The organism is Pseudomonas sp. NPDC087804 (assembly GCF_044742965.1).
Taxonomy (GTDB): domain Bacteria; phylum Pseudomonadota; class Gammaproteobacteria; order Pseudomonadales; family Pseudomonadaceae; genus Aquipseudomonas; species Aquipseudomonas rustica.
The window spans coordinates 1,511,900-1,569,570 of the sequence record NZ_JBIUVN010000001.1 but is presented as its reverse complement, the minus strand read 5'-3'; the positions used below and the strand labels follow the sequence as shown (position 1 = coordinate 1,569,570).

At 61.0% G+C, this 57,671-nt stretch carries 51 protein-coding genes (2 of these 51 running past the window's edge); 27 read left to right on the top strand and 24 right to left on the bottom strand.

From position 1 onward, the window contains the following. Nucleotides 1-398, bottom strand: the start of a protein-coding gene (locus ACIOMO_RS06900; protein ID WP_159815027.1) for a type II secretion system F family protein. 790 nt of this gene lie to the left of the window's left edge; the window shows 398 of its 1,188 coding nt (coding positions 1-398); the start codon lies at nt 396-398; its stop codon lies off the left edge, out of view. 14 nt (nt 399-412) lie between these two features. Then, a complete protein-coding gene (gene gspG, locus ACIOMO_RS06895) occupies nt 413-841 on the bottom strand; it encodes a type II secretion system major pseudopilin GspG (protein ID WP_053119057.1) in 429 nt (142 codons plus the stop codon). A 205-nt stretch (nt 842-1,046) separates the two neighbouring features. On the opposite strand from gspG, the gene ACIOMO_RS06890 reads away from it, so the two are divergent. The 21 genes from ACIOMO_RS06890 (at nt 1,047) to ACIOMO_RS06790 (ending at nt 25,542) form a co-directional block, all read left to right on the top strand. After that, nucleotides 1,047-1,655: a lytic transglycosylase domain-containing protein gene (locus ACIOMO_RS06890; protein WP_401239284.1), complete on the top strand. Its 609-nt coding sequence runs from the start codon at nt 1,047-1,049 to the stop codon at nt 1,653-1,655. A gap of 200 nt (nt 1,656-1,855) precedes the next feature. Then, the gene (gene mnxG, locus ACIOMO_RS06885; RefSeq protein ID WP_400646328.1) at nt 1,856-7,693 is read left to right on the top strand and encodes a manganese-oxidizing multicopper oxidase MnxG; all 5,838 of its coding nucleotides are present in this window, start codon (nt 1,856-1,858) and stop codon (nt 7,691-7,693) included. Nucleotides 7,694-8,128: 435 nt separating this feature from the next. Then, nucleotides 8,129-10,051 (top strand): YncE family protein, encoded by a 1,923-nt coding sequence (locus tag ACIOMO_RS06880; RefSeq protein WP_401239281.1) that lies wholly within the window; start codon nt 8,129-8,131, stop codon nt 10,049-10,051. A gap of 14 nt (nt 10,052-10,065) precedes the next feature. Next, nucleotides 10,066-10,716 carry an SCO family protein gene (locus ACIOMO_RS06875; protein WP_053119065.1) on the top strand — a complete coding sequence of 217 codons (651 nt, stop codon included), beginning with the start codon at nt 10,066-10,068 and terminating at the stop codon, nt 10,714-10,716. After that, a complete protein-coding gene (locus ACIOMO_RS06870) occupies nt 10,713-11,333 on the top strand; it encodes an SCO family protein (protein ID WP_053119067.1) in 621 nt (206 codons plus the stop codon). Before ACIOMO_RS06875 ends, ACIOMO_RS06870 begins: the two co-directional genes overlap by 4 nt. A 9-nt stretch (nt 11,334-11,342) precedes the next feature. Beyond that, the gene (locus tag ACIOMO_RS06865) at nt 11,343-12,893 is read left to right on the top strand and encodes an ABC transporter substrate-binding protein (RefSeq protein WP_400646318.1); all 1,551 of its coding nucleotides are present in this window, start codon (nt 11,343-11,345) and stop codon (nt 12,891-12,893) included. Nucleotides 12,894-12,908: 15 nt separating this feature from the next. Continuing rightward, nucleotides 12,909-13,670, top strand: coding sequence for a SurA N-terminal domain-containing protein (locus ACIOMO_RS06860; protein ID WP_401239276.1), 762 nt, complete (start codon nt 12,909-12,911; stop codon nt 13,668-13,670). A 219-nt stretch (nt 13,671-13,889) separates the two neighbouring features. Then, nucleotides 13,890-14,420, top strand: a complete 531-nt coding sequence (locus ACIOMO_RS06855) for a response regulator (RefSeq protein WP_008086646.1) — start codon at nt 13,890-13,892, stop codon at nt 14,418-14,420. Between the two features lie 81 nt (nt 14,421-14,501). Then, on the top strand, nt 14,502-16,223 hold the full coding sequence (locus ACIOMO_RS06850) for a GspE/PulE family protein (RefSeq protein ID WP_401239273.1): 1,722 nt from the start codon (nt 14,502-14,504) through the stop codon (nt 16,221-16,223). Then, nucleotides 16,204-17,007, top strand: coding sequence for a hypothetical protein (locus ACIOMO_RS06845; RefSeq protein ID WP_401239270.1), 804 nt, complete (start codon nt 16,204-16,206; stop codon nt 17,005-17,007). The genes ACIOMO_RS06850 and ACIOMO_RS06845 overlap by 20 nt, the downstream gene beginning before the upstream one ends. 1 nt (nt 17,008) lies before the next feature. Beyond that, nucleotides 17,009-17,554, top strand: coding sequence for a PilN domain-containing protein (locus ACIOMO_RS06840; protein WP_008086652.1), 546 nt, complete (start codon nt 17,009-17,011; stop codon nt 17,552-17,554). Beyond that, a complete protein-coding gene (locus ACIOMO_RS06835) occupies nt 17,541-18,089 on the top strand; it encodes a GspMb/PilO family protein (RefSeq protein WP_401239266.1) in 549 nt (182 codons plus the stop codon). The genes ACIOMO_RS06840 and ACIOMO_RS06835 overlap by 14 nt, the downstream gene beginning before the upstream one ends. Then, a complete protein-coding gene (locus tag ACIOMO_RS06830; protein ID WP_401239263.1) occupies nt 18,089-18,601 on the top strand; it encodes a hypothetical protein in 513 nt (170 codons plus the stop codon). The genes ACIOMO_RS06835 and ACIOMO_RS06830 overlap by 1 nt, the downstream gene beginning before the upstream one ends. Further along, complete coding sequence (locus ACIOMO_RS06825) at nt 18,598-20,445, top strand: secretin N-terminal domain-containing protein (RefSeq protein ID WP_008086656.1); 1,848 nt, start codon at nt 18,598-18,600, stop codon at nt 20,443-20,445. Before ACIOMO_RS06830 ends, ACIOMO_RS06825 begins: the two co-directional genes overlap by 4 nt. A gap of 2 nt (nt 20,446-20,447) precedes the next feature. Next, on the top strand, nt 20,448-20,921 hold the full coding sequence (locus ACIOMO_RS06820; RefSeq protein WP_401239260.1) for a type II secretion system protein: 474 nt from the start codon (nt 20,448-20,450) through the stop codon (nt 20,919-20,921). A 5-nt stretch (nt 20,922-20,926) separates the two neighbouring features. Then, nucleotides 20,927-21,301 (top strand): type II secretion system protein, encoded by a 375-nt coding sequence (locus ACIOMO_RS06815; protein WP_007919395.1) that lies wholly within the window; start codon nt 20,927-20,929, stop codon nt 21,299-21,301. Beyond that, nucleotides 21,276-21,815: a type II secretion system protein gene (locus ACIOMO_RS06810; RefSeq protein ID WP_053119087.1), complete on the top strand. Its 540-nt coding sequence runs from the start codon at nt 21,276-21,278 to the stop codon at nt 21,813-21,815. Before ACIOMO_RS06815 ends, ACIOMO_RS06810 begins: the two co-directional genes overlap by 26 nt. Next, nucleotides 21,812-22,204 carry a curli production assembly/transport protein CsgE gene (csgE, locus tag ACIOMO_RS06805; RefSeq protein WP_401239257.1) on the top strand — a complete coding sequence of 131 codons (393 nt, stop codon included), beginning with the start codon at nt 21,812-21,814 and terminating at the stop codon, nt 22,202-22,204. Before ACIOMO_RS06810 ends, csgE begins: the two co-directional genes overlap by 4 nt. After that, a complete protein-coding gene (locus ACIOMO_RS06800) occupies nt 22,201-22,632 on the top strand; it encodes a curli assembly protein CsgF (protein ID WP_282357072.1) in 432 nt (143 codons plus the stop codon). The genes csgE and ACIOMO_RS06800 overlap by 4 nt, the downstream gene beginning before the upstream one ends. A gap of 28 nt (nt 22,633-22,660) precedes the next feature. After that, complete coding sequence (locus ACIOMO_RS06795; RefSeq protein ID WP_053119091.1) at nt 22,661-23,521, top strand: CsgG/HfaB family protein; 861 nt, start codon at nt 22,661-22,663, stop codon at nt 23,519-23,521. 1,649 nt (nt 23,522-25,170) lie between these two features. Beyond that, complete coding sequence (locus tag ACIOMO_RS06790; protein ID WP_401239253.1) at nt 25,171-25,542, top strand: DUF6124 family protein; 372 nt, start codon at nt 25,171-25,173, stop codon at nt 25,540-25,542. Nucleotides 25,543-25,715: 173 nt separating this feature from the next. Here the strand turns inward: ACIOMO_RS06790 and ACIOMO_RS06785 are convergent, their stop codons facing one another. The 6 genes from ACIOMO_RS06785 to ACIOMO_RS06760 form a co-directional block, all read right to left on the bottom strand. Next, nucleotides 25,716-26,000, bottom strand: a complete 285-nt coding sequence (locus tag ACIOMO_RS06785) for a type II toxin-antitoxin system RelE/ParE family toxin (RefSeq protein ID WP_082341417.1) — start codon at nt 25,998-26,000, stop codon at nt 25,716-25,718. Continuing rightward, entirely contained in the window at nt 25,990-26,196 is a 207-nt protein-coding gene (locus tag ACIOMO_RS06780) for a hypothetical protein (RefSeq protein WP_034152589.1), read from the bottom strand. The genes ACIOMO_RS06785 and ACIOMO_RS06780 overlap by 11 nt, the downstream gene beginning before the upstream one ends. A gap of 276 nt (nt 26,197-26,472) precedes the next feature. Next, nucleotides 26,473-27,924, bottom strand: coding sequence for a curlin (locus ACIOMO_RS06775; protein WP_401239249.1), 1,452 nt, complete (start codon nt 27,922-27,924; stop codon nt 26,473-26,475). 28 nt (nt 27,925-27,952) lie between these two features. Then, nucleotides 27,953-28,417: a curlin gene (locus tag ACIOMO_RS06770; RefSeq protein WP_053119098.1), complete on the bottom strand. Its 465-nt coding sequence runs from the start codon at nt 28,415-28,417 to the stop codon at nt 27,953-27,955. 70 nt (nt 28,418-28,487) lie between these two features. Continuing rightward, entirely contained in the window at nt 28,488-30,716 is a 2,229-nt protein-coding gene (locus tag ACIOMO_RS06765; RefSeq protein ID WP_401239246.1) for an Ig-like domain-containing protein, read from the bottom strand. A 35-nt stretch (nt 30,717-30,751) separates the two neighbouring features. Continuing rightward, the gene (locus ACIOMO_RS06760; RefSeq protein WP_401239243.1) at nt 30,752-32,098 is read right to left on the bottom strand and encodes a hypothetical protein; all 1,347 of its coding nucleotides are present in this window, start codon (nt 32,096-32,098) and stop codon (nt 30,752-30,754) included. Nucleotides 32,099-32,514: 416 nt separating this feature from the next. Between ACIOMO_RS06760 and ACIOMO_RS06755 the strand changes: the two genes are divergently transcribed. From ACIOMO_RS06755 to ACIOMO_RS06735, 5 genes are all read left to right on the top strand, one after another. Next, nucleotides 32,515-33,963, top strand: coding sequence for a sensor histidine kinase (locus tag ACIOMO_RS06755; RefSeq protein ID WP_401239240.1), 1,449 nt, complete (start codon nt 32,515-32,517; stop codon nt 33,961-33,963). A gap of 274 nt (nt 33,964-34,237) precedes the next feature. Continuing rightward, nucleotides 34,238-37,045 carry a multicopper oxidase domain-containing protein gene (locus tag ACIOMO_RS06750; RefSeq protein WP_401239237.1) on the top strand — a complete coding sequence of 936 codons (2,808 nt, stop codon included), beginning with the start codon at nt 34,238-34,240 and terminating at the stop codon, nt 37,043-37,045. Nucleotides 37,046-37,062: 17 nt separating this feature from the next. Beyond that, entirely contained in the window at nt 37,063-38,142 is a 1,080-nt protein-coding gene (locus ACIOMO_RS06745; protein ID WP_401239233.1) for an SCO family protein, read from the top strand. 94 nt (nt 38,143-38,236) lie between these two features. Beyond that, nucleotides 38,237-39,727 carry a sensor histidine kinase gene (locus tag ACIOMO_RS06740; RefSeq protein WP_401239230.1) on the top strand — a complete coding sequence of 497 codons (1,491 nt, stop codon included), beginning with the start codon at nt 38,237-38,239 and terminating at the stop codon, nt 39,725-39,727. Further along, complete coding sequence (locus ACIOMO_RS06735; protein WP_159815049.1) at nt 39,696-41,126, top strand: sigma-54 dependent transcriptional regulator; 1,431 nt, start codon at nt 39,696-39,698, stop codon at nt 41,124-41,126. Before ACIOMO_RS06740 ends, ACIOMO_RS06735 begins: the two co-directional genes overlap by 32 nt. 111 nt (nt 41,127-41,237) lie before the next feature. Here the strand turns inward: ACIOMO_RS06735 and ACIOMO_RS06730 are convergent, their stop codons facing one another. Genes ACIOMO_RS06730 through ACIOMO_RS06720 form a run of 3 tightly spaced genes read right to left on the bottom strand, consistent with a single transcriptional unit; the run spans nt 41,238 to nt 42,246 of the window. Further along, nucleotides 41,238-41,585 carry a hypothetical protein gene (locus tag ACIOMO_RS06730; RefSeq protein ID WP_401239227.1) on the bottom strand — a complete coding sequence of 116 codons (348 nt, stop codon included), beginning with the start codon at nt 41,583-41,585 and terminating at the stop codon, nt 41,238-41,240. A gap of 56 nt (nt 41,586-41,641) precedes the next feature. Next, nucleotides 41,642-41,950, bottom strand: coding sequence for an addiction module antidote protein (locus ACIOMO_RS06725; RefSeq protein ID WP_401239224.1), 309 nt, complete (start codon nt 41,948-41,950; stop codon nt 41,642-41,644). 2 nt (nt 41,951-41,952) lie between these two features. Next, entirely contained in the window at nt 41,953-42,246 is a 294-nt protein-coding gene (locus ACIOMO_RS06720; protein ID WP_401239221.1) for a type II toxin-antitoxin system RelE/ParE family toxin, read from the bottom strand. A 282-nt stretch (nt 42,247-42,528) separates the two neighbouring features. On the opposite strand from ACIOMO_RS06720, the gene ACIOMO_RS06715 reads away from it, so the two are divergent. Beyond that, entirely contained in the window at nt 42,529-43,326 is a 798-nt protein-coding gene (locus tag ACIOMO_RS06715; protein WP_401239218.1) for a class I SAM-dependent methyltransferase, read from the top strand. Between the two features lie 208 nt (nt 43,327-43,534). Here ACIOMO_RS06715 and ACIOMO_RS06710 read toward each other — a convergent pair whose 3' ends face one another. The 13 genes from ACIOMO_RS06710 to ACIOMO_RS06650 all read right to left on the bottom strand — a co-directional run. Next, complete coding sequence (locus tag ACIOMO_RS06710) at nt 43,535-44,227, bottom strand: N-acetyltransferase (RefSeq protein ID WP_401239215.1); 693 nt, start codon at nt 44,225-44,227, stop codon at nt 43,535-43,537. Between the two features lie 113 nt (nt 44,228-44,340). Then, a complete protein-coding gene (locus ACIOMO_RS06705; protein WP_401239212.1) occupies nt 44,341-45,132 on the bottom strand; it encodes a ChbG/HpnK family deacetylase in 792 nt (263 codons plus the stop codon). Next, a complete protein-coding gene (locus ACIOMO_RS06700) occupies nt 45,104-46,288 on the bottom strand; it encodes a GNAT family N-acetyltransferase (RefSeq protein WP_401239209.1) in 1,185 nt (394 codons plus the stop codon). The genes ACIOMO_RS06705 and ACIOMO_RS06700 overlap by 29 nt, the downstream gene beginning before the upstream one ends. Nucleotides 46,289-46,292: 4 nt before the next feature. Beyond that, the gene (locus ACIOMO_RS06695) at nt 46,293-46,982 is read right to left on the bottom strand and encodes a hypothetical protein (protein WP_053119122.1); all 690 of its coding nucleotides are present in this window, start codon (nt 46,980-46,982) and stop codon (nt 46,293-46,295) included. A 224-nt stretch (nt 46,983-47,206) separates the two neighbouring features. Further along, entirely contained in the window at nt 47,207-49,129 is a 1,923-nt protein-coding gene (locus tag ACIOMO_RS06690; protein WP_401239206.1) for a hypothetical protein, read from the bottom strand. Continuing rightward, nucleotides 49,126-50,433, bottom strand: coding sequence for a lipopolysaccharide biosynthesis protein (locus ACIOMO_RS06685; protein WP_401239203.1), 1,308 nt, complete (start codon nt 50,431-50,433; stop codon nt 49,126-49,128). The genes ACIOMO_RS06690 and ACIOMO_RS06685 overlap by 4 nt, the downstream gene beginning before the upstream one ends. Then, nucleotides 50,430-51,431 (bottom strand): polysaccharide deacetylase family protein, encoded by a 1,002-nt coding sequence (locus tag ACIOMO_RS06680; protein ID WP_401239201.1) that lies wholly within the window; start codon nt 51,429-51,431, stop codon nt 50,430-50,432. Before ACIOMO_RS06680 ends, ACIOMO_RS06685 begins: the two co-directional genes overlap by 4 nt. A gap of 13 nt (nt 51,432-51,444) precedes the next feature. Further along, complete coding sequence (locus tag ACIOMO_RS06675) at nt 51,445-52,581, bottom strand: glycosyltransferase (protein ID WP_401239198.1); 1,137 nt, start codon at nt 52,579-52,581, stop codon at nt 51,445-51,447. After that, nucleotides 52,574-53,542: a glycosyltransferase gene (locus ACIOMO_RS06670; RefSeq protein WP_401239196.1), complete on the bottom strand. Its 969-nt coding sequence runs from the start codon at nt 53,540-53,542 to the stop codon at nt 52,574-52,576. The genes ACIOMO_RS06675 and ACIOMO_RS06670 overlap by 8 nt, the downstream gene beginning before the upstream one ends. Beyond that, nucleotides 53,539-54,909: an O-antigen ligase family protein gene (locus ACIOMO_RS06665; protein ID WP_401239193.1), complete on the bottom strand. Its 1,371-nt coding sequence runs from the start codon at nt 54,907-54,909 to the stop codon at nt 53,539-53,541. Before ACIOMO_RS06665 ends, ACIOMO_RS06670 begins: the two co-directional genes overlap by 4 nt. Then, the gene (locus ACIOMO_RS06660; protein ID WP_401239190.1) at nt 54,906-55,997 is read right to left on the bottom strand and encodes a glycosyltransferase family 4 protein; all 1,092 of its coding nucleotides are present in this window, start codon (nt 55,995-55,997) and stop codon (nt 54,906-54,908) included. The genes ACIOMO_RS06665 and ACIOMO_RS06660 overlap by 4 nt, the downstream gene beginning before the upstream one ends. Next, a complete protein-coding gene (locus tag ACIOMO_RS06655) occupies nt 55,994-57,586 on the bottom strand; it encodes a Wzz/FepE/Etk N-terminal domain-containing protein (protein ID WP_053119136.1) in 1,593 nt (530 codons plus the stop codon). Before ACIOMO_RS06655 ends, ACIOMO_RS06660 begins: the two co-directional genes overlap by 4 nt. Before the next feature lie 16 nt (nt 57,587-57,602). Then, a protein-coding gene (locus tag ACIOMO_RS06650; RefSeq protein ID WP_053119138.1) for a polysaccharide biosynthesis/export family protein crosses the window boundary here: on the bottom strand, nt 57,603-57,671 show its final stretch. Its footprint extends 957 nt past the window's final position; the window shows 69 of its 1,026 coding nt (coding positions 958-1,026); its start codon lies beyond the right edge, outside the window; it ends in the stop codon at nt 57,603-57,605.

Here is a 57,671-nt window from a genome sequence, read left to right as displayed (position 1 = left end):
TTCTCGCTGGACTGTACCAGCGCCACGTACAGCGGCGGGAACACCGCCGACAACTGGCCCAACGCCTGCGAAAACGATTTGCCCTCGTAGAGCAGGCGCACCAGCTCACTCAAGGTTTTCCGGGCAGCGGGGGCGGATTCTTTTTCGGCGAGGCTTTCCAACGCATCGATCAACGGCAGGCCGGCATTGAGCAGCGTGGTCAGTTCCTGGCTGAACAGCACCAGATTGAAGGTCTCGCGCTGACGCAATCGCAGCGAACGCCAATGCTTGTCGGCGTGCGAACTGAGCACGCGCAGACCCTGGTCCTCGGCAATCCGTCGCGCTTCGCTGTCGCCCGCTGCCTCGACGCTCAAGGACACCACGCCAGCCTTGCCGACCGCTTTCAAATGAAATCGCATGGGCCGCGCTCCGCTCACTGCCAATTGGTCACTTCAGCGTTTTCGCCTTCGCCACCGGGCTGGCCGTCCTTGCCCATCGACAGCAAATCGTACTCGCTGTTTTCGCCGGGATAGCGATAGGCGTAACTACGCCCCCACGGATCCTGCGGCAGCTTTTTCTGCAAGTACGGGCCGGTCCATTTCGCCTCGTCACTCGGGGCGGTGACCAAGGCCTGCAAGCCCTGTTCGGTGGACGGGTAGTGGCCGACTTCCAGTCGATACAAGTCGAGTGCTTTGCTCAGCCCTTCGATCTGCGCCTTGGCCACTTTCACTTCCGAGCGACCGAGTTGAGCGAAGTATTTTGGCGCGACGATCCCGGCCAACAGACCGAGCACCACCAGCACCACCAGCAATTCGAGCAGGGTAAAACCGCGTTGGCCACGCGGACGAAATTGCAGCTTCATGATGACCTCCCGTGAGTGGCAGCCGTGTCGCCTGAAGGGCTTATGCAATTGCCATGCTCAGCCTCACTGAAAACTGGTCGACACGCCGAAGCCCTTGAAATACGGGCCTCTCAAGAGTCGGCACAGTGCTTGCGTATGGCTCAAACGTGATCGGCCATTGGGGCATTTCCCCCAATTTATCGGGGCCGATCCGGGGAGGCCCGACATGAAATTTCTCGCCAGCGGATTGCTCGGTTGTGTGCTGCTCAGCGGCGCCGCGCAAGCCGATGTATTTATCTCGGTGGACGCCAAGGGCAGCTACGTGCTGTCCAACGTTCACCGGCCCGGACGCACCTACGAACGGGTGATCCACGAGGCTGAGATGCCTGTGGCCAGCCTCGATCAACAGCCGCAAATGATCGCCAATCAGCCCTACGCAGAACTGGTGTCGGCAGCCGCCAAAGTCAACGAATTGCCCGAAGCGTTGCTGCACGCGGTGATCAACGCCGAGTCACATTACAACCCCGGCGCGACCTCACCCAAAGGCGCCGGCGGGCTCATGCAATTGATGCCCGACACCGCGCGCGAACTGGGTGTGACCGATGTCTACGACCCCAAGGCCAACATCCAGGGCGGCGCGAAATACCTCAAGCGTTTGATGACCCTCTTCGACAACGACATCGCCCTCGCCGTGGCGGCCTACAACGCCGGGCCCGACGCGGTGCTCAGCCGTGGCCGGGTGATCCCGCCGTTCGCCGAAACCCAGCGTTACGTGCCGACTGTGTTGCGCCAGTACCGACGTTTGCAGGGCCTGGCGATGGACGCCCCGCTGTGACCCCAACCCGGTTTTCCCCACTTTCGGGGCAAACCCGGCAGCCCCGAAAAGTGGGGCAAAGCGGTGGGGAATATGCCCCGGATTCTCAAGTCGCTGCAGTAACCGATTGAACGGTAAACGAATTTTTTGTGGCACGCGGATTGCTCTGAGGCATTTGTCGAGAAGTGTTCCCAAGAGCACCCACTACGAGGTTACTGATCATGGCTGGCATTCATCACGCTCCGTCTCTGTTCAACTGGCTGCTGATTCTGGCCTCGATGCTCAGCGTCGAACTGGCCAGCGCGGCCGTGCGATGCGAGCGCAACCTGGTGGCCAACGTCGTCGCCTTCGATCAACCGCTGATGTTCAACCGCCTCGGTGCGCAGAACATCAACGGCATGATGTTCGCCCTGCGCCGCGACGTGGTGGATGACCGCAACATGTCGCTGGCCTACGGCGGTTCAGCGGTGCCGGGCAAGGTTTCGCTGCGCCCGGACAAGCGGCCACGGCCACTGGTGTTGCGCGTGGCGGCGGGTGATTGCCTGACGATCAATCTGCAAAACCTGCTCGACTATCAGGCCAACCCGAACAAGCACTTCGAGAATGAAGGTGAAGAAGAGGAAGGCGTCGAGAACGCCAACGCGGCTGAAGACTTCAAAGTCGATGAGCAAGTCGCTGATCGGCACGTCGGTTTCCAGGTCAATGGCCTGCAAGCGGTGAACAGCATCGATGACATTTCCTCGTTCACCGGGCGTAACGCCAACACCTTGGTGCCGCCGGGCGCGAGCCGTTCTTACACCCTGTACGCCGAGCGTGAAGGCGCGTTTGCCGTCAGCAGCCGCGGCGCAACCTTTGGCGGCGAGGGTGCGGCCGGTAACGTCGCCAATGGCTTGTTCGGCCAGGTTGTCGTCCTGCCCAAGGGCGGTCGCACCTATCGCAACACCCTCACCGAAGAAGAAATGCGCCTGGCCACCACGGGCCGCGCACCCACCGGCCAACCGATCGTCGACTATCAGGCGCGCTACCCGCAGCGCGAACCGTGGCTGCGCGAAGGCAAGGCCGGTACGCCGATCATCGGCATGGTCGACGGCAATGAAATCATTTCCAGCGAAAGCGATGCGATTGTCATGGGCAGCAACGCCGACGGCAGCTTCCCGCCCAGCACCTATCCGCTGGAATCGGTTGGAAAACGCAACCCGGCGATCCCCAATCGACTGGAAGCGTTCCGCGATTTCGCCTCGCAATTCCAGGACGAAACTGCCGCCACTCAAGCGTTTCCAGCCTATTGGGCTGATCCGGTGATGGCCCACGTGCTGGAGCCAACTCGCGATTCGTTCATGATCAATTACGGCTCGGGCGGCATGGGCGCCGAAGTGGTGGCCAACCGTTTGGGCGTCGGGCCGATGCACGATTGCCTGTCGTGCGCCTACGAAGAATTCTTCCTCAGCTCGCACACCGTTGGCGACGTGGCGATGCTGGTCGACGTGCCGGCCAACGCCGGGCTGGAAAACATCGCCCCTGGCCAGACACCGCGCGCCGATCAGATCGGGGTGAAAGCGACCATGGCCCTGTATCCGTCGGAGCCGTCGAACGTCAACCACAGCTACATCGGTGACTTCGTCAAATTCCGCAACACCCACAATGGTCATGAGCAGCACATCTTCCACTTGCACGGCCATCAGTGGCTGTTCAACCCCAACGACGACAACTCCGATTACGTCGATGCCCAGGGCATTGGCCCGGGCGCCGGTTACACCTATGAAATCGCCAACGGTGGTTCGGGCAACCGCAACCGCGTGGCCGGCGATGCGATCTATCACTGCCATTTCTATCCGCACTTTGCCCAAGGCATGTGGGCCATGTGGCGGGTGCACGACGTGTTTGAAGAGGGCACCCGGCTCGACGTTTCCCAGCAGGGCGCCGACGGTTATCACAGCGAACCGTTTGCCCTGCGCAGCGGTAAACCGGCGACCGGTGCGCGCGCCTTGCCTGATGGCGAAATCGTCGCCGGCACACCGATTCCGGCCATCGTGCCGCTACCGGGCAAAGCCATGGCGCCAATGCCGGGCAAAGTCGTGGTCGTGCCGAAAATCGGTGAAACCCTGATCGCCGGCAATGATGACGACGAGGATGAAGAAGAGGGCGATGACGACGGCGAGCACCATGGCGGCAACGCCGGTGGTCAAGCCATCGGTTCGCTGGCGTTGGTTGATCGCAGCGAAGCCAACCGTAATGCCGACGGCAGCCTGAAAAACCCGGGCTATCCATTCTGGATCGGTGGCATGGAAAGCTCGGTGGGCCAACGTCCACCAACCCCGCCGCTGGACATGCTCGACGCCGCTACCGCGCAATCGCTCAAGGCCAGCGGCAAAGCCCTGTGGGCCAACCTTGACCCGGCGCAGTCCGGTGGTTGGGACGGTGGCTTGCAGCGTCATACCCTCGACGGCGTCTCGGCCGGTGGCGAAGCGCACACCGTGACCACCTCGCTGGATTTCTCCAAGGAAGTCACCCGCGCCAAACCGATTTACCTGCCGGAAGAAGGCACCGAAGTCGAACAAGCGGCGATGGCCTTCCATGCGAAAAAAGATCACCCAAGCTATGCCTTGCTGCCCGGCAATCAAGTGGTGGCCAAGGCGTTCCGTACCAACGGTGCCTTGCCAATGGCCGGCGCGCCGTACTACGAACCGTGCATGGACGATCGGCAAAAGCGCCTGACCAGCAGCGCCGGCAGCGGTGAGTTCGCCAGCGGTGACCGCATCGACGGCATGTCCTTTGTCGGCGCTTCAAGCTTCACCGCCGACCGCCCTCGGATCTACAAAGCCGCCAATATTCAGTTCGACGCGGTGTACAACAAGGTCGGTTATCACTTCCCGCAGGCGCGCATTCTGGCGCTGTGGGAAGACGCCTGGCCGGTGATCACCAAGCAGCGTCCGCCAGAACCGCTGGTGATGCGCATGAACACCTTCGATTGCGTGCAATACCAGCAAACCAACCTGGTGCCGGCCACTTACGAGATGGACGACTATCAGGTGCGCACGCCGACCGATGTGATCGGCCAGCATATTCACCTGCCGAAGTGGGATCTGACCTCGGCGGACGGCTCCTCCAACGGCTGGAACTATGAAGACGGCGTGCTCTCGCCGGGCGCCGTGCAGGAACGCATTCACGCGATCCGCGAGTTCAACCAGTGCGCCGCCACCGATCCGCGCGACGGCACCCAGGCGTGCCCGAAAGCCAAAAACCATCCGTTCTTCGGTCAGTACGGTCGCGCCGATTGGCTCGGTGCGCGCACGGCGATGCAGCGTTGGTTCGTTGATCCGGTGGTGAACATCAAAGGCGTCGATCGTGGCCTCGGCACCATTTTCACTCACGACCACCTGGGCCCATCGACGCATCAGCAGATTGGTCTGTACGCCACCGTGTTGGCGGAACCGGCCGGTTCGACCTGGTTCCATGCGGAAACCGGCGAGCCTCTGTACAGTGGCGCGCGTCAGGACGGCGGCCCGACCTCGTGGCAAGCGGTGATCAATACCGGCGACCTCGATGGCGACGGCAAAAACGACAGCTTCCGTGAGTTCTTCCTCGAATACAGCGACTTCCAGCACGCCTATGAAGCCGGCGTCTATGTCGGTGCCGGCCCTAACGGCGTGCCGAATGCGCAGGCGTTCCCGGCGACTGCCGACAGCTTCCGCTACGCGATCAACCCGCCAGTGCGCAACAACGCTAGCAACCTGCTCGAAGGCGTGCTGGAAGTGCAGGGCGGTCAGGTGCCGGGCTGCCCGAGCCGGCCATGTCCGCAGGCGATCTCGGTGGATGATCCGGGCATGTTCGTCGTCAACTATCGCAACGAACCGCTGGCCCTGCGCGTGTACGACCCGAACAAGGTCGGCCCGGACGGCAAGCGCGGCATGCAGGCTGATGGCCTCGGTGGCGATCTGTCGTTCGCCATGCAAAGCCGCACCGACCGCGCAATTCCGGCGATGAACCTGGCGCCGAATCTGCTCACTGCCGCTACCGGGCCTACCGGCGGCACCACGCTGTTTCCGCCGCACATCAACAAGGGCGGCGCTGAACCTGGCGATCCGTTCACACCGATGTTGCGTACTTACACCGGCGACAACGTGCGGCTGCGGGTGCATGCCGGCGGCCATGAAGAAGAGCACAACGTCACCCTGCACGGCGTGAAATGGCTGCAGAGCGGTTCCGGGTTCGGCAACAGTTCCAACTCCGGCTGGCGCGCCTCGCAAATGATCGGCATCTCCGAGCAGATGGGCTTCATAGCGCCGGTGTCGATGCTCTCCAGTTCCGCTGCGACCACGGGCGACTATTTGTACTCGATGGACGCTTCGATCGAAGGCTACTGGAGCGGTATCTGGGGCGTGATGCGTAACTACACCGCTAAACGCAACGACCTGTATGCCATCCCCAACAACCCGAATCCGGCGGGCATGCGCAACACCGTGGCGTTCGAGGGCAGTTGCCCGCGGATCAGCGCCAACCCCAATGGCATCGGCACGCGGCCGACGGTACAGCGCAACTATGAAGTGGTCGCGGCGCTGGCCAATGACATCCTCGGCAATGCGCTGGGCCTGACCATTGGCGATCCGCAAGGGCTTGGTCAGCATGTCGGCGGGCCGCTGAATCCGGCGGGCGGCACCCTGGTGCTGAACTCGCGCACGGTGAGCATTCCACAAGTCACCGTGACCGATCCGGAGGATGGCGAGACCATCACCATCGGCGGGCAGAGCGGGCCCTTGCATGATCCGACTGCGATTCTGTATGTGCGCAAATCCGATCTGGATCCGCTCAGCGGCAAGCTGAAACCCGGCATCCCGGTTGAACCGCTGGTACTGCGTGCGGCGGCAGGGGATTGCATCAACATCACCCTGGAAAACCGTCTGCCGAGCGTGATGCCGGACCTGACGCAAACCGCAGTGATGCAAGGCATGGTCAAGCGTGATCGCAACAGCGGACTGGGCTCGACCACCTTCAGCAACAACCTGATGCGGCCGTCAAGCCACGTCGGCCTGCATGCACAGTTGCTGGCGTATGACATCACCAAATCCGACGGCGCCAACGTCGGCGCCAACCCGATCCAGACCGTGCCACCGCGCGTCGGCAACAGCGGCGCGTACCCGACCCGTACTTATCAGTACTACGCCGGGCATCTGGAGCGTGAAGGCAAACCGGTGACTCAACTGGGTCGCAGCGTCGACAACATCAACGCCACGGCAGTGGAGTTCGGCGGCTTGAATTTCACCCCGGCGGACGTGATCAAGCAACCGCAAAAAGGTCTTGGCGGGGCGATGAGCATTCTGCCGATCGGCGCAACCTGGGTCGACGATGCGCGCAAGGTCAACGCCACGGTTACGGCGCCCGGGCAGACCAGCTACCGCGACTTCGCGATGGTCTGGCATAAAGCGTTGAACACCCGTTGGGCCAATGGCCGGCCGGTGGAAGGGATTGCCGCTGAAGGCTTCGGCGTGCCGACCGATCCGCAGGACAACTCGAGCATGGCGATCAACTACAAGACCGAGCCGCTGTGGTACCGCTTCGGCCTCGCCCCGGACGCGCCGTTTGGTCACGCCGATGGCGCGGGTTATGGCGACATGGTCAATGCGCACATGGCCTACAGCAATGCACTGGTCGGTGGCGATCCGCAAACGCCGGTGCTCTACGCCAAACCGGGGCAGCCGTTCCGCACGCATATTCTGATGCCGAGCGGTGGCAGTCGCGGCACCACGTTCCAGCTCGACGGGCACGTCTGGTCGGTGAACCCGTTCCAGGCCGAGAAGAGCGATGTCGGTGGTTATCCGATGGGCTCGCCGGGCGTGGGCTCCGTGCGCTTCGGCTACAACCCGATGTCGATGTACATCGGCGCCCACGAAAGCATCCTGCCGGCCGCGCACTTCAGCTTCATGATCCCGAGCGCCGGCGGCAGCAACGCGATACCGGGCGACTACCTGTTCCGCGACTACGCCGCCTACGGCAACACCTCCGGATTATGGGGACTGCTGCGCGTGACCAATGAACCGGAACCGGCGCCGCAGGGGCAGTAGACACGACGCCAATATCCCCGTGGAAGCAAATCCCATGTGGGAGCGGGCTTGCTCGCGAAGAGGCCGGCACAGGCAACAGGTGTGGTGGCTGACAGATTGCTTTCGCGAGCAGGCTCGCTCCCACAGGGTCTGCGGTTGGCAGTTAGCTTGGCGGGATGCATGCAAATCCCCTGTAGGCCTTCGCCTGCTCGCGATTGGGGCAACTCGGTTTTCGATGGTGGGGCGGATGACGCCATCGCGAGCAGGCTCACTCCTACAAGGATCTGCGGTGGGCAGTGAGGAAGTGGGATGAATGCAAATCCCTTGTGGGAGCGAGCTTGCTCGCGAAGAGGGCGGCACAGGCAACAGGTGGGGTGGCTGGCAGATTGCTTTCGCGAGCAGGCTCGCTCCCACAGGGATCGCGTCGTTTGGCTGGAATGCGTAGGGGAGTGAAAGATGAACAGGATCATCAACATCATCGGTATTTGCACGCTGGCCATGGCCGGGGCGTTGTTGACGCTGAGTGAGATTGCGCTGGCGCAAACCGGCGCGGGGCAGACGCTGAACCGTGATGGCGTGGCGGTGGATTTCGATCTCAAGCCAATGGCCGCCGACGGCAAACTGCGTGAAGGCGAGTTCGCCGATGTGCAGTTCCGCATCCGCGACAGCGCTTCCGGTCAGCCGCTGTCCGGCGTGGCACCCGGCGCCTGGGTCGATCCGCAAACCCTCGCTGCCGATAAGGCCCAGGGCCGCGAGCAGAGCTGCAAAGCCCGGGTCGGCGTGTTCCTCAAATCCAACATCGGCGCGCGGCCGTTGCTCGACCTCAACAGCTATTTCCTGCTGGTGATGAACCGCGACGCGAGCATCGCCGTGGTCGATCCATCGGTATCAGTCGGCGGCATCACCAGCACCCTCGCGCGGATCGAGCTCAAGCAGCCGCCGATGGATTGGGTCACCCCCAAAGACAACAAACGTGTCTACGTTTCCATGCCGACTGCCGGTGAAATCGCCGTCATCGACAGCGAACAATTCAAAGTCATCGACTCGATCAGCGCCGGCAGCCAACCGTTTCGCGTCGCCCTGCAACCGGACGAACGCCTGCTCTGGGTCGGCAACAACGCGAGCAAAACCGAAGACTCCGGCGTCACCGTGATCGACGCCCAAAGCCTCAAATCCCTTAAACATTTACAGACCGGACGCGGCCACCACGAAATCACCTTCAGCAAAGACAGCCGCTTCGCCTTCGTCAGCAACCGCGACGACGGCACCGTCAGCGTGATCGACATCGCCAGCCTGAACATCGTCCAGCAGATCAAAACCGGCTCCCACCCGTTATCCGTCGCCTATTCGGCATTGTCCGGCGCCGTCTACGTCGCCGATGGCAAGGACGGCACCGTCACCGTGATCGACGCCAGCACCCACGCCATCCGCCGGGTGCTGAAACTGCAACAAGGCCTCGGCCCGATGGGCTTCAGCGCCGACGGCCGCTTCGGTGTGGTACTCAATACCGTGGAAAACCGCGCCAGCGTCATCGATGCCGCGACCAACAGCGCCATCCATGATCTGGAGGTCAGCGCCGAACCCTACCAAGTGGTGTTCACCCAGGCCTACGCCTACATCCGCGGACTCGCTTCACCGAAAGTCACCATGATCAACCTATCCTCGCTCGGCGAAGGTCGCCAGCCGATCAGCCAGGGTTTCGAAGCCGGGCCGCAAGCACCGCGCCTGGCCGGTGACTTGCCGCTGGCCTCCAGCCTCGCCGTCTCACGCGACGACAACGCAGTGTTCGTGGTCAACCCGGTCGACAACACCACCTACTTCTACGCCGAAGGCATGAACGCGCCGATGTCCGGTTACCCCAACCGTGGCCAGATCGCCCGCGCCGCGATGGTCATCGACCGCAGCCTGCGCGAAGTTTCGCCGGGCCTGTACAGCGCGCGGGTGAAACTGCCGGCAGCGGGGCGTTTCGACGTGGCGTTCCTGCTCAATCAACCGAACATCATTCACTGCTTTACCGCGCAGATTGATAGCGACGGCAAACAGCCAAAACACCTCGGCCAGCCGAAAGTCGAGTTCCTCCTCGACAAGACTGCCGTGGCGCTCAACGACCCGTATGTCGTGCGCTTCCGCATCGTTCAAGGCAAAGACAAAACCCAGCGCAGCGGCGTTAAAGACGTGCAGCTGCGCTACTACCTCGCGCCCACTTCACACCCGCGTGAAGTCGCGGCACTGGAAGTCGCCGACGGTGTGTACGAAGCGCCGATCAGCCTCGACCGCAGCGGCGCCTGGTACCTGCACGTGCGCGCCGCCTCGCTGGGCGCCGGTTTCGATGACAAAACCTTTGCCAGTGTTCGGGTCACCCCCGACCAGGCCCGTTGAAGAGGAGTTTCGACATGAACCGATTTGCATCCACTGGCCTGCTGACCCTGTGCCTGTTGAGCCTCGGCGTTCAACACGCCAACGCCCACTCGGCAGACGAACACGCCGGGCACAAAGCCCCCGCCAGCAGCACGCAAGAACACACCCAGGTCAAGTTCGCCAACGTGCCGCTGCTCGACCAGACCGGCAAAACCGTGCGTCTGGAACAAGACCTGGTGCAGGGCAAAATTGTCGTCATGAGTTTCATCTACACCAGTTGCACGACGGTGTGCCCGGTGGTCTCGTCGATCATGGGCAAGGTGCAGAAACAGCTCGGCGCGCGGGTCGGCAAGGAAGTGCAACTCGTCTCGATCAGCATCGACCCGCAACGCGACGACCCGAAACGCCTGCAGGATTACGCCCGCACTTTTCAGCGCGGCCCGGGCTGGAGCTGGCTGACCGGCTCGCCACAATCGATCAATGAAACCCTCAAAGGCCTCGGCAGTTTCAGTGGCGACCTCAAGAATCATCAGCCGTTGATCCTCGTCGGCGACGGCAACAATCGCCACTGGATGCGCTACTACGGCTTCACCGATCCAGAGCTGCTGGCCAAGGAAGTCGAGAAGCTCAGCGGCCTGCGCACCCACGCCAAACACACCGCCATCGCCATGGAGCAACAGCCATGAGACTGCTCGACTGGATCTCCCTGACCGTGTGTTTCTGGATTTTCAGCAACGTCGCGTTTGCCCACGAAGGCCATGCCCCCGAAGCACCGACAACGGTTGCAGTCGCGCCGGCCAAAGGCACGCACGACGCAAAAACCTGGTTCACCGACACGCCGTTGCAGGATCAGAACGGCGAGACCCTGCGCTTCTACAGCGACGCCCTGCAAAACCGCATCGTTCTGCTCAACGTGATTTTCACCAGTTGCAACGATGCCTGCCCGCTGATCACCCGCAAGCTCAAGGAGGTTCGCGAGCTGCTCGGCGACAAGGCGCAGGACATCACCTTCATTTCCCTTACCAGTGATCCGCTGCGCGACACGCCGGCGGTGCTCAAGGCTTACACCTTGAAGCAGGGTTCCGATGACCCTCATTGGCTTTTTCTCACCGGCGACAAGGCGCAGATGGATCTGGTGCTGAGTCGCATCGGCCAGATCGTGCCGACGCCCGAGCAGCACTCGACGCAGTTGATCGTCGGCGATGTCGCCAACAAACGCTGGAGCAAAATTCGCCCCGACGCCCCGGCCGCCGCCATTGCCCAGCGCTTGCAGTTGCTGACAATGCCCGTGGCCGGTCGCTGAGCCCGCGCCATGAAACGCTGCCGCGTACTCGCCCTGATCCTGCTCGCTGGCATCAGCCTCGGCGCGAATGCTGCGCCGCTGAGCTCGGAAGAAGCGGCGGGCAAACGCCTGTACCGTCAAGGTCTGTCAGCCAGCGGCGAAGCGATCATGGCGCGGGTCGGCGCGGCGGACGTGTTGCTGCCGGCCACCAGCCTGCCGTGCGCGAACTGTCACGGCGCCGACGGCCTCGGTCGGCCCGAAGGCGGCTTACGTCCGCCGCCGCTGAACTGGGCACGACTGACCAGCACCTACGGCCAGCAGCAGGTCAACGGCCGCAGTTATCCGGCCTATAACGAAAGCACGCTGGCAACGGTGATTCAGCAGGGCCGCGATCCCGGCCACAATCGACTCGACCCGAGCATGCCGCGCTTTCTGCTGTCGATGAAGGATCAGCGCAATCTCACCGCCTATCTCAAGCGCCTGGCCGATGAGCGCGACCCCGGCCTCGACGCCGAGACCTTGCACCTCGGCACGTTATTGCCGAGCCAAGGCCCGTTGGCCGAGGAGGGCATGACCATTGCAGCGGTGCTCAACGGCAGTGTCGCGCGGATCAATCAGGCCGGCGGCATTCACGGTCGGCAACTGCGCCTGACGGTGATCGACCCCGGCCCGGATCGCGCCAGTGCCGAACAGGCCTTGCAGCAACTGATCGAGCAGGAACAGGTGTTTGCGCTGATCGCGCCGATGGTGCCAGCCCTCGACAGCGAACTCGGCCCGCGTCTGGAACAGGCCGGCGTGCCGCTGATCGGCGCGCTGTCGTTGCTCGGCTCGATGCAGGCCAGTCCACAGATTTTCGAGCCGTTGCCCGGTTTGCGCGAGCAACTGATCGCCTTGGCCGACTACGCCACGGCGAGCCTGCGCGTGCTGCAAGGGCCGACGCTGATCGCTTATCCCGCTGACCCGATGCAGACGCAAGCCGCGCAAAACCTCGGTCAATATTTACAGGATCACGGCTGGCAGAACGTCCATCTGCAAGCCTATGACCCGGCGGCGGAAGCGCTGCCGTTGGGTTCGCGCTCGGTGTTTTATCTGGGCAGCGGCGGTGGTTTCAGTCGTCTGGCGACGAGGCTGCAGGGCGCCGGGCAGGTGCCGTACCTGTTCGCGGCATCGAGCCAGGTGGCCGGTGATCTGCTGCAAGTGCCCAGCGGCTTTACCCGTCGCGTGTTTCTCGCCTATCCGTTCGTGCCCAGCGACTGGACGCAGGCCGGACGCATCGGGCTGACACTTTTGCGCGAGGGCCAAGGCCTCGGCGCCCAGCATGCGGTGCTGCAAGTCGGCGCCTACGCCTCGATGCTGCTGCTCAGCGAAGGCATGAAACAGGCCGGCCGCGACGCCAGCCGCGAAAAACTGGTGGCGGCGCTGGAGGGTCTGCATGACTTCGACACCGGCCTGACCCCGCGCCTGAGTTTTGGCCCCGGTCGACGCCTGGGCTTGAGCGGCGCGCACGTGGTCACCGTGGATTTGCCAGATCAGCATTTTTATCTGGTCGCACCCTACAAACCGATTGTTGCCAGCCCCTGAACGGAGGCCCCGATCATGAAGCTCACAAGGCTGTTAATGCTGCTGACCTGCTGGCTCCCGGCGGTCTGGGCCAACAACGAACCGGCGGTGGCGCGGGTCAATGGCGAGGAAATCTCCGGCTATCGCTTCGAGCGCTTTTTTGCCGAATACCTCGAAGATCAGGGCCGCGCGGTGGCGAGCATTCGTAATCCCAAAGCCTATAAACAGCTACGTCAGGCTGCGCTGCAAACGCTGATCGACAAGGAATTGCTCTGGCAGGAATCGCAAAAACGTGGCGTGCAGATTGACGAGCAAGCGGTGCGTCAACAGATCGAGCAGATGCGCAGTGCCATCGGTGGCCCGGATAAATTCCAGCGTCGCTTGCAGGATGCCGGTTTCGACGAGGTTTCCTTTACCGAGTACACCCGCCGCGAATTGGCCGCACAGCAGGTATTCGCCGAGCTGATCCGCGCGAACACCTTGCAACCCCGGCAACTGTTGATCCGCGTGCCAGCGCAAGCCGATGCAGCCACAGTGGCCGCAGCGCGTCTACGCTTGATGCAAATGCGCGCCTCGATCATCAGCGGGGCAGCGCTTGCCAGCCAACCGGTACGTTCACCGTTCGGCTGGCATGTGATTTATTTGCAGAACCACTTGGAGGCCGCCGATGTCCCAGATTTACCGGGGCTGGACACAGTCAGGGCACAGCTCGCCCGACAGCAACAGACCCAGGCTCGTCGCCAAGTGCTCGCGCAATTACGGGTGCAGAACAGGATCGAACGAATTGACGACGACTGAAGGTTCCCCCCCAATAGTGGGGAATGGCTTCGATGCCCATTCAGGTGCTTCCCCGTTTCTGGGGAACGGGGTACCGGGACGAGCGGGCATTGTCATTAATTTCAAGGACATGAAGACATAAAATTACCGGCACTCAGCCTGGCATGAAGTGTGCGTTACCACGTGTAAGGCGCACTCTCAGGACGGGGTCATCGGACCTGCTGTTTCAAGGAGTCGACCTTGGTTAACAAAGTACTGGTTGTCGAAGACGAACAGCTGCTTGCACAAAACCTTCAGGATTATCTGTCGGCGCAGGGGCTGGACGTCCGGATTGCACATGACGGAGCGACGGCTATCGGTTTGGCCGAAACCTTTGCCCCCGACGTGCTGGTGTTCGATTACCGCTTGCCCGATATGGAAGGCTTTGAGGTGCTCGACGCAGTCCGCCAGAACAGGACGTGCCATTTTGTGCTGATAACGGGTCACCCGACCGCTGAAGTCTGTGAGCGGGCGCGGCAACTGGGGGTCAGCCACATCCTGTTCAAACCGTTTCCATTGGCGGAACTGGCCCGAGCGGTCTGCGACCTTCTTGGCATCAAGCGTGAAGCGAAACCCGGTGCGAGCCCTTCCGAGGGCTTTGTCGAACGACGCCAGAGCAGGACCGAGAGCTTCCCGTTGCAGTTGTACGATGGCAGTTGGGTGTTGGCGGATCGGCGACGACAGTTGCACGCCATGGCACCGGACGACGATCAAATGCTCACCGGGGAGTAATGGCGCGATCAGACGTTCCGGCACTTGCCGCCAAGGTTTGCCGCGCCGACAGGGCTCTGAGCCCCGGTTGGAGAGCAAGCCATGGAACGTCTGTCCGTTGTCGTCGAACCACTGCCGGCCGAAAGTGCACCTGCGCATTTTTCCAGTGAACTTTTTTCCAGCGAGCAGTTGTCCCAGGCCCGGGCGCGGGCCGCCACTTCCGGCGAACGCGTCCTTGAGGCGCTCGGCGTGTTGTGCGAACTGGCAGCAATGCCGTTCATTCAAGCCCTCGGCGCCACCCTGCATTACCCGGTGCTCGACACCGACAGCCTGTTTGCCGCGACGCCGGTGTTCGACCGGGTCACCCTCGCGCAATGCCTGAAACGTGAATTCATCCTGCTGCGCCACAACGACGAAGTCATCGGCGTGTTTGCCGATCCCTTCGACCCGGCACGGCTGGCCTGGATTGATGATTGCCTGCACGGAGCGCCGTTGTATCTGGTGCACGCCGATGACCTCAAAGCCTATCTGGCCCGCCACGAAGAAAGCTTCCACGCCGTCGAATCGCTCAACGCACAAGGCGACACTCACCACGAAATCGATACCCTGCAAAGCCTGTCGCTGACCAGCATCAGCGAAGACGCCAGCAGCGTGGTGAAACTGGTCAACTCGACCCTCTACGACGCGCTGAAAATGCACGCCAGCGATATCCACCTCGGCACCACCGGCAACGGTCTGGTGATCAAGTACCGCATCGACGGCGTGCTCAACAACATCAGCAAAGTCCAGGGCGCCGAGTTCTCCGAGCAGGTGATTTCGCGGGTCAAGGTCATGGCCGAACTGGACATCGGCGAGAAACGCGTGCCGCAGGACGGTCGCTTCAAGATCGGCATCAGTGGCCGCCAGATCGACTTTCGTGTGTCGATCATGCCGAGCATCTTCGGCGAAGACGCGGTGCTGCGTGTGCTCGACAAACAGGATCTGGCCGACAAGGTCTGCGGCGTGCAATTGCAGGCGCTGGGCTTTGAAGACGAAACCCTGCGCCAGTTGCGCCGCCTCGCCGCCGAACCCTACGGCATGGTGCTGGTCACCGGCCCGACCGGCAGCGGCAAGACCACCACGCTGTACGCGATGATCACCGAGATCAACCATGGCGTGGACAAGATCATCACCATCGAAGACCCGGTCGAATATCAACTGCCAGGGGTGCTGCAAATCCCGGTCAACGAGAAAAAAGGCCTGACCTTCGCCCGGGGTTTGCGCTCGATCCTGCGCCACGACCCGGACAAAATCATGGTCGGCGAGATCCGCGACCCGGACACCGCGCAGATCGCCGTGCAATCGGCGCTCACCGGCCACCTGGTGTTCACCACCATCCACGCCAACAACGTCTTCGACGTGATTGGCCGCTTCACCCAAATGGAAATCGACCCGTACAGCCTGGTCTCGGCGCTCAACGCGATTCTCGCCCAGCGCCTGATCCGGCTGGTGTGCGCCAGTTGCAGCGCGCCGGTCAATCCGAGCGATGAAGAGCTGCGCGCCTCCGGCCTCGATCCGCAGAAAGTCGACCATTACCACTTCGTTCACGGCAAGGGCTGCGGGCATTGCCGGGGCAGTGGTTATCGCGGGCGCACGGCGATTGCCGAGTTGCTGCACCTCGACGACGAGCTGCGCCAGATGATCGTCGAGCGCCAACCGATCAAACAAATCAAAGCCCTGGCCTGCGCCCGTGGTTTGCGCCTGCTGCGTGAATCGGCGCTGGAGCTGGTGGAACAAGGTCGCACCACGCTGGAGGAGATCAACCGTGTCACATTTATCTCGTGAGCGTTTTGTCGCCGTGCTCGGCGCCAGCGGTGTTGGCTTGGGGCAGCGGCGTGGCAGCGACACCCTGTGGCTGGGCAGCGTCGGTTACATCGACGAAGGCTTCCAGAGCTACGCGGTGGCGCTGGACACCCTTGATCGCCTGCTCGGTGAACACGCTGGTGCCGGTGCCGAACTGAGCGTGGTCATTTCCGGGCACTTCAGCCGTTTCTGCCTGGTGCCGTGGAGCGCGCAGATCAGCAGCCCGGAAGAACTGCGTGGCTTTGCTCAACTGTGTTTCGAAGACCTGTTCGGTGCACCAACCCAGCCGTGGAGTCTGGTGCTGTCCGCCGAACCGGCCGGGTACGACCGCATCGCCAGCGCCTTGCCGCAGGACTTGCTGGAACGTTTGCGCACGCTGGTCAGCGCTCGTGGGTTGCGTCTGCGTTCGGTGCAGCCGTACCTGATGGCGGCGTTCAACCGTTTCGACAAAAGCCTCGATGCCGGCGACTTCCTCTTCGTCGTCGCCGAGCCGCAACGCAGTGTGTTGTTGCTGGCGAGGGAAGGGCGCTGGGCCGGCGTGCGTTCGGTCGGCGGCAGCGACAGCGATGCCGCGTTGAATGCCCTGATCGGTCGCGAACGGCAACTGCAGGCCTCGACCAGCGAGCGCGCCTTCAACGTTTATCTGCATGCACCGGCGCGCCTCGATGCGCATCCGGACGTGGCGGGTGTGCAGTTGCGCACCCTTGAAGACGACTCGATGACCGTGCGTGACGGCTTGTACGTCATGTCCCGGGCGGTGGCCTGAGATGCGCGCCCTTAACCTCGACTTTCAGCCGCGTCCTCGTTCCGGCCCTTTGGGATGGAGTTTGCTCGGCGGCGGAGTGCTGCTGGCGCTGCTGTGCTTCGGCGTGCAACAGCACCTCGACGCACACACCGAACAGCAACAAGGCCACCTGCAAACCACTCAGCGCCAGCTCACCGGCGACAACGGCGCCAAGTCCACCCTGAGCCCGGCGGAAACCCGCGAGCAAGCGCAGAACCTCGCCGAAATGCGCAAGGTCTCGCAGCAACTGCGCCGCCCATGGGAACGCCTGTTCGCCATGCTCGAAGCGATGCCACGCGATGACGTTGCACTGCTGAGCCTGACCCCGGATGCGCGCAAAGGCCAGGTGCGGATCAGCGCCGAGGCGCGCGATCTGCAAGCGATGCTCGATTTCCACAAACGTCTGGAAGCCAGCGACGAGCTGTCCGACGTCTCGCTGCTCAGCCACGAAATCGTCGTCAAATCGCCGGAACAACCGGTGCAATTCAACCTGTCGGCGACTTGGGAGATGGGCGATGCGAATCCCTAGACTGATCGTCCACGAATACCTGCAAGGCCTCGGCATTCCGGGCCTCGCCGGACTGGCGCTGCTGCTGGTCGCCGTGGCCTGGGCACTCGTTGGTTTGCTGCCGGGTTGGCAATCCTTGCAGCACTTGAGCCAGCAAACTCAGGAAGCCAGCGAATATCTGGCCAAGGTTGAAGACGGCAGCATCGCGCCGCCGGTGGTGCCGCAGCGTCAGCTCGACGACTTCCGTAACAAACTCCCGGCGCAGCCGCAAGCCACCGTCGCCATCGACCGCATCTACGCCCTCGCAGCGCAAGAACACATCACCCTGGCGCGCGGCGAATACGCGCTCGGCGTCGACCCGAAAACCCATCTGGCGCGCTATCAGATCCTTCTTCCCGTGCGCGGCAGCTACCCGCAACTGCGCCGCTTTGTGCACGCCTTGCTCGGCCAGTTGCCGGCGGTGGTGGTGGAAGACCTCGAGTTGCAACGCAAAAAGATTGGCGACACCGACCTCAATGGCCGGATCCGTATGACCCTTTTCCTGTCGAGGTCGTGATGAATACCAAGCGCGTGACAGGGTGGGTAGCGTTCTTCGGTGTGGCCGCTGCGCTGGCGTGGTTGCCGGAATATTTTTCGCCGAGCGAAGACGCCGATTCGAAACAAGTGGCCGTCGCCACACAGGGGAAAACCCGTGGTGCGCTGCCGACCAGCATCGCCAAGGCCAAAGAGGCGCCGATCAAGGACTTGAGCCCGGCCGGTGATCTGTTCGCCGCCAAGAGCTGGAAGGCCGCGCCGACCTTGGCCACGGTCACCGAAATTGCCGTCAATCCCGCAACAGTGGTGCAAGCCCCGAGCCTGCCACCGGTGCCGTTTCAGTTCGTCGGCAGGCTGCACGACCGCAGCGACCTGCAAGTGTTTTTGCAGAACGGCGAAAAAATCTACGTCGTGCGCAACGGGGATGTGATCGACGACACCTGGAAGATCACCGGCATTTCCGATGTGGAATTGCGTCTGGTCTACCTGCCTTTGCATTTGTCGCAGACCCTGTCTGTGGGGAGTACGCAATGAACCGTTCCCGTTTGCTGATGAGCCTGGGCCTGTGCGCCGGGCTGGCCGCGTGCAGTTCTGCGCAGGTGGCCAACAAGGAAGCCGCCGACCTGATTGAACAGGGTCAGTACGAGGCGGGGCTGGCCCGCATCGAGGAAGGTTTGCGTGAAAATCCTCGCGACACCGAATTGCACTTACTGCTCAACAGCGGCCGAGCCAAGGCGATCACCGCGCTGCTGACCTCCGGCGACACCGATCGCTCGCGCCGCGACTTCGCCTCGGCACGTATCGCTTACGCACGAGTGCTGACCATCGAGCCGAATAACCGCCGCGCTCAGGATGCCCTGAAGCAGATGGATTACCTGCGCAGCATGGACGAGAAACTCGAGCTGGCCCGTGGCGACCTGCGTCGCGGCGACATCTACGGCGCCGATCGTCAGGTCAAACAGATCCTCGAACTCGACCCGAACAACGACGGCGCGCTGGAGCTGCAAGGCAACATTCGTCTGGTGCAGAGCCGCAACGTGATTGCCTATCCGCAACTGCGCACCAAGCTCGATCGCCCGGTGACCCTGGAATTTCGCGACGCCAACCTCAAGACCATTTTCGAAGTGCTGTCGCAGGTTGCCGGGCTGAATTTCATCTTCGACAAAGACCTGCGCCCAGACATGAAAGCCACAATCTTCGTGCGTGACGTGCGCATCGAAGACGCGGTGACTTTGCTGCTGCAACAGAACCAGTTGCACCAAAAAGTGGTGAACGAAAACACCTTGCTGATCTACCCGGATTCGCCGCAGAAAGTGAAGGATTACCAGGAACTGGTGATGCGCACTTTCTACCTGACCAGCATCGACGCCAACACCGCGCTGAACATGGTGAAAACCATGCTCAAGACCCGCGACGTGTTCGTTGACGAACGCCTCAATACCCTGACCATGCGCGACACCGAAGACGCCGTGCGCATGGCCGAGAAACTCCTGCAATCGCAAGACCAGTCCAACCCGGAAGTGGTGCTCGAAGTGGAGGTGATGGAAGTCGCCACCCAGCGCATTCTCGACCTTGGCCTGCAATGGCCGAGCACTTTCGGCGTGGTCAACTCCGATGGTTCGCCGGTGACGCTGTTGGGCCAACTCAAGGGCATCAACTCTGACCGCATCTCCATCGGCCCGTCGCCGCAAGCCAAGATCAACGCGCAGGACAACGACATCAACACCCTCGCCAGCCCGGTGATTCGTGTCAGTAACCGCGAACAGGCGCGCATTCACATCGGTCAGCGTGTGCCGATCATCAGCGCCACCTCGGTGCCGTCGACGCAGGGGCCGGTGATCACTGAAAGCGTGACCTACCTGGATGTCGGTCTGAAGCTCGAAGTGACGCCCACCGTGCATTTGAACAACGAAGTGGCGATCAAGATCGCGCTGGAAGTGAGTAACGCCACGCCGCTGGAACCGACCCGTCAGGGCACGATCCCGGTGCAGGTCGATACCCGTAACGCGCAGACCTCGCTACGTCTGCACGACGGCGAAACGCAGATCCTCGCCGGGCTGGTGCGCAACGATCACGGCGCCACCGGCAACAAGATTCCCGGCCTCGGCGACATCCCCGGGCTGGGCCGCTTGTTCGGCAGCAACAAGGACACCATCGGCAAATCCGAACTGGTGCTGTCGATCACTCCACGGATCGTGCGCAACCTGCCGTATCAGAGCCCGTCGGACATGGAGTTCTCCACCGGCACCGAAACCAGCATGCACATCCAGGCACCGGATCGTTCGCAGAGCTACGTGATGCCGTCGCCTGCCGCGCAGCCGCGTGCCGTCGGTGAATCGGCCGTGGCCACCACCCGCGTCACCGTCGAGAAGCCTTGATCATGAACGCCTCCCAGCGCGGTTTCACCCTGATCGAAGTCGTGGTGACGCTGGCCCTGATCGGCCTGTTGGCGAGCATGGCCGCGCCACTGACCGAGACCCTGGTGCGGCGTGGCAAGGAGCAGGAATTGCGCAATGCGCTGTACCAGATTCGCGATGGTATCGACGCCTACAAACGCGCGTTCGATGCCGGTTACATCGAGAAGTCGCTGAACAGCAGCGGCTACCCGCCGAACCTGAAAGTGCTGGTCGAAGGCGTGCGCGATGTGCGCAGCGCGAAGGGCGCCAAGTTCTACTTTTTACGCCGCATCCCGCGCGATCCGCTGGTGCCGGCCAAACGTGATGATGAAGGGGGTTGGGGCCTGCGCGCCTACAACAGTTCGGCTCAAAACCCGCGCGATGGCGAGGACGTGTTCGACGTCTACTCCCACGCCCGGGGCAAGGGCCTCAACGGCATCGCCTACCGCGAGTGGTGAACCTCATGCGCCGGGAAAAAGGTTTTACCTTGCTGGAGCTGATGGTGGTGATGGCGATCATCGCCACGCTGATGACCATCGCGCTGCCGCGCTACTTCAACAGCCTCGAAGCGTCGAAGGAAACCACCTTGCGCCAGAGCCTGTCGGCGATGCGCGAGGCGCTGGATCACTTCTACGGCGACACCGGCCGTTATCCGGATTCCATCGAGCAACTGATCGAACAACGTTACCTGCGTAACGCGCCACTCGATCCGATCACCGAACGCAAAGACCAGTGGGTGTTGATCGCGCCACCGGACGGTGTCGCGGGCGGCGTGGCCGATATCAAAAGCGGTGCTACCGGGAGGGCGCGTGATGGCAGCCAGTATTCCGAGTGGTAATCGTGCGCAGCAGGGTGGCTTCACCTACCTAGGCGTGCTGTTCCTGATTGTGGTGATGGGCATGGGTTTGGCCAGTGCCGGCGAGTTGTGGTCGACCGCTTCGCGCCGCGACCGTGAACGTCAGTTGCTCTGGGTCGGCACCCAATACGCGCAGGCGCTGCGCAGCTACTACCGCAGTTCGCCGGGGCTGGCGCAGTACCCGAAAGAGCTTGAAGACCTGCTCGACGATCAGCGTTTTCCTGAGGCCAAGCATCACTTGCGTCAGCTCTATCCCGATCCGATCGGTCAGGGTGAATGGGCGCTGCAACGCGGTTTTGACGGACGCATCACCGGCCTCAATAGCCCGTCGACCGAGCTGCCGTTGAAGCAGGCGGACTTCCCGACGCAGTGGTCGGATTTCGACGGCATGCAGCGTTATTCGGACTGGCAGTTCGTCGCCGAAAAAGCCTTTCTTGACGGCACTAATGGCCCGGCGAAAGGGCAATCGAATTTGCCGCAGGCGTTGCAGCCATGACTCGTCATTGGTGGTGCGCGCTGATCTTTACCGCTGTGGCGTGCTGCGCCAGCGCCGGTGAAGAAGACGAAATGATGGGCTTCATCGTCGACGACACGATCTCGCACATCGGCCACGACTTTTATTACTCGTTCAGTGAACGCCTGCGCGACACCAGCCCGATGGATTTCAACCTGGTGGTGCGCGAGCGGCCTGACGCGCGCTGGGGCAGCCTGGTGACCGTGGAATATCAGCAACGCCTGGTTTATCGGCGCTTCCTGCCGCCGAACACCGTGGAACTGAAGGACGAGGCCTACGCGGCCGCCGACTGGGTTCGACGCCAGGTTGTCCAGCGCAAGCTGGAGGCTCTGTTGCAGGACACCACCGACCTTGAGAAGGACGAACTATGAACAGCAAAACGTTCTCACGGCGCAGCGGATTGTGGATCTCGGGGTTGTTGATCGGGCTCGCCAGCGCTGCCGCTGTCCAGGCCACTGAACTGGTCTACACGCCGGTCAACCCGTCGTTCGGCGGCAACCCGCTCAACGGCACCTGGTTGCTCAACAACGCACAGGCGCAAAACGATCACGACGACCCGGACATCAAGAGCCGCTCGGCGGTGGCCGGCACCTCGGCGCTGGAGCGCTTCACCAGTCAATTGCAATCGCGGCTGCTAGGGCAGTTGCTGGACAACATCTCCACCGGCAACACGGGGAGCCTGTCCACCGACTCTTTTATCGTCAACGTCATCGACGACTCCGGGGCACTGAGCATTGAAGTGACCGATCGAGCGACCGGTGAGGTTTCGGAAATTCAGGTGAACGGCCTCAACCCGTGACGGGCTGACGGTTCCGGGGAGAACGGACATGAAAAAGATCATCGCGTTAGGGCTGCTGTTGGCGACATTACAAGGGTGCAGTCTGCGTGAGCCGATGTCGGCCGAGCAGGACACCGAAACTCCAACCCTGACCCCCAGGGCCTCGACTTATTACGACTTGCTGAAGATGCCGCGGCCCAAGGGGCGGTTGATGGCGGTGGTGTACGGGTTCCGTGATCAGACCGGGCAGTACAAGCCGACGCCGGCGAGTTCGTTTTCCACCAGTGTGACTCAGGGTGCGGCGTCGATGTTGATGGACGCGATGCAGGCCAGTGGCTGGTTTGTGGTGCTGGAGCGGGAAGGGCTGCAGAACCTGTTGACCGAACGCAAGATCATTCGCGCGTCGCAGAAGAAGCCGAATACGCCGGTGAATATTCAGGGTGAGCTGCCGCCGTTGCAGGCGGCGAACATGATGCTTGAGGGCGGGATCATCGCGTATGACACGAATGTGCGTAGCGGTGGGGAAGGGGCGCGGTATTTGGGGATTGATATTTCTCGGGAATATCGGGTGGATCAGGTGACTGTGAACTTGCGTGCGGTGGATGTGCGTAGCGGGCAGGTGTTGTCGAATGTGATGACCAGCAAGACGATTTATTCGGTGGCGCGCAGTGCGGGGATTTTCAAGTTTATCGAGTTCAAGAAGTTGCTTGAGGCTGAGGTTGGCTACACCACGAATGAGCCGGCGCAGTTGTGTGTGTTGTCGGCGATTGAGGCGGCGGTGGGGCATATGGTGGCGCAGGGGATTGAGCGGCGGTTGTGGCAGGTGGCGGGGGACGCTTCTGTGCCTGGGCAGGATGATGTGTTGAATCGGTATTTGAGCCAGAACAAGGTGGATCCGGAGGCGGAGTGAACGTGGCGGCCTTCGGGCCGACCAGGTTCTTTTGGCCGAAACCGGTTTAAACCTGTAGGAGTGAGCCTGCTCGCGAAGGCTTTTTGTCAGGCGCTGGGGTTCTTTCTGACTGAGTACATATCCATTCCTGCGGCAACGGCCACCTAGGGTTTCGCCCTGACGGCGACTCACTTTTTTTACAAACGCCTAAAAAAAGTAAGCAAAAAAACGCTTGCTCCTACGTACGGCCCGCTCGCTAAAGCTCGGGGTTCCTTCGCTCCGTGATCGATCCGGGCGCAGCGCCTACGGTTTGCTTCGCTGCACCTCCTCTCGCTGTGTTTGGCTGCGCCAAACGGTCGCTGCGCTCCCACCCCCGGATCAATCCCTCCACTCAGCCTTCCGACGTCGCCTTACAGATCAAAAGCTGCAGCCGAGCTAACGCTCATCCTGTGTAGGAGCTGCCGAAGGCTGCGATCTTTTGATCTTGCTTTTGTAGGCGCTGAGCTTGCTCGCGAAGGCGGCCTGACAGCCGCCCAATCTCTTGCTGACAGCACGTGATTCAATTGTAGGAGTGAGCCTGCTCGCGATAGCTATCTCTCAGACACAGTAGCTATTGCGGATGTACCCAACTTCTTGTGGGAGCTGGCTTGCCAGCGATGGCGATCTATGAGCCGACCAATTCCCGCCGGTTGCACACATTCACTGTAGGAGCTGCCGAAGGCTGCGATTTGTTGATCTTGCTTTTGTAGGCGCTGAGCTTGCTCGCGAAGGCTTTTTGTCAGGCAATGAGTTCTTTCTGACTGAGTACATATCCATTCCTACGGTAACGGCCACTTAGGGTTCCGCCCTTACGGCGGGTCACCTTTTCCAAACGCCGAAAAGGTAACCCAAAAGGCTTTGCCCTGACGTTCGGCCCACTCGCTAAAGCTCGGGGTTCCTTCGCTCCGGGATTGATCCGGGCGCAGCGCCTACGGTTTGCTTCGCTGCACCTCCTCTCGCTGTGTTTGGCTGCGCCAAACGGTCGCTGCGCTCCCACCCCCGGATCAATCCCTCCACTCAGCCTGCCGACGGGCTCCGAGATCAAGATCAACAGCAGCAGTCGAGCTTGCGCTCATCCTGTGTAGGAGCTGCCGAAGGCTGCGATCTGTTGATCTTGCTTTTGTAGGCGCTGAGCTTGCTCGCGAAGGCGGCCTGACAGGCAACGCATCTCTTCCGTCTGTACTCGGTTCCCTTGTGGGAGCGGGCTTGCACGCGAAGGCGTCAGGTCAGTCGATGATGTGTTGATTGTCTTGCCGCTTTCGTGAGCAAGCCCACTCCCACCTGGATCGCATTCCGATTCCTGAATGTTTAAAAGTTGTTTCAAATCTGCGGAACCTTCCCACAAGGTTTTCAGGTTGTCCGTCGGACGTGCGGTCTCTAGTCTGTGTTCGTCGCTGTCAAATCAGCGACCGGGCGTGGAAACCCGAGTAACTACAGAGCGCACAAGCGCCATTCATAACGTATCCTTGCGCACCTTCACTGTGTGCACTTTGTTATGGCGGCTGTGCGTGGGAGACCTTGTGTCTGCCGGGTTGCCTCTGTCCCGGGTTTCCAACCTGCGTACAGCTGCCACCTATTCGCTTGGAAACCGAATGGGGGCCAGCTATAACCGTCATACAGGGTAAATAATCATGAAAAAACCAACCCCCAACCCCCCAGAATCAGACACCAACACCACATCCCCCTACGCCTCAGTCGACAGCAAAAAACTCCACGAAGCCGCCGACCGCGCCCTGGATTTCTACCTCAATCCCGCCGCCCACATCATGTCCAGCGCCAACGAGCCGGAACCCATGTACCTCGCCAACCCCCGGTACAACACCGAATCCCTGCTGGCCAACGCCAGCGAAACCCTGGGCTCGGCCAGCGAAATGCTCATCAACTTCGCCGCCTCCCTGGAAACCTCACAGCGCAAGACAGCACTGGGCATCGCCCAAGTCGTCATGCTGGGCGAACTGGCAGTCAACCAAGCGCTGGATCACGTCGAGTTGAAGGATGGCTGATTGATCTTTCCCACGCGCAGCAAAGGAATGCAGCCCTTGACGCTCTGCGTCAAATTCGCGAGTTGGAACGCGGAGCGTCCCGAGAGGCATTCCCGCGCAGAGCGTGGGAACGATCAAAAAAACCGTACCTCCACGGGAAGCACGGTTTCTTGTGTTGAGACGAGGAAGCGATCCTAACCGGGGTCGCGTCGAGGGTACTCCTGACGCGCATGCAAGATGCTCACAATCTCAATGTGGTCCGCCACTTGATAAACGACGAGATAGTTCGGGCTTACCACAATCTCTCGAGTGCCGGGAGAGCGACCTTTGCGATACAGGTGGGGATGCCAACAAAGCGCAGATGTAGTTTTTACGACGGACTTGTGAAGTGCAGTCGCCGCTACAAAATTTCGCTCGCCAATGTACTTCAGGATTTTCGAGAGTTCGACCCGAGCCTTGGGTCGCCACTTAATCTGCATCAGCGCTTTTGCGCATTGATTCCATCAAGGCGTTGATTTCCTCCATCACTTGCTCATGGGGAATACTCGGGCGCGGATCATCGAGAGAGGCCTGTACTTCGGCCCGAAACCAACGGTCATAACTCGCAGCCTGTTCCTCGGGATCAAGATCCGAAACAACCGGGCACAGTGGGTCGATCAAAGACGGGTCGATCATAGAACCTCCGGGTTTGGTGCCTCGAAGTCTATTCGTTAACGGTATCGCTGTCGTCGCTGTCTGGATGAATTGCATGTAGGCCAAGCTCCATGAGGATCAAGTTGTCCCGGCAAATCCTAGAGCCTGCACTTCCGACGGCCAACCGCCAGAACTTGTCAGAAAACTCCCCGAATTTCTAAAAACGTTCCGTTTTCCGTAGGACGCAACTCAATCGTCAGCGCAAAAAAAACCGCGACGCCCCTCACCAGAGAATCGCGGCCCATCAACACCCAACCCCTACTGCTGCAAAACCGTCGCCTGGTTAGCCGACCCGAACTGCTGAATATTTGCCGTCTGCGTAACCCCACTCTGATCGACATTGGCAATGTTCCCCGTACCGCCTTGGGTCACGTACGCCACGTTCATGGTATCCGCCTGCTTAACAGTGATCATGTTGTCGCTACCATACAACTGCGCGGTATACGCCTGGTTGCCAGTCCCGGATTGATCGAACTCAGCACTGTTGCCGGTGCCATTCGAAGAACCCTGAATCAGGTTGGTCGTCCCGCGCTGATCCGAGATCAAAATGTTGTCGCTGCCATTCTGATCAAAATACAGCTCGTTATACGACTCGGCCTGACTGACCGTGGTCTTGTTGCCCGTCCCGGTCTGCTGCGTGGTCATCACTTGTCCGACACCATCCTGAGTGAAGCTGGCGATGTTGCCATTCCCCGCCTGAGTCACGTTCGCGCGTTGGTTGCTGCCGAATTGGCCGCCGAGTTGCGGGCCTTTCCAGTTGCTGGCGTAGACCTTGTTGTCGTTGCCCACGGAGGTGGCGCTGAGGGCGTGGCCGTCGCCGCTTTGGTAGGTGAAGTGGACGTTGCCATTACCCACCTGATAGAGCGCCAGGGTCGAGTTGACCGATTCGAACTGGTCGGCGTAGATCGCGTTGGTGTTGCCGACCTGGGTGACGGCGGCGGTGTTGTTTTCGCCGAAGCTTTGGTCGACCACGGTTTCGTTGCTGTCGCCGTATTGGTTGACGGTCGCCTGACTGGCCAGTTGCGCGTCTTGCCAGATTTCGCTGCCGTTGAGGTTGCCGAACTGGTTGATGGTGATGTTGCCGCCGGTGCCGTCGCGCTGGTCGCCGTAGGCGTAGTTGTTTTCGCCGGCCTGGTTGATGCCGATCTGGCCGCCGTTGTGGGTGACTTGTTCGGCGGTGCCGTAGTTGGCGGTGCCGAATTGGGTGATCACCGCGCTGTTGCCGCTGCCTTCATAGAGTTGCTCGATGTTGGCTTCGTTGCTGTCGCCGTACTGGAAGGTTTTGCCTTCGCTGCCGTTCTGCGAATCCTGATAGACGAACGAGAAGTTGCCGGTGCCTTGCTGTTGTTGCAGCGCGCTGTTCGGTGAGCCGAAGCCCAGCGACTGGCTGGCGTGGGCGGTGTTGAAGGCGCCGACTTGTTGTTGGGTGATGGTGGCGTTGTCTTCGTAAAGTTGTTCGGCGTAGCCGGCGTTGTAGTCGCCGACCGCTTCCTGGGTGATCACGCTGCTGGCGTGGTCTTGCACGGCGGCGGCGTCGTTGCCTTGGCCCAGTTGCGTCTGGGTGGCCGTGCTGAACGGGGCCTGGGTCTGTTTCACGTCCGCGATGTTGGCGGTACCGGCCTGGTTCTGGTTGGACAGGCTGTCGTCGGCCATGGCCTGGGCACTGATCATGACCAGCAGGGCGGCGGTGAGGGGCGTCAGTTTGAACATGATTGAACTCTCCGATGATTTGCAGTGCTTAGCGATATTGCTTGACCGAAACGCTCATGCCGTTGCCCGACTGGGTCACGGCGCTTTGCAGCCCCGCGCCGGCCTGCTCGATGCTGGCGTCGTTGTTGTTGCCGTTTTGCGAAATCTGCGCGCGGTTGTGGCTGCCGTTTTGCGTGATGGAGGCGGCGTTGCCGGAACCGTTCTGGTTGATCAGGGCCATCAGGTCGCTGCCCTGTTGCAGGATGTACGCCTCCTGATTGCTGCCCGACTGCACGATCTGCCCGAGCAGCGACTGACCGTTCTGTTGCAGCAGGGCGACGTTGGCTTGGCCGAGTTGATCGATCAGGGCTTGCTGACCCACGGGTGGGGGCAGTTCGCCGAGGTCGCTGCTGGTCGGGGCCAGGTCGTCGTTGTCCATCAGGTCGTCGGCGCGCACGCCCGCGCTGCTGCACAGCAGAAGCAGGCAAAGCAGGGCGGCGGTCGGCGTGTTCATGGCTTACATCCTGTCAGGCGTTAACCGATTTGAAGGGCCCCAGCCACCCGAAAGTGGCTGGGGATCTGGCTTACAGCGTGGTCACCGAGACCGTGCGCACGGTGCCCTGAGATGAGCGGATCGTCGCGGTCGGGTTGGCCGATGGCACGACCGTCGTGTTGTTCAGCGTCAGCCGCCAGCGTCCGGTCAACGGCACCGTGGTGGTGCCAAGAGTGACCAGCCCGGTCGGGGTCGTGACCTGCACGGTGATGGTGTTGCCGGTGGTCACTGACGAGGTGCCGGTGAAGTCCCAGTTGAAGCGTCCGCCGGAGCGTGCCTGCACCGTCGATGCGGTCACGGCGAAGGTTTCCGCCGCTGGCCGTGGCGACACTTGCACCGTGACTGTGGCCGGCGTCGACAGGGCACCGAAGTTGTCCCGAGCGATGTAGGTGAAGGTCGTGGTGAACGCCGTGGTGACGGTGGCGGGCGGGGTGTAGGTGATCACCGTGCCGTTGCTGCTGACCGTGCCGCGTCCGGCGGCGGGTTGGGTCAGGCTGTTGACGGCCAGCGGCACGTTGCCTTCCGGATCGGTGTCGTTGGCCAGCACGTTGATCGGGATCGCTACGCCCAGAGTGGCGACGCTGTCGGCGACGGCGGTCGGTGCCTGGTTTGGCGCGACGGTGATGGTTACGGTCGCCGGGTTGGCCGAGGCCAGACCTTTGGCGTCCTGCGCCTTGTAGGTGAAGGTCGTGGTCAGTGGCGCGTTCACCACCGCTGGCGGGGTGTAGACCACCGAGGTGCTGCCGTTGAGTGCGACGGTGCCTTGACCGGCCGCCGGTTGAGTCAACGCGGTGATGCCCAGTGGATTATCGCCATCGGCATCGCTGTCGTTGGTCAGCAAGCTGAGGGTGATCGGCACACCAAAACTGGTGCTGCCAGCATCGGCGTTGGCGATTGGCGCCTGGTTCTCACCGGTGTTCGGTGCAGTGCCGACCACCACAACAGGCTCAGTGTCACTGCCGCCGGCGGCGGATTTCACCGTCACGGTAGCCGGCGGCTGAGTCAGGTCGGCGACGGTAATGCGCTGCAGAGTGCCGGTCTTCGACAAACGTCCGTAGCCTTGGGCAACCATGTCCGGGATCGCCACTTCATCGCTCGAAGTGGCTTCGATCAGCAGGCTGTGGTTGGCCCAGTTGTAACGTGCGGTCTGCACTTTCACCACGTCGGTGAGCTTGGCCGATACGGCCGTTGGCCGAGTGGTTCCGGTCGGGTTGGTGGCCGTCACGACCACTACCGGAGGGACAGCACCGGTGCCCAATCGATGGCCGAAGAACAGACCGTTGTTGTCGCCCAGCAGATTGGTCTGGCACGGCGTTTGTGGTGGGCCGGGCAGCAACGCAACGGTTTCGCGGAAGCACAGGGTCGAGCTGCTGTCAGCCTTGGCGAACACCTCGGCGCGCACGCCAGCGGCGGTGCGGCGATAGGTTGCGCGATCGATGTCGACGTGGGTCTGCTGACGGTTGTCGAGCACTTTGCCGGACAGGCTGAACACGTTCGACTGGATGGTGCCGGCAGGCCCGGTGATGCGCACGAAGTTGGTGTTGAACGGGCTGCCGGTCACCGCTTCGTTGAGGTTCGGGTCGCCAACAAAAGTTTCGGTGGCGCCGGTGTCCGGGTTCACTTCGGTGTACGGCCCGTTGACGCTGCGCAGGAACGGGCCGATCGCACCACCGACAGCACCGCTGAAATTGCCCGGTGCGCCGATGCCGATGTCGCGAGTGATGTTGATCGCCCGCCGGCCAGGCGCGGTGACGTTGACCGTTTCCACACCATACGGGTGAGTGATGGTGTAGGTGCCGGCAAGCGGTACGTTCACCCGGATGCGAATCCGCGCGAAGCTTTGCTGATCACCATCGGCCGGATTTTCCGAGGCGAACGCCGCTTCAATCCCGGCGACGTAGGCGTCCATCCCGTAACCGGCGGCGTTATTGGCGATGGTGGTTTCGGCCAGAAACCAGAACGCTTCCGGCGGCCAGTTGTCCGGGAAAATCATCGGCTGAGCATCATCGTAGATACCCGGCTCGGCGAGCAGGATGCACATGTAGGCCGGTGGCACGCTGGCCGCCACTCGCGAGCTGGCGGCGCGCGACTGGCAGAGCTCCATCGACAGCTGGTTTTCGTCCTGATACCACATCGGGAATTTCCCGGTGGCGAAGGTGTAGGGGCCGGGGTCGACGGCGGCGAGTTGCGCATAGGCACTGCCGGTCAGCGAGAGAGCGAGCCCGAGCGCGTTGAGCGCAAAGCGTGGCCACTTGTTCATGATGCCTCCTGATGCGGATCTGGGCATGTGAGCGTTCATTGCACGATGACCACTTCTTCGGTGTCGCTGCCGCCGTTGGACGACGTCACGCGCACCTTGGCCGGTGGAATCGGCGAGATCCCGGTGGCCAGGGTTTTCAACGCGCCGTCGCCACCGAGCGCACCGATGGCGGCGCCGCTGCCGGAGGTCGCGGTAAGTAGTGGCGGCGAGGTTTCGTCGCTGGTCGAGGCCACCACGGTGAGTTGGCCGGAGCTCAGGCTGTATTGCGCGCTCTGGATCACCACCAGGTCGGTCAGGGCCATGGGCAGGGTGGTCGGCGTGCTGCTGGCGATGGCCAAGTGGTTGTCGGCGGTCACTTGCAAGGTGGTCGGCAGGGTCGGGTTGACCGAGGACTGTGCATACCAACTGCCGGTGCTGTTGGCTTCGGTCATGTTCAGCACGGGCGTGCTGCTGGTGACGGCCGCCGTACCCGGTGCCGGCGGCGCGAGGACGAACACGTCTTGCTGCGCCACCGGTGCGCTGTCGCCGGCCTTGCGTGAGTAGGTGCTGCGCTGCGCGATCATCGGCGTTGGCCGCACGACGGTCGACAATTTGCCGGAGACGGCAAACGTCGTGGAACGCAGATCCAGACCATTCGGGCCTTCGATGCGCACGAAGTTGGTGTTGAACGGACTGCCCGTCACCGCTTCGGAAAGGTTCGGATCGCCAACAAATTGTTCGGCGGCACCGGTCAGCGGATTGGTCTCGGTGTACGGGCCGTTGACGCTGCGCAGGAACGGGCCGATGTCGCCCTTGAGTGCGCCGTCATAGGTTTTCGGAGTGCCGATGCCGATGTCGCGGGTCATGTTGATCGCACGGCGACCGGGGGTGTCGATGTTGAACACATCGACGCCGTACGGGTGGGTGATGACGTAGGTGCCCGCGGTGGGCACGTCGACGCGAATACGGATTCGCGCGAAGCTGACTTGATCACCTTCCACCGGTTCTTCGGCGGCGAACGCGGCTTCGATGGCACTGACGTAGGTCAGGTCGATCCCGCGTGCGGCGTCGACGAGGGTGGTTTCGCCGGTGAACCAGAACGCTTCGTCTGGAAAGTTGCTCGGGAAGACGATCGGTTGGGTGTCGTCAAACACGCCGGGGGTCGGTAGCAGCGAGCACATGTACGACGGCGCGCCGGGTGCGCTTGGCACTCGCGAGCTGAGTGCTTTCGACAGGCACAGATCGAGGGTGCGACCGTGGGTGTCCTGATACCAATTGGCGAAACCGCCACTGGCCGGTGTGTACGGGCCCGGATCTACAGCAAACAAAGCGGCCTGAGCAATGCCCTGGGCCAAGGCGCTCACGACCAGGACGGTCGCGGTTTTGGACAGTAAAGGGTGCATGAGTTAATCCCTCTATCGAAGTACCTGCCCCTTGGGGATGGGTCAGTTGCAGAGGGCCTGTACACCTTCCATGCCAAGGTGCAGTGAATGGGCGGGAGAGGGCCGGGGTAGAGGGGTTTCGCAGTTGCGAAGTGCCGAGCGCGACAGGCGGGAAAAGGGCGCAATTCCCCAGAATCGGGGACGATGGGGATGAACATCCATTACCTGCCAAACACATAACCCCTGTAGGAGCTGCCGAAGGCTGCGATCTTTTGATCTTGATTTAAAAACAGGATCAAAAGATCGCAGCCTTCGGCAGCTCCTACAGGGATTTGCGGTGGGTTTGGCAGGTGTGCATCGGGTCGATATCCCCGCAACCGGGCAAACCCCCACCCGTGGGCTATAACCCTATAGGGATGTATCGGGAAGTCGCCGCCATGAACATGCAGTCGAAATCGCTTCCGGTTGAGGAGGGCACGCTACGGTTGGGCTCGCGCAAGCAGCCGTTCAACCTGCTGCGCTGGTTTTCGCTGATCAGCATGGCGGTGATCGCCACCGTAGCGGTGGCGCTCGGAGCAGTGTCGACGCGGTTTGTGATCGAGGAAAGCGTGCAGCGTGATGCCTTGCTCACCGCGCAATTCATTCAGGCCATCGCTTCAGCCGAAGTGCGCCACGTCTCGATCCCCAACGTGCGCACCATGGGCGAGTTGCTCGACCCGCGCCAAGACAAGGATTTTCCCGATGTCGATCCACAAGCCCGGGCCGATGCGCGCGGAGAGTTTCTCGATCACATCGAACACTTGCCCGACGTGATCCTCGCCAACATCTATGCGCCGGATCGCCAGGTGATCTGGTCGACCAACCCGGTTCTCGTCGGCACCAGCATCCATGCCGACGAAGACCTTGATCGCGCCTTCAACGAAAAGATTCCGGTGTCGGCCAGCTATCACGACGTCGACAAGGCGCGTGAAGAACAGAAGTTCGTCATCCCGCCGGACTACATCTTTATCGAAAACTACATCCCGCTGTTCGACGCCGACGGCAAGACCGTCACGGCGATGGTCGAGATTTATAAGGAACCCAAAGACCTGATCGCGCGCATGGAGCGTGGAATGATCCTGATCTGGCTGGCCACTGCGCTCGGCGGCGGGCTGATTTATCTGGGCTTGTACTGGATCGTGCGGCGCGCGGCGATTTTGCTCGCCGTGCAGCAAAAACAACTGATCGCCAATGAAACGTATGTTGCGTTGGGCGAGATGTCCTCCGCCGTGGCGCACAGTTTGCGCAATCCGCTGGCGACCATCCGTTCCAGCGCCGAGCTCGCGTTGGAGTTCGACGCCGGCCCGGCCGAGAAGAACATCAAAGACATCATCGGCCAGGTCGATCGCATGTCGAAATGGGTGCGCGAGTTGCTGCAGTCGTTGCGTCCGCTCAACGATGACCCGGAACCGGTGAACCTCGTGGCGGCGCTGCACGAGAGCCTCGTCGCCTTCGAACAGCAGATCGCCAGGGCAGGCGTAAAAGTAGTGTTTCAGCCGCAGCACACGCCAATGGTGCTGAGCCAGCCGGTGCAACTGACGCAGATCCTCAACAGCCTGCTGGCCAACGCGCTGGAGGCGATGGACAAGGGCGGCACGCTGACCATCAGCCTCGAACCAAGCGACGATCGTGGCGTTTGCGTGGTGCTCAGCGACACCGGCAAAGGCATGAACGAAGAACAGCGCACCATGGCCTTCCGGCCGTTTTTCACCACCAAGGCCGGCGGCCTCGGCGTCGGTCTGGTGCTGGTCAAACGCATCATGGAACGCTTCGGCGGCGGCGTAACCCTGCACAGCCGCGAAGGCGAGGGCACCACCGTGCGCCTGGCCTTCCAACTCGTCGAGTAATTCGCTAACCCCTGTAGGAGCTGCCGAAGGCTGCGATCTTTTGATCTTGATCTTAAAAAACAAGATCAAAAGATCGCAGCCTTCGGCAGCTCCTACAGGGATTATGTATGCCCCAAAATTTTTATGAACTTCCCCCATCACTGGGTGTCAAGCCCCGGTCACCGGGGAGTGGGGACACCCGCAGCCCCCGCAAGCCCCTGTAACAACTGGAAATAAATTCTTGGCGCACTAGTTGCAAAACACCATCACCCCTTCCTTGATGAGGCGGCTGGTGATGGACAGAACAACGCGAAACCCAAGCAACACCTTCCTGCTGACGCCGCTGAGCGTCTTCCTGCTGTTGACCCTCGGCACCATGGCCGGCGTTAGAGCGAGCCCGATCGATGACGAGCGCGAGCCCGAAGCGTCCGATCCGTCGGCCTACTACGACGAGCCGGCGGATGAGGCGACGGCGCTCAACGCCATCCTGACCATGCCCGAGGCCAACGAAGATTCTTTCGACTTGCCCGACGGCGTCAAAGGCTCGCGTGACACTCCGCGTGCGGAAAACAGCCTGCCGCCGACCGTGCAGACCAGTTTCAACTACCCCACCAACGGCAAGCCGAGCCCGCTCTATGGCGCGCAGCCGTTCACCCAGCAATTGGTGTTGTTCGAAGAGTTCGGCCCGGAAAAACTCGACCCGACCACTCCCGCCGCGCCGCTGCCATTTCCGCCGGCCGCGATCGGCCCGGCTCCCGCGCAGGATCCGAACAACGTCGCCCGCAGTGCGCCACCCGGCACTGCGCTCGACGCGTTCTTGCGTCAACCGGGCCTGACGCCATTCCCCAGCCAGTTCTCCAACATTGTCGACCGCAACCCGTGGCAGGCGCAGATCGAGGTGTTCCTCAACCGCCATATCGGTTCGTCGGCAGAAGGGCGGCCGCCAGGAAAGGGCTGGGCGCACCAGCGCTGGAACGAGTTCTACCCGCAAGTTGCCTACAAAACCGCGCAAACCGGTGCGCGCATCAATGGCGGCCTGCGTGACAGCGTGCAGATGCACCATTACGCCGTGGGCGAATTCGGCCCCGGCGGCCTGTACCACAACGTCGCCGGTGTACCGCTGACGGACGGCACGGCCAAAGGCGTCGACCCGCGCTTTCACCCGAACATGCCGGTGCAGAACCACAACGCGGTGTGGACGTTCGACGGCACGCTGCCACCGAAGCTGTTGATGGTGCGTTACGGCCAGCCGGTGATGATGCGTCACTACAACGGCTTGCCGATTGATCCGGCGGCCAACCGTGGTTTCGGCTTGCACACCATCAGTACCCACGAGCACAACGGTCACGCGCCGGCAGAAAGCGACGGTTATGCCAACGCATTTTTCTTCCCGGGGCAGTTCTACGACTATCGCTGGCCGATCCAGCTCGCCGGTTACGACAGCATCAACACCAAGGCTGAAGACCCGCGCGCAGCGTTCCCCTGCGCAGCGGGTGAAACCCTGTGGGTCAACGACCTGGCCCCGGCGAAAAAGACCTGCGACCACGGCACCATAAAGATTCGCGGCGACTGGCGCGAGACCATGAGCACCCACTGGTTCCACGATCACATGCTCGATTTCACCGCGCAGAATGTCTACAAGGGCAACGCGGCGATGATGAATTACTACAGCGCGCTGGATCGCGGCAACGAGTCGGTCAACGACGGCGTCAACCTGCGCCTGCCCAGCGGCAGCGCCTTGCCGTGGGGCAACCGCGACTACGACGTCAACCTGGTGTTCGCCGACAAGGCCTGGGATCAGGAAGGCCAGTTGTGGTTCAACCCGTTCAACACCGACGGCTTCCTCGGCGATCAGGTGCTGGTCAACTGGCAGTGGAAACCGACCCTCGACGTGCGTGCGCGCAGCTACCGTTTCCGCATCCTCAACGGCTCGGTGTCGCGTTACTTCAAACTGGCGCTGGTGCGTGAGATCAAAGGCAGCAGCGGCGAGTTTCAAGGGCCGAAAAACTCTGGCGTGTCGTACAGCCGCGTGCCGTTTCACATGATCGCCAACGACGGCAACATCATGGAGCACAGCGTGCCATTCGACGGCTCGATGGATCTCGATGCCGACGGCGACAAACAGAACCACAACGCGATCTTGCCGACCCAGGGTATTGCCGAGCGCTTCGACATCATCGTCAACTTCGCCAAAAACGGCATCAAACCCGGCGACAAACTGTTCTTCCTCAACTTGCAGGCCCACGACGACGGCAAGGGGCCGAAAGACGTGATCTCGCTGGCCGACGTGCTCTCCGAGAAATACCTCGCGGTAATCAAGCAGAGCAGCAAAGGCCCGCAGTGGGACAAGGGCGATCCGGCGGTGGGCAAAGTCTTGCAGCTCAACGTCAAGGCCTACACCGGCCAGGATCTGGCGATGGATCCGGCAGCCTACGAGCCGGCCAAACCGGGCAAGGCTGAAGGGCTGGTGATGATTCCGCTGAAGATTCACCGCGACAACGCTGCCGACAAAGCACTGCTGGCCAACGCCCGTCACCGCACCTTCACCTTCGGCCGTTCCGACGGCACTGATGAAGCGCCGTGGACGGTCAAGACCGATGGCGGGTTCGGCTTCCACATGGATCCAAGGCGCCTCAACGCCTCGACCAAATTGTCCAGCGGCCCGACCGACGCCGGGATCACCGGATTCGGCACCCTGGAGGTGTGGAACATCAAGGCCGGCGGCAAGGGCTGGAGCCATCCGGTGCACGTGCACTTCGAGGAGGGGATCATCCTCAGTCGCGGCGGCAAGGCACCGCCTGAATGGGAAAAATGGGCGCGCAAAGACGTCTATCGCATCGGTTCGGAAAACGATGGGCTGGACAGCGTCGAGATGGCGATCAACTTCCGCGAGTTTGCCGGGACGTACATGGAGCACTGTCACAACACTCAGCATGAGGACAACTCGATGCTGCTGCGTTGGGACCTTGAGAAGCCCGGGCAACTGCAGTTGATGCCGACGCCTCTGCCAAGTTGGGACGGCGTGCGCTACGTCAACTCCGCTGCGCTGCCAACCTTCCGCAACGGCGATGGCTTCGGCCCGCAAGTGACCGTGAAAAAATGAACCGCGAGCGCGCCGTCATGCCAACACCCACACCGCGTTCCCGCGCGCTGGGCATGCACCTGGTGCTGATGCTGGTGGTCTGTGTGCTCGGCAGCCGCGTGCTGCTGGCACATCAGGCCAGCGTCGGCCAACCGCCCGCGGCCAGCGAATCCGCCACCCCGTGGGGTGGCGACTATTTCCCCAATACCCTGCTGACCGATCAGGACGGTCAGCAGGTGCATTTTTTCGATGACCTGATCAAAGACAAAGTGGTGGTGATCAACTTCATCTTCACCTCGTGCAGCGACTCCTGCCCACTGGAAACCGCGCGCCTGCGCCAGGTGCAGAAACTGCTCGGCGATCGGGTCGGGCAGGACATTTTCTTCTACTCGATCAGCATCGATCCGCTGAGCGATACGCCCGAGGTGCTCAAGGCCTATTCGCAACGCTTCAAGGTCGGCCCCGGCTGGAAGTTTCTCACCGGCGAATTCGAAGACGTCACCGACCTGCGCAAGAAACTCGGGCTGTTCATCGAAGGTGTCGACAACGGCCGCAGCAAGGATCACAACCTCAGCCTGATCGTCGGCAATCAGACCACCGGGCGCTGGATGAAAGCTTCGCCATTCGAAAATCCGTGGATTCTTGCCGATCAACTGGCCAACACCTTGCAGAACTGGAAGCAGCCGAGCATCGAAGAAAGCTACGCGAACGCCCCGGATATTCGCCCGCCGAGCAACGGTGAAGAACTGTTTCGCACCCGCTGCGCCTCGTGCCACAGCCTCGGCCCGCAGGATGGCCAGGGCATCGGCATGCGCAACATCGGCCCCGACCTGATTGGCGTAACCCGCAACCGCGACCCCAAATGGCTGAATCGCTGGATTCGTGAACCGGATCGCTTGCTTGCGGAAAAAGACCCGATTGCACTGCAACTGTATGAACAGTTCGAGCGAATCCCGATGCCCAACCTGCGCCTCGACGAAGCGTCGGCGCAGTCGATCATCGACTTCCTCAGTGACGAAACCGAACGTCAGCAGACGTCTGCCAAAGGCTTGGCCGACGGCGGCTTGACGCCAGTAAAACCGGGCGATAGCGCCGCGACAGTGAGTCAGATGCGCTAGCGGCAAAATAGCATCATTGAACCGTGTGTCGCGGTCATAGCCACCTACACTAAGGGCTGTAACCGCTTCGATACAAACACTCCAGGGCACTCCCATGCAGCGACTGGAAGCACAAAAAACCTCTGCACCGAACGCATCGGTCGCAGGCAAGGGCTGGCGTGAGCAGTTCGATCTGCTGCGCTGGTTCACGCTCGCCAGTTTTTTCATCATTGCTGCCGTGGCGCTGGGGCTCGGTTACATCTCCACGCGCTTCGTGGTCACCGAAAGCGTCGAGCGTGACGCGCTGCTGACCGCGCAATTTGTTCAGGCCATCGGCGAGGCGGAGATGCGCCACGCCAAAATCAATCCGAACCGGACGATGGGCGAGATGCTCGACCCGCGCCAGGATAACCACTATCCCGATGTTGATCCGGCGTTACAGGCGTCGGCGCGTACCGAGTTTCTCGATCACGTCGAACACTTGCCGGACATTTTACTGGCCACCGTTTATGCGCTGGATCGCACGGTGATCTGGTCGACCAACGCCGAGCTGATCGGCGTGCACATCGACGATGACGACGAACTCGACGAGTCGTTCGAGATGAGAGTGCCGGTGTCCTCCAGCTACCACAAGATTGACGACGAACGTCCGGAACAGCGTCTGCTGCGCGAGCCGAAATACCTGTTCATCGAGAACTACATCCCGATGTTCAATGCCGATAAAAGCAAAGTCATTGCCATGGTCGAGATCTACAAGGAACCGTCGGATCTGGTCGATCGCATCGATCGCGGTTTCGCCTCGATCTGGGCAGCCACGTGTTTCGGTGGTGCAGCCATTTTTCTCGCTTTGTTCTGGATTGTCCGGCGCGCGGCGAAATTGCTGCAAAGCCAACAACAGCAATTGATCAGCAACGAAACCTTTGTCGCGCTGGGCGAGATGTCTTCGGCGGTGGCGCACAGTTTGCGTAATCCGCTGGCGACGATTCGCTCCAGCGCCGAACTGGCTCAGGAAGTCGCCAGCCCCGGTGCGCAACGCAATATCGGCGACATCATCAGTCAGGTCGACCGCATGTCGCGCTGGGTGCGCGAACTGCTGGTGTCGTTACGGCCGATGAATGACGACGGCGAAGCGGTGGATCTGGTGCTGGCGGTTGAGGACACGTTGGGTGCCTTCGATGCGTTGATCAGGCGTAACGGCGTTGAAGTGCGATTCAGTCCACAAAATTGCTTGCCGGTGGTCAGTCAGAAGGTGCTGCTCACGCAGATACTCAATAGCCTGTTTGCCAATGCTCTGGAAGCCATGCCCAAGGGCGGCGTACTCAGCATTGAATTCGAATCACCGCAGCCGGACAGCGTGCGCATGACCCTGAGCGACACCGGCAAGGGCATGAGCGCGTCGCAGCAACTGCTGGTGTTCAAACCGTTTTTCACCACCAAACAGGGCGGCCTCGGGGTTGGCCTGGCGTTGGTTAAAAGAATCATGGAGCGTTTTCAAGGTTCGGTCGTCCTGACCAGCCGCGAGCAGGAAGGAACCCGCGTCAGTCTCAACTTCAAAGTGGCATCGGGAGGGGAATATGGAACACAGCATTCTGCTGGTCGAGGATGACGAACTGTTGGCCGAGAATATTCAGACCTACCTGGAGCGCAAAGACTTCGAGGTGACAGTCTGCCATTCGGCCGAAGACGCGCTGGAGCGACTGGAAAGCTTTATGCCCGACATCGTCCTGACGGATAACTCGCTGCCGGGCATGAGTGGTCACGACCTGATCCAGAAGCTGCGCGTCAGCGCGCCGGATCTCAAAGTGATCATGATGACCGGTTACGGCAACGTCGAAGACGCCGTGGTGGCGATGAAGGAGGGCGCCTTTCATTACGTGACCAAACCGGTCGCGTTGGCGGAACTCAAACTGCTGCTCGACAAGGCCCTGGCCACTGAACGGATGGAGCGCACGCTGTCGTTCTATCAGGAGCGCGAGGCGCAGAAATCCGGGATACAGGCGCTGATCGGCGACTCGGCGCCGATGCAGTATCTGAAAAACACCATCGGCCAGTTGCTCGACGCCGAACGGCGCATGGCCAACACCGATCTGCCACCGGTGTTGGTCGAAGGCGAGACCGGCACCGGCAAGGAACTGGTGGCCCGTGCGCTGCACTTCGACGGCCCGCGTAGCAAAGGCCCGTTCATTGAATTCAACTGCGCGTCGATTCCGTCGAATCTGGTGGAATCTGAACTGTTCGGGCATGAGAAGGGCGCGTTCACCGACGCCAAGGATCGCCGGGTCGGGCTGGTGGAAGCGGCGGATGGCGGCACGCTGTTTCTCGATGAGATTGGCGAGATGGATCTGCTGTTGCAGGCGAAGATTTTGAAATTGCTGGAGGATCGGACGATTCGCCGGGTGGGTTCGGTGAAGGAGCGCAAGGTCAATCTGCGGGTGATCAGCGCGACCAACTGCAACCTTGAGCAAATGGTGCAGCAGGGCAAATTCAGGCGTGATCTGTTTTTCCGGCTGCGGATTATTTCGATCAAAGTGCCGCGTTTGTATGCGCGCGGTGACGATATTTTGCTGCTCGCGCGGCATTTCCTCGCCAGCCATGGCAAGCGTTACGGCAAACCGAATCTGCATTTCAGCCAGCAGGCCGAGGAGTTGCTGCTCAGTTACACCTGGCCGGGCAACGTGCGCGAACTGCGCAACATGCTTGAGCAAACTGTGCTGCTGGCGCCGAGCGATACGATTGCCGCGCATCAACTTAATGTGTGCATGAGCCTGGTCGACGAGCCGCCGCTGCATATTCATGAAGCGCCGGTGCACTACGAACCACGGCCGGCGAGCAATACCGAATCTATGAACCTGCCGGAGGTGGAGCGCGATATGGTGCGCAAGATGCTCGACAAGACCGACTGGAACGTCACCAAATCCGCGCGCTTGCTCGGCCTGAGCCGCGACATGCTGCGTTACCGCATCGAAAAACTCGGCCTGGCCCGCCCGGATAAACGGCAGTGGTAGCGGCCGTACACAATGTAGGAGCTGCCGAAGGCTGCGATCTTTTGATCTTGTTTTAAGATCAAGATCAAAAGATCGCAGCCTTCGGCAGCTCCTACAGTGGGCGTTCGGTATTCAGTGCTGCTGCCGACTCAAACACTCCAGCAAACAACCGGGATCCAGCACCTCGTCATTCACATAAATCCCGCGCTCGGCATCGTACGTGCGAATAAACACCCGCACCGTTGCATCCGCCACCGTCGGCAGTTGTGAATCGTAGAACTCATGGTCACCCGGGATCACCACAAAATCCTGCGGCGCCGCCTCTTCATAAGATCGCGGCGGCGTCGCATTCAGTGAATACGGGGCAGGGTGGGCAAAGGGCTGGTTAGGCCCGTAGTACACAAAATTGCTGTCCAGCGCCTGCGCCTGAGTGGCAGCAAGCAGACAACCCATCAACGACAGCCGTTCGAGCATCAGCATGGCGGCACCTGCGAGTGCGGTATTCCCCAAGGCTATTAACTATAGCTGGTCTGCATTCAAGCGACTGGGTGATTGATCGCATGCCCCGGCTGTGCGTAAAGATCAATGCCGAGGGCATGCATAACTTTCAAAACCGTGTCGAAGCGCGGTTTTGCACCAGGCGCGAACGCCTTGTACAGACTCTCGCGACCCATGCCTGACGTTTTGGCTACCTGCGTCATTCCGCGTGCCTTAAGCACATAGCCGATTGCACGAAGAAACTCTTCGTTATCCCCGTCTGCGAGTACCTGAGACAGGTATTCGCTTATCGCTTCGTCACTGTCCAGCAGTGCTGCCATGTCGAAATTCGTCAAAGTCTGGCTCATGGTTAAACCTCCTTAGCCATTTTTTGTGCGCGGCGGATGTCTGCGCTCTGTGAGGACTTATCGCCTCCAGCCAATAGAACGATGATTGCACCGTTACGCATCGTGAAATACACCCGAAAGCCCGCACCCACATCTACGCGCATTTCCGATACGCCATCACCCACCGATTTAACATCGCCGAGATTTCCTGTTGAGGCCCGATCGATGCGACGTGCGATGGCGACTCTTGCCCGCAGGTCTCGAATAGAACGGTGCCAAGCCTGGAAGGCTGCTGTTTGTTGAATAAGATAATCCATTGCTTGACTGTATCCAAGTGGATACTTTTGCGCAGTCAGCCAAGTCGTCTATCAAACCTTGAAAAATCGTTGGTATTTGTAGGCACGATCCAATTCATTTGTAGGAGCTGCCGCAGGCTGCGATCTTTTGATCTTTAAAAGCAGGATCAAAAGATCGTCCGAACGCGGCCCGAGCCTGCGGCAGCTCCTACACGGTGTGGCTTACAAGTTTGCAACAATCGCGATTGGCGGGGTGATCTAGACTCGGATTCGCTCAATCACGAGCATCGTCCGGAGTGCGCCATGGAAGTGCCTAAGAACAAAACCGCCATCGAGAGCAATCGACAGGCGTGGAACGATTCCGCCCGCCATCATGAGGATTCGCCTGACTGGCAGGACTTGCTCAGCGAAGTTGCGCAGGCGGATTTCTCTTGTCTTGATGAGACCTTGAGCGGGTTGCTGGAGGTCGATGGTAAGGATGTGATTCAGCTGTGCTGCAACAATGGCCGCGAGAGTCTGTCGCTGTTTGCCCACGGTGCGCGGAGTGTGGTCGGGGTCGATCAGTCGGCGGCGTTTCTTGATCAGGCGCGTGAGCTGAACCGCCGTTCACCACACAACGCCGAGTTCATCGAGACCGATATCCATCATTTGCCGGCGTCCTTGCACAACCGTTTTGACGTGGCGCTGATCACCATTGGCGTGTTCGGCTGGATGCCGGACATTGGCGAGTTTTTCCGTCATGTCGTCTCGACGCTGAAACCGGGTGGGAAACTGGTGATCTATGAAACCCATCCGTTTCTGGAAATGGTTGATCCGGATGCGGAAGATCCGTATCAGCTCGCCAGTTCGTATTTCCGTACCGAGCCGTTTGTGCAGGAAGAGCCGATTGTGTATGTCGGCAAGGTTGAGCAGCAGGCAGCGAAGTCGTATTGGTTTGTGCATACGCTGGGGGATATTTTCAGTGGCGCGATTGCGGCGGGGCTGAATATTGCGCATTTCAAGGAGTATCCGCACTCGAACCGGGAAGAGGTGTATGACCAGTATTTGAATCAAGAGGCGCAGATGCCGATGTGCTTTACTTTGGTTGCCACCAAGGCCTGAATGCTTTAGTGAGTCGACCCACATTGGCTATGCGCCATACACAAATCCTGTAGGAGCTGCCGAAGGCTGCGATCTTTTGATCTTCAAAGTCAAAAGATCGCAGCCTTCGGCAGCTCCTACACTGGTATTCAGCGCATAGCAGATCCCTTGTAGGAGTGAGCCTGCTCGCGATGACGACATCAGTGCCGATACAAATTCCGGAACTGAATCAAGCCTGCGCCGCCGCACTCACCACCGGCCGCCCTGGCTTACGCAGCGGTTCCAGCCGCGAGCCCTCATACCGCGTCTCACGGAAAAACTTCCAGCGTCCGAACAGGCAATACACGTGCATCACGCGCCCCTGTTCGTGATAGCCCATGCGAATGTGCAGCTTCAGCGCCGGAATATTGTGCGTCTCACAGACGTCCACCACTTTGTTGCAACCCTGCGCCGCCATCGCTTCCCACAGCGCCACCTGCACGTCCACCGAGAGGCTGCTGCCGAAATACGTGCGGATCATCTCACCGCCAAACTCAAAGAATTCACCCTGCTTCACCGGGAAGGTGCAGCCGTAATAATGACGGTCGTGATAGTCACGAATGCTGCCCCAGATAAACCCCACCGCATGCCCATCCGCATCGAGGTACATATGCCCGGTGTGACCCTCGGTCGCCAGCTCAGCCATGGTCTCCACGCGGTCACCGAAATGTTTGCTGAACGCAACGGCATTCTCCGGCGTAATGTCGACTTTGCTCAGGCCCTCGTAGGGACGCAGCTTGTGCGGCGGCACCGGAGTAACCAGATCACGCTCCATCCACAACAGTTCCCAATGGAAAAACACGTAACGTTTCCACAACGTGCCGAAGGTGCGGCCCAAGCCTTTTTGGCGGATGCGTTCTTGTAGTTTTTTGATAAAGCTCATGATGCCCTCCGTGGCCGAAGCCCGGTGTTGTGGATGTCGCTTTTGTGGGTATAGATCACCCTTGCCAGTTCATTTCAAAGTGCCATCTTCGAAAGTATTGCAAGGTATGTAACTCAATCGAGTGCGGCGGTACCGCGTAGAAAATCCTTGTTCAGATCGGCATAGGAAACCCGTGGAACGCCCGTCAAACGCTGCTCTAGCACGCGGCTCAGGGACTCGTCAGGGTTGAGATAAGCATCACCAAAATCGCCGCCAAGTTGTGTCGGGTGGGCGACGATTTCCAGCACGCCGTCGGTCGGCGAAATGTCATTGCGCAGGTCGATCGGCGTGCACACATAGTCAGCCGTCACACCAGCCAGACTCTGCAAGCGCCAATTGAGCAAACCCTTGAACACGCGCTTGGGCAGATTGAGGTTTTGCCCCAGATTGCGCGCCAGTCGAATCGGCACACCTTGATGCGCGGCAAACCGCGCGACGATCTCGCCGATCGGCCAGATGTTGTGCACGTGCTGGTGCGAATCGATATGACTCGGCCGCACGCCGTGATCGACGCAACGCTGCCACTGCGCTTGCAATTCTTCACGCACCGCCTCTCGGTCTTCGCGACTGAGCCACAACCGATGGCGCGGCAGACTCAGGTCGAACACGCCATGGTCGTCGCAGAATGTACGGCGCTTGAGAATTGCCTGACTCAACGGTCGCCCGTAAGTCAGGTTGAAGTGCAGTCCAACCCGGCCTTGCAACGTCGGATGCCGGGCCATCGCGCACGCCGCTTCGAACGCCGGCATGTTGGCCATGGCCGTGGCAGAACTGATGGCCCCGGCCTGAAAGGCAGCGAAGATCACCGCGTTTTCGTTCGGGCTGAGGCCGAAATCGTCAGCGTTGACTATGACTTGGCGTGGCATGTTCGCCCTCCGTGGTGATCGCGACAGGTTTCAAAACAGGTTTCGCTTGCTCGGCACGCCGCGCCCGCCAGGCTTGTACGCGCGGCTTGAGTCGATGCCACAGGCGCAAGCCCAGACCGAGGACAAGACCACTCGGCCGCCAGGAATAAAAACTCCAGCGCCAGTGCTCCAGTTGTCCGGTCATGCGTTCGTGCAGTTGATGGCTGGAGTTTTCCAGGCTGACCCGCGAGGCATCGATCCAGTGCCAGTGATCGTCGAGCCCCCAGCGAATCCATTCCTCCAGCAGCACCCGGCCACTGCCCAGATCGGCGTATTGCGGCAGGAAGGCGAGGTTGTAATCGTAGAGCCGACCTTGTTCCAGCAGGCCGAGGCGATAGCTGATGCAGCGCCCGTTCAACTCCAGCGTGACCACCCGCACCAGGCCTTGGCCGGCGAGGGCGATGAACGCGCGTTCGATCAATTGGCGACTGGGTTCGCTGGCAAAAATACCTACGCCTTCGTCACCTTTCCAGCTCACCGCTTCGACTTCGCTGATGGTCTGCAAGAGCGGGCCCATGCTCATCGCATCGGGAGTAATTCTGCGCACCTCAGCGCCACACGCGGCAATCCGCTTGCGCGCCCGTCGCAGTTTGTAGCGCGGATCACCGGAGACTTCCTGATGATCGGCCTCGCTGATCAGGTGCACCGGCACTCGACAACTCAGCCGTCGTTCACCGGTCGAGCTGTGCGCCATCCATTCGGTGAGCGCACTTTCTTCACCGGCAGGTTCGGACAATTCATTGAGTTGCAGCAGCGCGTGGGGCACACGTTGGCGAATCATATTCAGCGCCTGACGCATGTCCTCAGCGCCCAACAACGACAGCAGCGCCAAGCGATCCGCCAGCGGATAACCCAAGTGATGCAGCACCCGAAACGGCACGCCGGCAAAGCGTTCGCGACTCGCCACCAGCGGCAGGCACAGACGCAATTCGTCCGCTTCCCAACCCAGCAGGATGTGCAGACGCTCATCCGTACCAAGGGCCTGCTCGGCCGCGCACAACCAACCAAGGCTGTTGAACGGCGTGTGATCCGTCACCCGCAGACGCAGCGCTTCATACGCTGCTTCGGGGAAATCGGCGGCGCACAGTGAAGTGCGCCATTCAAATCGCGTCACCATAGGCTCAGGCCGCCGTTGCTGTTACGGGTGGACGGGACGGTTTGCGCAGTGCGTCCAGACGCGAGCCGCTGTAGCGGGTTTCGCGGTAGAAGCGCCAGCGACTGAACAAGGTGTAAACATTCATGATCCGTCCCTGTTCGGTATAGCCCATGCGCAGGTGCAGCTTGAGCGCCGGGATATTGTGAAATTCGCAGACGTCGACGACCTTGTCGCAACCCTGTGCAGCCATGGCTTTCCACAGCTCCAGTTGCAGATCCACCGACAGCTCGGTGCCCCAATATTTGCGGGTCAACTCGCCGCCAAACTCGAAGAACTCGCCGGGTTTCACCGGGAACAGACAGCCGTAGTAATGCCGGTCGAAATAGTCCCGCGAACTGCCCCAGATAAACGCCACGGCAGCGCCTTGATCGTCGAGGTGCATGTGCCCGGTGTGGCCTTCGTTGGCCAGTTCAGCCATGGTGCCGACGCGGTCACCGAAGTTGCGGGCGAAGGCGCTGGCGTTGTCTGGCGTGATCTTCACTACCTGCAATGGCGGGTAGGGTTTGAGGTTGTGCGGCGGCACCGGGCTGACCAGATCACGCTCCATCCACAGCAGTTCCTGATGGGAAAAAACGTAGTGTTTCCAGGCTTTCGCCAAAGTGGCGCGCAGGCCTTTTTGTTTGATGTGCTCGCTGAGTTTGCTGACGATGCCCATGGTGTGTGCTCCTGAACCTTTCGGCGCAGCGACCCTAATTGTTGAGAGAACTCCTGTGACGAGGGGATTTATCCCCGTTGGGCTGCGAAGCGGCCTCGCTTTAACAGGATAAGAAGCGACGACTGCTGCGCAGCCGAACGGGGATAAATCCCCTCGCCACAAAAGCTCAATCACATCGGGGTTAAAGTTCGCCTGGCCTTTCTCATGAATGTTCGGAATTGGCTTCATGACGCGATCCAGCTCAGTGCAAACAGGGTCTGGCCTGGCAGATCAAAGCTGACGCGTCCATCGCGGCAGGTGAACGGTGCGTCGCGGCTGCGGTTGTCGGTGCCGAAGTAGCGCAAGGCGCCGTTGTGCAGCGGGCACTTGGCGCCGCTCAGTTCCATGCGCTGCAGGCGTGTGCCCTTGTTCACCCCGAGCAAGCCACGCTGATCGTCGCCGGCCATCGCCAGCACATCGACTTCAAAGGAATCGTTTTCCAGCCACAGCACCTGATGCAGCCAATGCTGGGCGATAAACTGCTGCGCCAGGCCGACCGGTTTCAACTCGAAACGTTGTTCATCCGCCGAGACCCGCAGCATGCCCTTGGGATATTGCGGCTCATCGGCAGCCTGGAACCAGTTGAGCATGCTCAACAAGCCGTCCTGCGAGGCGTTGATCACCACCGACGCCCACCACAGCGAAGCGTAGTGGGTTTCCTGATCGTAGGGGCTGAGGCTGGAGCCGCTGGACATATTGGTCTGATCGAGCAGCAAGGCCTTGCGCGGCTGACCTTTGCTGTCGAGGCCAACCAGGTCGGCGGCGCGACGCACGCTGTCGCGATAAACGCGCGTGGCGAGCAGGTCGCGAATCATCCATTCGTGCCACGCCAGCGCATCGACCTGATCGCCTGATTCGCTAAGCAAGCGCCGCGCCCAGTCGATCCCGCGTTTATCCGCCGCGTTGTCGGCGAACGGCCCGTTGACCAGTCGCGAACTGGCCGGCATGGCAATGCGCACACCAGCCTTGGCATTCGCTGGATCGCTGCGCACCTGCCGAGCCATGCTGGCGAAAATCGCCTGATACTGCGCGTAGCTCGAATAGTTGAGATTCGGCTCATCGGCAAAACCAATGTAATGCGTGCCTTTGCCGCCCAGCGCTCGGGTGCTGGCCAGCCACGCATCGAGGCCGCTGTTGCTCTGCACATCGGCGCGCAGATCCGCCTGTCGCTGACTGCCGGCAAGCAAGGTGATGTCCTGTTTGATGCCGAAACGATCCTGATACACCTTTCGGAACGCGTCTTCGAAATGCGGGTTCTTCGCCGTCACATCGACAAAACTGTAGTAACTCGCAGCGGTCGGTTTCAGCGCGTCCAGCACGGCGTGACTGGCCGGCGGCGGCATCACGTAGGGCAGGGCGATGCCCAGATCCGGCGTGCGCCCGAGGACTTTGTCGTGCAGGGTCAAACGGGTGTGCCCGGCGTCTTCGCGCAGCGGCTTCAGTTGCTGCGGATTCTGCGCAAACAGGTTGGCCGTGCCATCCAGCCAGAACGCTGCTTTGCCGCTGCCTTGCAAACGCAGGCGCCAGACCTGTTCGCGCTCGCTGACGGGCAGGGCGACCTGATCGAACTGCCAATAAGCGCGATAAGGTTTCAGCGCCAGTGTCAGTTGTTGATCATCGCCAACGCGCTGCGCCTGCAAACCGCTGACGCCGCCATGAAACTTGCCGGCCAGCACTGCGTGCTCGCCCGCTGCGACTTTGAAATACAACTCGTCGCCATTGTGCGTATCGGCGCTGAAATGCACTTTCGCTGGGGCGAACAACGCCACCGTGCGCTCGTCATGTTCGACGCGGTAATTGCGGAAGCTGTAGCCGGGAATTTCCAGTCGATAACTCGCCGCGCCGGGCAACAACGGCCAGCTCTGACTGCCACGGGTTTCACTGGCTTTGATAAACCGATCACCCTGCAACTTGCCTTGGCCATCGAGCAAATACACATGTTCTTCATTGGCCTCAGCCTGCCACGCCGGTGTCCAGCGCACGGTTACCGTGTCCGGACGATCCGCTTGCAGATACAGGCTGCCGTCGCGAATCTCGCCCCAGCGCATCGACGCCGCAAAGGCGTCCAGCGACAGGCCGAGACCAAGCAGCAGGGCCAGGCCTTTCATGCGGTTTTCCGCCGTTGCAGCATCAGCCACATCGGTGTGACGTCGCGCGGCAGGATGATCAGGGTTTGCCAGAACGGCACGCCGCTCAAGCGGCAATAAAGCACCAGCATCGCCACCGTCACTGCCAGATACGCAATCGACGAAGCCGCCGCCGCGCCGACAATTCCGTACGCCGGAATCATCACCAGGTTCAGCGCCAGGTTCAGCAGCGCGCCCAAACCCATCAGCATCGACACCGTGCCGGGGCGATTTTTACCGAGCAAGTCCAGGCGCAAAATGCTTGCGTAGCACAGGCCCAACAGCCCCGGCAGCAATGCCAGCAGCGCCGGATAGGCCGGTTGATACACCGCACCAAACAGCGTGACGATCAGCCATTCGCCAATCACCGCCATGGTCAGGCACGCGCCGAGCATCACCGTCGCGGTCAGGCGCAGGGCCAGCGGCGTGACCTTGTCCATGCCTTCGTCCTGTTGCAGCAGGCGTTTCATCAGCGGCGTGGTTACCGCTTCCGGGACGATCAGCAGCAGTTCGGCGGCGGCGCTGGCCATTGCGTAATGACCAAGGGCGGTGCTGCCGAGCAGGGCGCCGATAAACAGATAATCCGAGCGCAATATCACCTGCTGGAACAGCAGATCCGGATGACTGCGCGCGCTATAGCGCAGCAGTTCTTTCTGGCTGGCGCGATCCCATTGCAGCTGTAACGGCTGCGCGCGTTTGAGCCAGACCCAACCGGCCAGCACCACCAGACTGATCCCGGCCAGCCAACTGATCAGCGCGGCTTCGAGGGCGGCGCTTTTCCACATCCAGAACAGCGCGAGAAACAGCAGCAGCGGCGCCAGCGATTCGACCAGACGCAAGGCATTGAACGCGACCACGCCACCCGAGGCGTTGTGCAACGTCAGCAAACCGCTTTTCAACACGGTGAGCGGCACCGCCAGCAGCAACAGCCAGGCGAGCAAACCGAGCTGCATCGTCACATCCAGTTCACTGCCGAATTCCCATACCAGCGCCACGACCAGCAAGGTCAGCAGCGCCGCCAGCAAACAGCCAAACACCAACACCTGACTCAGCAACAAACCCATCGGCCGCTGCTTGGCCGCCTGAAAACCCACCGCCGAATTGAGCCCGCCACTGGTGGCGGCGCTGATCAAGTCGGGCAGGGTGCTGAGCAGCGCAAACAAGCCGCGCTCACTTGGCCCGAGAATCCGCGCCAGCAGCACGTTGCGCAGCAAACGCAGGGCGATCATCGCCAGTTTGGTGCCCATGCTCAGCGCCAGATGTTTGAGGTAGGTGCCTCGGCTCATGGCCGCGCCCCGCGAAAAATCCGCCACGACAACAATTCCGGATTGCGCGCGGTGCGCTGACTGACGCCGAAACGCGGCAGGTTCAACGGTTCGCCTTCGCCGCGATAGATACCGGTGCCGGTGCCGAGCGCGAACGGATAATCGTGATTGGCAATCTGCTCGCGCACGCGTTCATCGTTGTCGCCGTTGGGGTAGCAATACACCGGCAGTGGCCGGTTGCAGCCGTTGTACAAGGCATTGCGGCTGCGGCTGATTTCTTCGTTCAGGCGCTGATCATCAAGGCCGGTGAGGATCGCATGACTGGCGCCGTGCGGGCCGAAACGCACCAGTCCCGAAGCTTCCAGCGCGCGGACTTGATGCCAGTCCAGCGCTTGCGGTTGCGATTCCGTTGGGCATTCGTCGGTGAGCTTTTCCAGCTCCTTCGGGTCAAGCGACTTCAGCCCTTGCAGGTAGTGCAGCAACGCCAGGCTGCGGCGATCGACATCAATGTCATCGAGCATCACCGGCAAGGGGTGATGCATCATTTGGAGGCACTCGATCAAATGCATCCGCGCCTTTTCGCCGTGGCTGCCCCACAGGGTTTCGCCGAGGCTTTCCCACCAGAAACGCTGACGGCTGCCAATGAAATCGGTGGAGAGGAAAATGCTCGCCGGTACCTGATGTTTTTGCAGCAGCGGGAACGCGTTGACCGCGTTGTCGCGCCAGCCATCGTCGAAGGTCAGCGCCACGCGTGGGCGCTCGGTGCGCAGCGAGTTGGGCTGAAGGATTTCCATCAGCGGCACACAATCGAAATGCTTGCGCAGCCACACCAGCAAATGCTCGAACGCCTTGGGCCCGACGCACAGTTCATTGCGGTGCGGCAGGTTGGCGGCGAGGTCGTTGGCCAGCACCCGGTGCAGCATCAAAATCACCCCGGCGCCGTGCAACTGGTTGCGGCCCATCGACGAGTTGAGATAGAGCCAGCCACTGGTGCGTTTTAGCAGTTGTTTGATCGCCATGGCTTCAGTCCTTTTAACGGTTCTGTTCGGGATTCCACTGGGCATACCGCTGACCGCGCAGGAACTGCCACAGGCCGAGACTCATCCCGGCGAGGGTGACCAGCAGAAACGCAGCGAGGCGGAAGGGTTTTGGCAAACGGTGTTGCGAATCCAGCAGCCCGGCAATCGCGATGGCGTAGCCGATCAGTTGCGCGATCAGGGCGAGGCGGTAGAAACCGTGTTCTTGCCACAGCCAGAAGTTGCTCAGCAGCAGTGGCAACAAGAGGATCGGCGCCAGTCGGCGGATCAGTTTGTGGCTGATCAGCGCAATCGAATACAGGCCATATTTCAGCGGATTGAGCAGCTCACGACGTTGCGCGAGGCTTTGCAAACCGCCGACGGTGACGCGCTGACGGCGCCGGAATTGTTTGTCTGCTTCATCGACACCGTGGTCGATCACTTGCGCTTCCGGCACATAGACGATGCGTTTGTGCGCGACCGGTGCGCAGGTGCTGATAAAGAAATCGTCGTTAACCTCGGCCGGCACGTTCTGGAACAACTCGCGGCGCAAGGCGAGCAGGGCGCCGTCGGCGGAAACCATGCAACCGGTGCGATTCTCGACCCGGCGCAACCAGCCTTCGTAATGCCGATAGAGGCTGTCGCCGACGCTCAAGCCGCCGCCGGTGACCGGAATGACCATGTGCCCGGCACAGCCGCCGACCTGCGGATCACTCAGCGGCGCAAGCAGATAACCGAGGGTTTCCCGGGACCATTGGTTATCGGCATCGGTGAACACCAGAATGTCGCCAGTGCTCAGCGCTACGCCAGCGTTCAGCGTCGCGGCTTTGCCCTGGCGCGGCAGGTCGAGGACGGTGATGCGCGGGTCAACGACTTTGTGTGCGCAGGCCACGGTGTCGTCGGTCGAACCGTCGCTGGCGAGAATGATTTGCAGGTTTGCTGGCTGATAGTCCTGCGCCAGCAACGTGCGCAACTTGTGCTCGATATGCCGCGCCTCGTTGTGCGCCGCAATCACGATGCTGACATTCAGCGGCGGCGCCGGGGTGTGCCGCCAGGCCGGAAACAGCGGCGCGACCAGCGTCAGCAGCAGCGGGTAGCCGACGTAGGCGTAGACCGGCAGCAACAGGCACATCCAGAAAATGAATTCAGCCACGGGCAGGCCTCCTGGCGTTCCAATGACACAGACTCAAAATGAACGCGGCGCCGGCCAGGTGCAGGCGCACCCAGTGCAGGCCCCACAGTTGCAGGGTCAGGCCGATATCGTGGTGTTTGGCGCTCTGGCGCAGACTGAGTACTAAACCCGGCAGACTGGTGATGGCGACCATGATCGCCGCGTGATGCGGGAAGCCATCAAGCAGCGCCGAAATCGCCAGAAAATCCAGCAACCATACGAACAGCGATAGCATCGGAAAACGCAGCAAGCGCAGGCTGAAACCGTGGGTACGCAGCAGTTGCAGATGACTGCCCTGACGCCACAATTCCTTGCCCATCCACTCGCGCCAATTCATCTCGTAACCCCAGTGCAAGGCGACGCTGTTGTTGATCGAGAGCAGGCGCGCGCCCTGTTCATGCAAGCGCAAAGTGAACTCCTTGTCCTCGCCGGTGCGCAGGGTTTCGTTGAAGCCACCGACCTTGTCGAACCAGCGCCGGCGCATCAACAGGTTTGCGCTGGGCAGCCAGTCGACGGCGTGCGAAGTCTGCGACGACACGCGCAAGGTGCGCCGCTGCCACGCGGTGGCGTACCACGGCGCCTCGGCGGGGGTGTGCAGATCCAGCGCAAAGACATCGGCCTGGCCGCTAGCTTCCAATTCGAACAGCGGCTTCAACCAGTCTTCCGGCATTTCAATGTCGGCATCGATAAACGCCAGCCATTCACCGCTGGCGACCGCGGTGCCGCGATTGCGCAACGCGCCGATCAACAAGCCCGGCAAGACCAATACCGTCGCGCCAAACTGGCGGGCGATGTGCGGGCCTTCATCGGTCGAACCGTTGTCGACCACGATCAGTTCGCAATCGATATTGGCGGCGAACGCAGCTTTCTGCGCGGCGAGCAAGGTGCGGCCAATGTGTCGCGCCTCGTTGAACATCGGAATGACGATGCTGATCCGGCTCATGCTCTGGCCTCCGTGGTCAGCGCTGCTTGGTCGGCTTTCAGACGCAGGACACTGGTCAGCGCGAGCATGATCCACACGTATTTCTGGTTCGGCGCGCTGAGGAACATCAGGAACAGCGTCAGCGACAGAAAACTCACACCGAGATGGGTCATCAGATCCGCCTGATACGCATCGCGGCGCAGCATCCACGCCGCCCGCGCGCGAATCAGGTTGTATAGACCGAGAGCAAGCATGCCGACAAACAACAGCCCGGCAGGCACCCCGAGTTCACTGAAAATCTCCAGATAGGTGTTGTGTGCGCGACGGTACAAGTCGCCGATTTTGCGGTTGGCGGAAAACGCCTTGGCGTAACCGGTGGTCGCGTAATGCAGCGGGAAGGTGCCGGGGCCGGAGCCGAGCAGCGGGTTCTCGCGGATCATCTGGCTGCCAACGACGATGTACGAAGCACGGCGACCGAGGGATTCGTCCTGCGCCTTGGAACCGGCGCTGAGAATACTCAAGGACTGGATGCGCGCCATGTAACCGGCCGGCATCGCGTAGATCGCCAGCGGAATCACAATGGCCGCGCCGAGCATGGCAAAACCCAAGTGCCGTGGACGAACGTGGGTCAGTTGCGAACGGTAGTGCCAGCAGCCGATCAACAAGCTCAGTGCCAACACCACCAGCCCGGAGCGCGATTCGGTTTTGGTCATGCCGCCCAGCAACAGCAGGCAGCAACCGCCCCAGAACAACCGGTGCAGCAGGTTCGGGCTACGTATCACCAGCAGCAAACCCATCGGCACCGCGAAGGCAATCAGCATGGCGAAAGCGTTGGGATCTTCGAGCAGGCCCGCCGCGCGGCCCTGATCCTGGAATTTGGCCGAGAACATCGCCATCGCGCAGGTGGTGCTGACGGCAAGGGTGACGAGTCGGGCGAACAGGTCGAGATTAAGGTCGCGACCGATCAACAGGGTAATGACAAACAGAATCAGGCCGACGCTGAGTTCACGCAGATGCCCTAGTGACATGCCCAGATCATCGGTGTTGAGCATGCTCAAAAAGTACAGAACCATGAACCAGATCAGGTAGCGCCAGATATTGCTGCGCAGGCGCTCCGAAGGAATCTGGTGCAGCGCCAGTTGCAGCATCAAAATCACTGCCAGCCCGGCACCGAGCAATTTACTCCCGGAAAACGAACTGTCCTTGAAGAAACCTTCGAACGGCACCAGTGCAGCAATGCCGAGCAGGCCCCAGGTCGGCTTGCGGTACAGCACCGCAAAACCGACCAGGCCGAGCACCACTCCCGGCGCCAGAAACGGATAAGGGCTGGCCAGCAAAGCGATGCAGACCAGACCGAGCAAACTGACGATCGAGAGCGGGAAAATCATGCGCGTGCCTCCCGTGCCGTGCGGATGTACAGCTGCGACCAGCGTTCGGCCAGGGCCTTGAGGTCGTAGCGATCCTGTTGCGTGCGTTTTGCGTTGTCGCGCAGCTGCCGGGCCAGTTTCGGCTCGCTCAGCAAGGTCTCGAGCTGACGGCTGAGGTCGGCGCAATCGGCCGGTGTCGCGAGTAAACCGTTGTGCCGGTGTTCCAGCACGTCGGGAATCCCGCCGACAGCGAACGCCACCACCGGCACCCCGGCCTGCATGGCTTCGAGCAAAATCATCGGGGTGCCTTCGGTGCGCGAGCTGATCACCAGTGCATCGAGTTGCTGCCACCACGGTTGCATCGCCGTCTGATAACCCGGCAAACGAATGCGTTGCTGCAACCCGGCGTTGTCGATCCGCGCCTGCAACGCCTCGCGTTCCGGGCCGTCGCCGAGCATCACCGCATCCAGTTGCGGATGTTGATGACACAGCGGAATCAGCGCGTCGAGAAACAGATCAGGGCCTTTCTCACTGCTCAGACGGCCAACGTAACCGGCCAGCCAGCGTTGCCGATCGGCATCCGGCACCATCGCCGCAGCCGCCGGCAAACCGTTGGGAATGACCTGCAATTTATCCGCGCGCACGCTGGCCTCACGGTGCAGCGTGGCGATGCTTTCCGCCACGCAGACGACCCGATCCACCGACGCCGTGCGGCACAGTTGCAGGCTGAGCCAGGTGTAAAACTTCTGCTTGCGGCTGCGCGGTGTGAAACCGTGTTGGGTGATGACCAACGGCAGGCGCAACAGCGTCGCGCCAACCCAACCGAACAACAGCCCTTTGAAATTGTGCGTATTGAGCAACGGTTTTTCCGCGCGACGCTGACGCAAGTGCTGCAGTAATTCCGCTAGTCCGGCACAACCGCGACAGTCGACCCCGGCCTCGCGAAAGCGCGCGATCAGTTCTGCTGGCGCGTCGAGGAACAGCACCTGATGCTGCCCCGGCGTCGCCAGACAATGATCCAGCAACATGCGCTCGGCCCCATAGAAACCGCTGCTGCTGAGCAAATGAATGATCGGCAGCGCGGTATTCGGGGCGGATGCGCTGCTCAATTGCGCACCCAGTGCAGGAAGCTTGGTACGGTCCAGTTCTTGTGCGGATTGCTCGGCAGCACGTTTTGGTCGTTGATCACCAACAGCACCGGAATGCCCAGCTCGTGGCTGATTTGCGCCGGGTGTTTGAAGCGGTGATCGAAGAACTCACGCACGTAGACGAAGGCAATCGCCAACAGCAACCCGGTGAGCATGCCGAATGGAATGATCAGGCCCGGTTTCGGGAACGCCGCTTCGGTCGGTTCGAACGGCGGGCTGAGCACCCGGGCGTTGGACAGGTCGTCGCTGAGCGAACGGGTGGTGCTGCTTTCGGCGAACCGCTGGGCGTAGGTTGAAAACGCGGCGTGCAGCGCATCGATCTCGGTGTCCATCTGCCGCAGCTTGCTCTGAGTCTGCTGCAACTCGTGGATGCGGTTCTTGAACTGGGCGATGCGCGCGGTTTTCTGATCGATCACCTGCTTGACCACCGCCAGATCGTTGGTGCGTTCCTGAATGCGGTTGCTCACCACTTTGAGGAACTGGCTACGGGTGCGGGCGATTTGCTCGCGGGTCAGCAGCATCGGCTCGCTGCCAGGCTGGAACACCGCCAGATCATTCATGTAGCGGCTGACCTGAGTGGTCAGTTGCTCGCCCATCTGTTTGATCTCCCGATCTTCGAACGCCACGTTGTCGACGGTGGTGGTGAAGGTGTAGGGGAAGGTGTAGTCGTTGAGCTTGTTAGTGCTCGCGGCCGCCAGTGCGGTTTTCAGGTATTCGAGCCAGCGCTGGCTCTGCAGCAGGCGATCCTGATACAGGTTCAGCGCCTGCTCTTCGGTGTTGATCGCGTTGAGGCGGAAGGTGATTTCTTCCTTCGGATCCGACGCGCCGACGCTTTCCAGCAAGGCCTGACGGTTACCTTCCAGGCCATCAAGACGCACTTGGTAGAGCTGCTTTTTCGATTCATAGAAGGACTGCGGCAAGTCGATCGATTGCAGCGCCTGACGGCTGACCAGATAGTTCTGCAAGAGGGCGGCGACAAACGTCGTGCCCTGATGCGGATCAGGGAAGCTGTAGATGATCGAGATCACGTTGGAACCTGGCAGCGTCTCGATTTTCAGGCTGTCGATGGCTTGCTGGGTCAGGGCGTCGAGCGCGGTGTCACGCACCGGATCGGTCTCCAGCCCGAGCATGTTGCGCACCGGGTTGATCACGTACTGGCGCAGCGGCGAACTGACGTAGCGCTTGAACGGATCGGCCACCAGTTTGCTGAACATGCCCGGCGAAGGCGTGTATTCGCCCTTGTCGCGCAGTTCGCTGATGGTCTGACGGATCAGCGCCGGCGAACGGAGGATATTGCTCTCGGTTTCCATGTCCGCCAGCGACGGCGGAATGAACGTGGCGTTGTCCACCGTCAGCGACGTGGTGGCGTCACCCTGGGAGAGTTTTTTCGACTGCACGATCACCTGCGCGGTGATATCGAAGCTCTGTTTGAGCAACAGCGGCAGGAGCAGGGCGATCACTGCAAAGATCAGGAAGACCCGTTTCACCAGTTGCTTGTTGGCGAAAAAGATCCTGAAGAACTCGTGCAGGTAGTTTTCCTTTGGATTCATGTCGGTCACCTGAGAGTTAGTTGCTGTCACTGTCTTTGTTGTCGACGCGGTAGCCGAAGCTGAACCCGACGCCCTGGAACAGCAC

Excerpts from the sequence above, each read along its gene's own strand:
- gspG (WP_053119057.1), bottom strand. The coding sequence starts at position 841 with ATGAAGCTGCAATTTCGTCCGCGTGGCCAACGCGGTTTTACCCTGCTC.
- ACIOMO_RS06890 (WP_401239284.1), top strand. The coding sequence starts at position 1,047 with ATGAAATTTCTCGCCAGCGGATTGCTCGGTTGTGTGCTGCTCAGCGGC.
- mnxG (WP_400646328.1), top strand. The coding sequence starts at position 1,856 with ATGGCTGGCATTCATCACGCTCCGTCTCTGTTCAACTGGCTGCTGATT.
- ACIOMO_RS06880 (WP_401239281.1), top strand. The coding sequence starts at position 8,129 with ATGAACAGGATCATCAACATCATCGGTATTTGCACGCTGGCCATGGCC.
- ACIOMO_RS06875 (WP_053119065.1), top strand. The coding sequence starts at position 10,066 with ATGAACCGATTTGCATCCACTGGCCTGCTGACCCTGTGCCTGTTGAGC.
- ACIOMO_RS06870 (WP_053119067.1), top strand. The coding sequence starts at position 10,713 with ATGAGACTGCTCGACTGGATCTCCCTGACCGTGTGTTTCTGGATTTTC.
- ACIOMO_RS06865 (WP_400646318.1), top strand. The coding sequence starts at position 11,343 with ATGAAACGCTGCCGCGTACTCGCCCTGATCCTGCTCGCTGGCATCAGC.
- ACIOMO_RS06860 (WP_401239276.1), top strand. The coding sequence starts at position 12,909 with ATGAAGCTCACAAGGCTGTTAATGCTGCTGACCTGCTGGCTCCCGGCG.
- ACIOMO_RS06850 (WP_401239273.1), top strand. The coding sequence starts at position 14,502 with ATGGAACGTCTGTCCGTTGTCGTCGAACCACTGCCGGCCGAAAGTGCA.
- ACIOMO_RS06840 (WP_008086652.1), top strand. The coding sequence starts at position 17,009 with ATGCGCGCCCTTAACCTCGACTTTCAGCCGCGTCCTCGTTCCGGCCCT.
- ACIOMO_RS06835 (WP_401239266.1), top strand. The coding sequence starts at position 17,541 with ATGCGAATCCCTAGACTGATCGTCCACGAATACCTGCAAGGCCTCGGC.
- ACIOMO_RS06830 (WP_401239263.1), top strand. The coding sequence starts at position 18,089 with ATGAATACCAAGCGCGTGACAGGGTGGGTAGCGTTCTTCGGTGTGGCC.
- ACIOMO_RS06825 (WP_008086656.1), top strand. The coding sequence starts at position 18,598 with ATGAACCGTTCCCGTTTGCTGATGAGCCTGGGCCTGTGCGCCGGGCTG.
- ACIOMO_RS06820 (WP_401239260.1), top strand. The coding sequence starts at position 20,448 with ATGAACGCCTCCCAGCGCGGTTTCACCCTGATCGAAGTCGTGGTGACG.
- ACIOMO_RS06815 (WP_007919395.1), top strand. The coding sequence starts at position 20,927 with ATGCGCCGGGAAAAAGGTTTTACCTTGCTGGAGCTGATGGTGGTGATG.
- ACIOMO_RS06810 (WP_053119087.1), top strand. The coding sequence starts at position 21,276 with ATGGCAGCCAGTATTCCGAGTGGTAATCGTGCGCAGCAGGGTGGCTTC.
- csgE (WP_401239257.1), top strand. The coding sequence starts at position 21,812 with ATGACTCGTCATTGGTGGTGCGCGCTGATCTTTACCGCTGTGGCGTGC.
- ACIOMO_RS06800 (WP_282357072.1), top strand. The coding sequence starts at position 22,201 with ATGAACAGCAAAACGTTCTCACGGCGCAGCGGATTGTGGATCTCGGGG.
- ACIOMO_RS06795 (WP_053119091.1), top strand. The coding sequence starts at position 22,661 with ATGAAAAAGATCATCGCGTTAGGGCTGCTGTTGGCGACATTACAAGGG.
- ACIOMO_RS06790 (WP_401239253.1), top strand. The coding sequence starts at position 25,171 with ATGAAAAAACCAACCCCCAACCCCCCAGAATCAGACACCAACACCACA.
- ACIOMO_RS06785 (WP_082341417.1), bottom strand. The coding sequence starts at position 26,000 with ATGCAGATTAAGTGGCGACCCAAGGCTCGGGTCGAACTCTCGAAAATC.
- ACIOMO_RS06780 (WP_034152589.1), bottom strand. The coding sequence starts at position 26,196 with ATGATCGACCCGTCTTTGATCGACCCACTGTGCCCGGTTGTTTCGGAT.
- ACIOMO_RS06775 (WP_401239249.1), bottom strand. The coding sequence starts at position 27,924 with ATGTTCAAACTGACGCCCCTCACCGCCGCCCTGCTGGTCATGATCAGT.
- ACIOMO_RS06770 (WP_053119098.1), bottom strand. The coding sequence starts at position 28,417 with ATGAACACGCCGACCGCCGCCCTGCTTTGCCTGCTTCTGCTGTGCAGC.
- ACIOMO_RS06765 (WP_401239246.1), bottom strand. The coding sequence starts at position 30,716 with ATGAACAAGTGGCCACGCTTTGCGCTCAACGCGCTCGGGCTCGCTCTC.
- ACIOMO_RS06760 (WP_401239243.1), bottom strand. The coding sequence starts at position 32,098 with ATGCACCCTTTACTGTCCAAAACCGCGACCGTCCTGGTCGTGAGCGCC.
- ACIOMO_RS06755 (WP_401239240.1), top strand. The coding sequence starts at position 32,515 with ATGAACATGCAGTCGAAATCGCTTCCGGTTGAGGAGGGCACGCTACGG.
- ACIOMO_RS06750 (WP_401239237.1), top strand. The coding sequence starts at position 34,238 with ATGGACAGAACAACGCGAAACCCAAGCAACACCTTCCTGCTGACGCCG.
- ACIOMO_RS06745 (WP_401239233.1), top strand. The coding sequence starts at position 37,063 with ATGCCAACACCCACACCGCGTTCCCGCGCGCTGGGCATGCACCTGGTG.
- ACIOMO_RS06740 (WP_401239230.1), top strand. The coding sequence starts at position 38,237 with ATGCAGCGACTGGAAGCACAAAAAACCTCTGCACCGAACGCATCGGTC.
- ACIOMO_RS06735 (WP_159815049.1), top strand. The coding sequence starts at position 39,696 with ATGGAACACAGCATTCTGCTGGTCGAGGATGACGAACTGTTGGCCGAG.
- ACIOMO_RS06730 (WP_401239227.1), bottom strand. The coding sequence starts at position 41,585 with ATGCTGATGCTCGAACGGCTGTCGTTGATGGGTTGTCTGCTTGCTGCC.
- ACIOMO_RS06725 (WP_401239224.1), bottom strand. The coding sequence starts at position 41,950 with ATGAGCCAGACTTTGACGAATTTCGACATGGCAGCACTGCTGGACAGT.
- ACIOMO_RS06720 (WP_401239221.1), bottom strand. The coding sequence starts at position 42,246 with ATGGATTATCTTATTCAACAAACAGCAGCCTTCCAGGCTTGGCACCGT.
- ACIOMO_RS06715 (WP_401239218.1), top strand. The coding sequence starts at position 42,529 with ATGGAAGTGCCTAAGAACAAAACCGCCATCGAGAGCAATCGACAGGCG.
- ACIOMO_RS06710 (WP_401239215.1), bottom strand. The coding sequence starts at position 44,227 with ATGAGCTTTATCAAAAAACTACAAGAACGCATCCGCCAAAAAGGCTTG.
- ACIOMO_RS06705 (WP_401239212.1), bottom strand. The coding sequence starts at position 45,132 with ATGCCACGCCAAGTCATAGTCAACGCTGACGATTTCGGCCTCAGCCCG.
- ACIOMO_RS06700 (WP_401239209.1), bottom strand. The coding sequence starts at position 46,288 with ATGGTGACGCGATTTGAATGGCGCACTTCACTGTGCGCCGCCGATTTC.
- ACIOMO_RS06695 (WP_053119122.1), bottom strand. The coding sequence starts at position 46,982 with ATGGGCATCGTCAGCAAACTCAGCGAGCACATCAAACAAAAAGGCCTG.
- ACIOMO_RS06690 (WP_401239206.1), bottom strand. The coding sequence starts at position 49,129 with ATGAAAGGCCTGGCCCTGCTGCTTGGTCTCGGCCTGTCGCTGGACGCC.
- ACIOMO_RS06685 (WP_401239203.1), bottom strand. The coding sequence starts at position 50,433 with ATGAGCCGAGGCACCTACCTCAAACATCTGGCGCTGAGCATGGGCACC.
- ACIOMO_RS06680 (WP_401239201.1), bottom strand. The coding sequence starts at position 51,431 with ATGGCGATCAAACAACTGCTAAAACGCACCAGTGGCTGGCTCTATCTC.
- ACIOMO_RS06670 (WP_401239196.1), bottom strand. The coding sequence starts at position 53,542 with ATGAGCCGGATCAGCATCGTCATTCCGATGTTCAACGAGGCGCGACAC.
- ACIOMO_RS06665 (WP_401239193.1), bottom strand. The coding sequence starts at position 54,909 with ATGATTTTCCCGCTCTCGATCGTCAGTTTGCTCGGTCTGGTCTGCATC.
- ACIOMO_RS06655 (WP_053119136.1), bottom strand. The coding sequence starts at position 57,586 with ATGAATCCAAAGGAAAACTACCTGCACGAGTTCTTCAGGATCTTTTTC.